We start from the raw sequence: 57671 nt of genomic DNA, 5'->3' as shown, positions 1-57671 counted from the left end.
GATCTAACTATCAATAGCTAAGGTCTTTTTTGCGAGTTACACTAGGTTATCTCAACCTTTTGTAGACCTTGCTATGATCCGTCAGCTTTTCATTTCGGCCTGTTTGTTGGTCGCCACTCTGCCCACTACTGTTCTCAGTGCACCGCCAAGTAGCTTTAGCAAAGCCAAGAAAGAGGCAGTTAAGATCTATGCCGACCACCCGATCAGTTTTTACTGTGGCTGCGATATTCAATGGCAAGGTAAAAAAGGCACCCCTGACCTATCCGCTTGCGGCTATCAAGTTCGTAAACAACAAAAACGTGCCAGTCGCATCGAATGGGAGCATGTGGTACCTGCCTGGCAATTTGGCCACCAGCGACAATGTTGGCAACAAGGCGGACGCAAAAACTGCACCCGTAACGACAAGCAATTCAAACTCATGGAAGCCGACCTGCACAACCTAACGCCAGCGATCGGTGAGGTAAATGGTGACCGTTCCAACTACAACTTTTCACAATGGAATGGCATGGATGGGGTCAGTTACGGCCGCTGTGAGATGCAGGTGAACTTTAAGCAGCGCAAAGTCATGCCGCCGGATCGCGCGCGTGGCTCTATCGCTCGTACCTACCTTTATATGAGCCAAGAATATGGCTTTAAGCTCTCTAAACAGCAGACACAGATCATGAATGCGTGGAATAAAACCTACCCGGTCGATGCTTGGGAGTGCACCCGTAACGAACGTATTAAGCGCATTCAAGGCAACGATAATCCGTTCGTTGCACAGGCGTGTAAAAATCCTAGTTAAATCCGACGCCAAGCCCTTGTAATTTCGAGGGCTGGCATCCATCTTATACCTCAATACTGTTTGTTGTTTGGAAATTGTTATGCGTATACCTCGACTCTATCACCCTGAAACGATTCAATCTTTGGGCACACTTGCGCTCAGTGATGATGCCGCAGGACACATCGGCCGAGTGTTACGTATGAAAGAAGGTCAAGAGGTACTGCTGTTTGATGGCAGCGGTCATGAATTTCCAGCGACTATTACTAGCGTTGGCAAGAAAAACGTTGATGTCGAGATCCGCGAGAAAATCGCGGTCAGTATCGAGTCACCGCTCGATCTGCATCTCGGACAAGTCATTTCTCGTGGCGACAAGATGGAATTCACCATTCAAAAATCGGTCGAACTGGGCGTCAACACCATCACTCCACTCATCTCAGAACGTTGCGGCGTTAAGCTCGATGCCAAACGTTTTGAGAAGAAGCTACAACAGTGGCAAAAAATCGCCATCAGTGCCTGCGAGCAATGCGGTCGTAACACGATTCCAGTGATTCGTCCGATCATGTCACTTGAAGAGTGGTGTGCAGAACGATCTGACGCGCTCAAGCTCAACCTTCATCCAAGAGCCAAATATTCAATCAATACCTTGCCAGAGCCGGTGCAAAAGGTTCGTCTACTTATCGGTCCAGAGGGCGGATTATCAGCGCAAGAAATTGAAATGACGGAACAATATCAATTCGAAGAAACCCTGCTTGGTCCTCGTGTACTGAGAACAGAAACGGCTGCGCTTACGGCGATAACGGCACTTCAAGTACGCTTTGGCGATTTAGGTTAACGGGAGAAAAACAATGCTCAAACTCGGTATCGTGATGGATCCAATTTCATCCATCAACATCAAGAAAGACTCTAGTTTTGCAATGATGCTGGAAGCCCAGCGTCGCGGTTATGAAATCCACTACATGGAAATGAATGACCTGCACCTAGATCAAGGCACTGCCGTTGCCGACACCAAAGTCGTAAAACTCAAAGAAGATCCAAACGGCTGGTACGAATTTACCTCAGAGCAAACCATTGAACTGTCAGAGCTTGATGCTGTGCTGATGCGTAAAGATCCTCCGTTCGACACCGAATACATCTACGCGACCTACATCCTAGAGCGTGCAGAAGAAAAAGGGACGCTTATCGTCAACAAGCCTCAAAGCTTGCGTGACTGTAACGAAAAGCTATTCACTGCGTGGTTCCCAGAACTGACACCAACTACGATTGTGACGCGCAAAGCCGAGAAGATTAAGCAGTTCCGTGACCAACATGGTGATGTGATCCTAAAACCACTCGATGGTATGGGTGGCGCTTCTATCTTCCGTGTTAAGCAAGATGATCCAAACGTTTCAGTGATCATCGAAACGCTGACCAATCACGGCCAAAACTATGCGATGGCACAAACGTTCGTTCCTGATATCAGTAATGGTGACAAGCGTATTCTCGTTGTTGATGGCGAACCAATGCCTTACTGCCTAGCACGCATCCCAGCCAAAGGTGAAACCCGCGGTAACCTCGCTGCTGGCGGCCGTGGTGAAGCTCGTCCCTTAAGTGAGACAGACAAGCAAATTGCCGAGGCTGTTGCTCCCACTTTAAAGGAGAAAGGCTTAATCTTTGTAGGATTGGATGTTATTGGTGACAAACTGACAGAAATCAACGTGACCAGCCCAACGTGTATTCGTGAAATCGAAGCCGCCTTTGACATCTCTATTACCGGCAAGCTAATGGATGCTATCGAGCGTCGTCTAGGCAAATAGCCACTCGTGGATGTAGATAGGGAGAGACGAGTATGAACTTAGCTAATCACTTTCTCGTTGCCATGCCAGGGATGAAAGATCCCTACTTTCAGCGCAGCGTGATTTACGTGTGCGAGCACAATGATGAGGGCGCCATGGGTATCATGATCAGCACCCCTATTGATGTGACTGTCGCAAACATGCTTAAGCAAGTACAAGTTGAACTCCCTATCGCTTCACAAACCTCGCATAGTAAGAGCCTCGACGAGCCCGTACTGAACGGTGGCCCCGTGTCCGAGGATCGCGGTTTTATCCTGCACAATCCTAAAGATCAGTATCAGTCTAGCATTCAGATCACCGACCGAGTTTCAGTCACAACATCCAAAGACATTTTGGCGGTACTCGGTACCGATGCTCAGCCTGACAACTATATCGTCGCCCTAGGTTACTCGGGCTGGAGCGCAGGGCAGCTGGAAACGGAACTGGCTGAAAACTCATGGCTCACCATAGAGGCCGATCCAAGCGTTATCTTTGACACTCCAGTGGAAGAGCGTTGGAGTAGTGCCGTGGGTATGTTAGGGTTCGACATCGCTCAGCTCTCAGCGGACGTCGGTCACGCATAGACTGTATTACGCAAAGCCCTCGTTTTTATAAGAACATAGCCTTCACAAACAGAGAATTTATGACATCCAGAACCATCGTTGCTTTCGATTTCGGAACCAAAAGTATTGGTAGCGCCATCGGCCAAGAGGTCACCGGCACAGCAAGTCCACTAAAGGCGTTCAAAGCCAAAGACGGTATCCCCAACTGGGATGACATCGAAGCAACACTCAAAGAGTGGCAACCTGATCTCATCGTTGTTGGCTTGCCAACGGATGTGCGCGGTAAAGCGCTTGAAGACATTACTGCACGCGCTAAAAAGTTTGCTAACCGCGTTCATGGCCGTTTCGGTTACCAAGTTGAAATGCACGATGAAAGGCTGTCTACAGCCGAAGCTCGCTCAGAATTGTTTGAGATGGGTGGCTACAAAGCGTTGTCAAAAGGCAATGTCGATTGCCAATCAGCAGTTGTGATCCTAGAGAGCTGGTTTGAGGCGCAGTGGGCTTAAATCAGATTTAAAAACAGAAAAGGATGGCAAATGCCATCCTTTTTAATTTCCGCTAGCCGCCTTTCTACTCAAAGCGACCTAAGTCAATTAGTCTACTTTCAGCTGTTGCAACATAGACTCAGGCAAAGCAAGTTCATCATTCTTATTCACTTGAATACCCGCTTCAATGATCTTTTCAGCGATCGCTTTCGCCTCATCCAGTGAGTGCATCGCTGCAGTACCACACTGATATTCGTTAAGCTCAGGGATCTTATTCTGGCTCTCGACTTTCAGTACGTCTTGCATCGCATTTAGCCAAGCATCAGCGACTTGCTGTTCTGATGGTGTACCAATCAAGCTCATGTAAAAGCCTGTGCGGCAACCCATTGGAGAGATATCGATGATCTCAACCTGATCACCATTTAGGTGTGCTCGCATGAAGCCAGCATATAGGTGCTCTAGGGTGTGAATACCACGCTCAGACAAAATGTCCTTGTTTGGGGCAGTAAAACGTAGGTCGAAAACCGTAATTGTATCGCCTTTAGGGGTTTGCATTGTTTTCGCAACGCGTACCGCTGGAGCGTGCATTTTAGTGTGGTCTACCGTAAAGCTATCCAGTAGTGGCATGATATTTTCTCCTTGGTTTACTCACGGCTCCAACCTTGGATTAAGACCGTGAGAACTGTGTCTTTAAGAGCCGTGTCTATAAGAACTATGTCTTTAGCGTGATTGTAAGTGGCGCAGTAGCGCTGTGCAACTTCAGTAGGTAAGCTTAGTTCGCGACCTGGGCTTGCTCCGGTGATAGATAAGCAAAGTAATCCGACAAGAAGTCATCGAAGTTGACACTATCTGCCGATTCAATACTCAACTGAGCAGCAACCGAGCGCGTTACCTCATCTTCCATGACTTGAGTCGAATACGTTTTGTACTCGTGAGAAAGGTTCTTCTGACGGTACTCTTTACCCAATTCGCAGCCCACTTTACCGAGTCCACCTAGCTCTTTGGTTTTCGCCAGTAGCTGACCCGAAATCGACAACTCAGGGTTTTCATTCCATGCCTCAAGCTTATCACACACCGCGCTGTACTCGTTGCCACCGTGCGCCGCATCCATATGCTTCGCGATACCACGAAGATCGGTAAAGACACGTTTGACCCAAGATTGGATATCAAGTACTTCACCATCACAACCAATTTGTAGCTGCAGTCCAACCTCACGGCCTTCGACGATCACCTTGTTCCAGTTTTCACGCCAGCATGCGAGTTCACAATCATCCATTGGCTCGGAATCTTTCAGTACACACCAAGTTAGGAACAGGTCAAGGAAACGAATTTGCTCAGCGGTAATGCCAATTGGGCTATATGGGTTCACGTCCAGCGAGCGAACCTCTATGTATTCAACGCCACCACGAGACAGTGCCTCTGATGGTTTTTCACCACTTTTCGCCACACGCTTAGGTCTAATTGGCGCGTATAGCTCGTTTTCAATCTGCAGCACATAATCGTTCAGCTGACGATACTCACCATCGACTTTGACGCCAATTTTGGCAAAGTCTTGTGATGGTGTATGAATCGCTTGGTTCAGTCCTTCCAGATACTGGTCAAGGCTGTTAAAGCCAATCTTTAATGCGCTTTGTGCACTGTTGGTGTAACCCAGATCGCTCAATCTCAATGAGGTCGCTTTTGGTAAATACAAGGTGCCGCCCACTTTTTCAAATGGCAGCTTAGTCTCTTTACCTTGTAGGAACGATGAGCAAATAGCAGGAGATGCACCAAAGAAATACGGGATCAACCAACCGAAGCGGTAATAGTTTCGAATCAAACCAAAGTAAGCTTTCGACTTCGCATCTTGACGTGTTTTCTCATCTTGCTCACCGAACAATGCATCCCAGAACGACTCAGGGAATGAGAAGTTAAAGTGCACACCAGAGATAATCTGCATCAAGCTTCCGTAACGATGCTTAAGACCTTGACGGTATAGCGTCTTCATACGACCCGAGTTGGACGTGCCATACTGCGCTAACTCAATATCGTCTTCTGAGCCAACATAGCAAGGCATTGACAGCGGCCATAGCTTCTCGTTACCCAGTTTGGTTTGTGTGAAGTGATGAATATCGGATAACTGATTAATCAGCGTGTCGACATCACGTGATACTGGCGTTATGAATTCCAGAAGAGACTCAGAGAAGTCCGTGGTGATGTATTCATTAGTGAAGGCTGAGCCTAACGACTTAGGGTGAGGCGTTGTCGCCAATCGACCATCGTCGGTGTAACGCAGCGATTCCCGCTCCACTCCGCGTCCGAACTCTTTGAACACGGCCTGATGTTTAGCAACTTGATCCAGTCGCTGAGCAAATTTAGTCACAATGCGATTCGCTTATAGTTTGTTATTCCAATTGAAAAGCGGATGTATTAGCGAACGCTACGTTGTGTCCGCTAAATCACCTATTCCCACTATATGGTTATATTATTGAGAGATTTCAAGCTCTGTAATTGGAATATTCAGTTTCTCTAACTGTGGCTTCAAACGCTTAGCGTCGCCCACCACTATCAATTGGTATTGGCTAGGGTCAAACCACTTCGTCGCCAGCGCATTCAGCGTCGATTTATCAACGGTGGCAACAATGTCATTACGCTGCTTCAGGTAATCCTTATCCAAACTATAGGTTAAAATCGACGAAAGCAGGCTGGCTTTTTGACTCGGCGTTTCATACGTCAATGCATCTTGCTGCCCAACGGCGAGGCGCATAAATGCCAGCTCTTCGTCCGTCATACCTTTATCACTATAGTTTTTCAGCTCTGCAATCATCTCTTCAAGCGAGGCGAGTGTAGCGTCAGCACGAACTTGCGCACTAAACACAATCGCACCGACCTCTCGATTACTTGCAAAGTAGCCACTCGCACCATAGGTATAACCTTTATCTTCCCTTAGGTTCTGGTTGATACGGCTATTAAAGTTGCCAGCCAAGTTAAAATTAGCCAAGCGACTTAGGTAGAGCTCACCCGTGGCATCAAACGGCAAACCTTGACGTACCATACGAACAATACTTTGCGGCGCTGAAGGCTTATCTACCAAGTAGATCTTCTGGCCAGCCAAAGAAGGGATGACTTCTGGATCAATCAGCGGCGCTGCTTCCCCGTGCCATAGCGACCAAAACGCTAGCTGGTCAGTAATTTGCTCCTTAGAGATATCCCCCACCACGACAATTTGTGCTCCTTGTGGTGTGTAGTGCCCGCGATAAAACGCTTTGACGTCATCCAAGGTAATAGATGAAATCGAGGCATTGCTGCCGTCTGAAGAGCGGCCAAATACACTGTCGCCATAAAGCACATCGCGGGTTGCTTGCGAAGCCATCCAACTTGGTTTTTGGTGTTGATAAACCAAACCTTCAAGCGTTTGTGCTTTAAGGCGTTCGAAGTCTTCTTGCTTCATAGCTGGGTTAAATAGCATGTCTTCAAGAAGAGTGAGTGTTTGCGGTAGATTTCGCTCCAGCGCAGAAACAGAGATACGCGTGGTATATGCCCCTTCGCTAAATCCAATCTGACTGCCTAAACGGTCAAGTTCGGCTTGTAGCTGCTCAACCGTGCGAGTTGTCGTGCTCTCTTCCATCATCGAAGCGGTTAGCCCTGCGAGTCCTTCTTTGCCTTCTGGCACATAGCGACTGCCTGCCGGTAGTTGGAAATGGATCTCTACCGTTGGTATTTCGGACGTTTCAGTACCTAGCAGTTCACTGCCATTATCAAAGTGCACTTCGTACAGCTCTGGCATTTTCGCACTTACAGCCTCTGCCACTTCTGGCATGACACTGCGATCAAAGCTATCCACTGGACGACGGAAATCAAGATCCGCTTCGGTCACTTCTTTATACTCTGGCAGCGTGCGCGCTGGCGTTACGAATGTTGCAGGTTGCACTGCGATGTCAGTGCGCCCTTTCGGCACGACGCTGAGTGTGACCTTATGCTTGTCTTCGATAAACGTTTGGTAGGCCGCGCTTACCGCCTCTGGAGTGACTGCACGAATTCGCTCTAGTGTTTGCTCAATGCGATCAGGCTTGCCATAAAAGGTTTCATTCGCGGCCAGCTGAGTGACCTTACCCTTAACACTTTCTAACGCATATACGGCACCAGCTTCAGAAAGGCCGTTGATTTGCTGCAAACGCTCTTCACTGATGCCTTGCTTTTCAAACTCATCCAAGGTAGCGAGTAAGTCATTGTAAAGCGACTTTAGGCCGTCCTTATCAGTGGATGCGCCCATCGCGTAAACATAAAAGTTACAAGCCAGCTCGTTACAATCGCTGAATGCACCAGCATCGAGTGCTTTTTGGGGTTTAATCAGCTTTTGATACAGCAAACCATTGGTGCCGCCACCAATGGCGTCCGCCATGGCATCGAGTACAACTTGGTCGTCCGCACCGCGATAGCTTGTCGTTGGCCAACCGATCACCACCATTGGCTGACGAATGCGATCCTCTAGAGTGATATAGCGATCTTCTGGCAATACTGCTGGCTGCTTAGGTGCTTTCTCGACGCTTGGCCCCTCAGGGATGGTGCCAAAGTATTTATGAATCCACTCTAAGGTTTGCGCTTTATCAATGTCGCCACCAATGGTCAATACCGCATTATTTGGCCCATACCAGCGTAGAAAAAAGGCTTTCAAATCATTCACGTTCACACGGTCAAGATCCTCAACGTAGCCGATAGGCTGCCAAGAATACGGGTGACCTTCTGGGAACATAGCTTCGCCCATGCGCTCCCAGATTAAGCCATAAGGACGATTATCAAAGTTCTGTGCACGCTCGTTTTTCACCGTATCACGCTGAATTTCGAATTTACGCTGCGAAACCGCGCCCAGTAAGAAGCCCATGCGATCCGCTTCCAGCCATAGCATCTTCTCTAACTGGTTTGAAGGTACGGTTTCAAAGTAGTTGGTTCGATCTCTGGTCGTCGTGCCATTTAGGGTACCGCCCGCTTCCGTAATGATCTTAAAGTGCTGCTGGTCGCCCACATGCTCAGAGCCTTGGAACATCATATGTTCAAAGAAGTGAGCGAAACCCGATTTACCAATTTCTTCACGCGCCGAGCCAACATGATAGGTCACGTCTACATGCACCAAGGGATCTGAATCATCGGGCGCTAAGATCACCGTTAGGCCATTATCCAACTTGTACTTAGAGTACGGGATCATCACCCTATCGGGATCGGCTTTCATTTCCTCAACAAGGGTAATACCGGGAGGAAGTGCACTCGCTGTTTGAGTCGAAACGTCGCTATTACTACAACCGTAAACAAAAACGACCGACAGCAAGCCGAGCCAGATCTTTCTCATAAGAGCTCCTTAAAAGATCGAGAAAACTAGAATAGTCCATAGAAAATAGCAGTCAGCGCGATATAGCGCAGTGCCTTACCTATGGCTATCAAAATAACGCAGGGAAGAAATTTCATTCTTAGCCAACCGGCCGCTAAACAGAGCGGGTCGCCAATCACAGGCAACCAACTGAACAATAAGCTCCAGTAACCATACTTTTGCAGCCAAGCTATGGCTTTATGACCGTGCTTCTCGTTTTGAGTTCGATTCGGCAGCCAAATTCCTATCCAATAGTTGGTCAGGCCGCCTAACGTGTTACCTATCGTGGCGACAACTATTACCCATACGGGCGAGTACTGTTGTAGGCTCAGTGTTGCGACTAATCCTGCTTCCGACCCACCAGGCAATAGCGTGGCACTTAAAAAACCTGAGATAAAAAGAACAGCGAGAGCGGAGTTGGCGAACCAAGACTCCGCGAGATATTGAGAGAATGTTTCTAGCATTGCATATTAAGAAGTACTTTACCGCGTGTACGGCTGGTTTCGACTTGCAGATGAGCCTCAACCACTTGTTGATAAGGGTAAACGTGCTGGATCTCTGTCTTCAACAATCCAACACCCACCATATATAGCAATGTTTCCATCTGCTTAGCATCTGGCGATACCAGCATGCCACTAGCTTCAAAACCAAGCAGTTTGGCTTTTTCGCATACCATTTCCGCTGTGATAGTAGGAATAGTGACAACACGAGCATTGTCTTTTAGACATTTGAGCGCATCCAACGCAGTATCGCCGCCAACCAGATCGATCAGTACATCAACACCGCTCAAACGCTCAGAGGCCGGTGCAAACTCATAGTTGATGGCATGTGCACCCAGCGTAGCCAAGTAATCTAAATTCCGTTCGCTACAGGTGGTATACACTTCCGCTTTTGCTGCGACGGCAATCTGCACGGCGATGTGACCAACGCCACCAGCACCAGCCAGAATGAGCACACGCTCGCCTTCTTGAACTTGTGCTTTATTGATAGCCTGTGCTGCGGTTTGTCCGGCTAAAGGCAAGGCTGCAGCCGCTTCAAGAGCGACAGAGTTTGGAACGGGAATCAGCTCCAATTCAGGGACGCACACATACTGGCTGTAACCACCACCACGCACTGGGAAACCAATAAAGCCCACAACCTCTTCACCAACCTCAAACTGTGCCGCGCCTTCACCTAACCCTTCAATCGTACCCGCAATATCATAGCCAGGAACCCAAGGAAGGTTGTCTTTGTTCTCGGCGGCTGCCCAGCCAAGTCCAGCACGAGTTTTCACATCAATCGGATTGATCCCTGAATACGCCACTTTCACCAACACTTCCCCAGCCTGTGGCTGTGGGATTTCGATTTCCTGAAACGCTAAAACCTCTGCGGCACCAAACTCTGGAATCACGACCTGTTTACACTTCATTGCAGCTTCCTCTTCCTGACTATGACTTCATAGTAACGATTTCCATCCATGAGTCTAGATTATCTTTTCATCGTTCAATAGCAAGTATGTAACAAATTCAATCACTTTAGCTATCGGCTATGTTCACGTTTTAGTGCCATAACAAAGCAAAAAGGGAAGCTTTCGCTTCCCTTCGAATATCAGCTTATCGCTAATCGATTAGCCAACGAGCGCCAACAAGATACCCGCGGCTACCGCTGAACCTAAAACGCCAGCAACGTTTGGTCCCATAGCGTGCATCAGTAGGAAGTTTTGCGGGTTCGCTTGCAGGCCAACCTTGTTCACTACGCGTGCCGCCATCGGCACCGCAGATACCCCTGCTGCGCCAATAAGTGGGTTAATGTCTTCTTTCGAAAACTTGTTGAGAAGCTTCGCCATCATAACGCCAGCACCAGTACCGATACTGAATGCCACAGCGCCGAGTGCCAAGATACCGAGCGTTTCGAAGTTCAAGAACTCTTCAGCTTGAAGCTTAGAACCAACACCTAAACCTAAGAAAATGGTAACGATGTTGATAAGCTCATTTTGAGCCGTTTTTGAAAGGCGATCGACCACACCAGCCTCACGCATCAAGTTACCCAAACAGAACATACCGACAAGTGGTGTGGCTGATGGTAGGAACAAAATCGTCATCAACAATACCGCAAGAGGGAACAGAACTTTTTCCCCTTTGCTGACATGACGAAGCTGAGCCATTTTGATGGTACGTTCTTCTGGAGTCGTTAACGCTTTCATGATTGGTGGTTGAATGATCGGCACCAATGCCATGTAGCTGTATGCCGCAACCGCAATCGCGCCCAGCAAATCAGGAGAGAGACGACTTGCCAAGAAGATAGCCGTCGGACCATCGGCACCACCAATGATAGCGATAGACGCTGCGTCCTGCATGGAGAACTCCATACCCGGTACGTAGTTCAGCAAAATCGCACCAAACAAGGTAGCAAAGATACCAAACTGCGCCGCCGCCCCTAACCATAAGGTTTTTGGGTTGGCAATCAAGGCGCCAAAGTCCGTCATTGCCCCTACACCCATAAAGATAAGCAGAGGAAATACCCCTGACTCAATACCAATGTAGTAGACGTAGTAAAGCAAACCACCCGGCTCAGTAAAGCCAGCATTTGGAATGTTCGCTAGGATCGCACCAAAGCCGATAGGCAAAAGCAGCAAAGGTTCAAAACCCTTGCGGATCGCTAAGAACAGCAAGGTGCACCCGACCATGATCATGCAGATCTGGCCGAATTCAAAGTTAGCGATCCCTGTTTCTGACCATAGGGTCATCAATCCTTCCATGGTACTCCCTTACGCTAAGCTAACGAGAGGCGCGCCAACAACAACAGCGTCACCTTCTTTCACGTGTACATCTTGAACCACGCCACTTTGCGCTGCGCGAACTTCGGTTTCCATCTTCATTGCTTCTAAGATAAGTAGCACGTCACCTTCTTGAACTTGCGCACCAGAAGCAACGTTTACTTTGAAGATGTTACCCGCAAGTGGCGCCGCTACCGCTTCAACATTGGTTGCCGCAGGTGCTGGAGCTGCCGCTGCTGCCGGAGCTTGAGCTGGCGTTACAGACGTCAGTTCGCCTTTAGGGCCGACCTCAACATCGTAAACCTGACCATCGACTTTCACACTGTAGGCTTCAATGCCTTGAGCTGATGTCGCAGGAGCTGCTGCTGGTTTCGCTTCTTCTTTACCTGGTGCTGGTTCAAATGCATCTGGGTTATGACGATTTTTCAGGAACTTAAGACCAACTTGTGGGAAAAGTGCGTAAGTAAGAACATCGTCCACAGTGTCTTCAGCCAGAGAAATGCCATCCGCTTTCGCTTTTTGTAGCAAATCATCGGTGAGTGTATGAAGCTCAGCTTCCAGAAGGTCCGCTGGACGACAAGTGATTGCTTCACCGCCATCGAGTACCTTCGCTTGTAGCTCAGCATTCACTTCTGCTGGTGCTTTGCCGTATTCGCCTTTGAGTACACCCGCTGTTTCTTTGGTAATGCTCTTGTAGCGCTCACCAGTAAGCACGTTGATCACCGCTTGGGTACCAACGATTTGAGAGGTCGGTGTAACGAGAGGAATGAAGCCCAGATCTTCACGCACGCGTGGGATCTCTTCTAGAACTTCATCAATGCGATCGGCCGCACCTTGCTCTTTAAGCTGGCCTTCCATATTGGTCAGCATGCCGCCTGGTACCTGAGCAATCAGGATGCGTGAATCAACGCCCTTGAGCTGGCCTTCCCATTTTGCGTACTTCTTACGTACTTCACGGAAGTAAGCCGCGATCGGCTCGATCTGCTCTAGTTTCAGGTTGGTATCACGCTCAGTGCCTTGTAGCATAGCTACAACTGTTTCTGTTGGCGTGTGACCGTAGGTTTGGCTCATTGAAGAGATCGCGGTATCGAGAATATCTATACCGGCTTCAACAGCTTTCACTGCTGTAGCAGTAGATAGACCGGTTGTCGCGTGACAGTGAAGCGCTAATGGCACTTCACATGACGCTTTAATGCGTGAGATAAGTTCTTCTGCTTCGTATGGCTTCAGCAGGCCTGACATATCTTTAATACATAGCGAGTGACAGCCTAAATCTTCTAGGCGTTTAGCTAGGTCTACCCAAGTATCTATGTTGTGGACTGGGCTTGTGGTGTACGACAGAGTCCCCTGCGCATGTGCGCCTACATCAACCGCAGCTTTCACGGCTTTTTCGAAGTTACGAACGTCGTTCATCGCATCAAAGATACGGAACACATCCATGCCGTTTGCATGAGCACGCTCAACAAACTTTTCAACCACGTCATCCGCATAGTGTCGGTAGCCTAAAAGATTTTGACCACGGAGCAGCATTTGCATTGGCGTGTTCGGCATGGCTTTTTTCAGCTCACGCAAGCGCTCCCAAGGATCTTCCCCTAGAAAACGGATACACGCGTCAAAGGTTGCTCCCCCCCACGTTTCCAAAGACCAGTAGCCAACTTTGTCGAGCTCTGCGGCAATCGGCAACATATCTTCGATACGCATGCGTGTTGCAAACAGAGACTGGTGGGCGTCACGAAGTACCACGTCCGTGATAGCGAGTGGTTTAGACATGCTCATAAACTCCTTTTTAAACTTTTAACTCAATCTATTTAGCGGCCGACGTGCGGTATTGGTGTACAGCGGCAGAAATTGCTGCAACCACATTCGGACTAACGCCATTTGAGGGGGATTGTTGTATTGTATTTTGAGTAGGAACTGCGATCGGCTCCGGCACTTCTTGTGGTACCAGTTTCGACATTAACCGAACGAGATAAACGAGGATTGTTAGGAAAACGAATACGACAACCATACCCGTCAGCATTAGGGTGGCTGCATCTCCTAGCAGGCTTCCAATATTAGTCATGTTGCGTCCTTTCTTTGTCATCCTGACAAGTTAATCAATCATTGTCTGTGGCGTCACTGCGCACTGATTGACTGGCAATGGTCTTGCATTGATCCATTGCAAGAGGTCTAGGATTATCTCGATTGGTGAAATTTTGTCAATTTTGTTTAATCTAACACGGTCATTAAAACGTCATTCGAATGAAAAACTATGATGCGCACGACAATTTGCGGTGCATTTCAAGTTATGCAGAACTTCATACTATGACCTGACCTAAGGTTTCAACATAAACAAACTAAAGTTGAAAAACTGGGACACGCTTAAAATTACCGCAATTTTTCCTTTAAAAACATTACGTTGTAATAATAAGGTTATTGATATGATGAATTTTTGTTAATAAAAAACCCCGCCTAAGCGAGGTTTTTTTAAAGAATGGCGCGCTCGGAAGGATTCGAACCTTCGACCGCCTGGTTCGTAGCCAGGTACTCTATCCAGCTGAGCTACGAGCGCGCAACAAGTTTTCGCATTGTCAGATGACGTTGCAGGGCATTACCCTAAGCCTCTATAAAGAAAGAAAATGGCGCGCTCGGAAGGATTCGAACCTTCGACCGCCTGGTTCGTAGCCAGGTACTCTATCCAGCTGAGCTACGAGCGCGCAACAGTTTTCGCATTGTCAGACGACGCTGCAGGGCATTGCCCTTTTCTCTACAAAGTAGAATGAATGGCGCGCTCGGAAGGATTCGAACCTTCGACCGCCTGGTTCGTAGCCAGGTACTCTATCCAGCTGAGCTACGAGCGCGCAACAAATTTTCGTATTGTCATTTAACGATGCTTGGGCTTCCACTATCTCTTAAAAAGAAAGTGCCTCTCAAAGAGAGAATGGCGCGCTCGGAAGGATTCGAACCTTCGACCGCCTGGTTCGTAGCCAGGTACTCTATCCAGCTGAGCTACGAGCGCGCAATAAGTTTTCGCATTGTCATTTGACGTTACAGGGCATTACCCTTTTTCTCTAAAAGAGAAACTCCTTTCCCAAAGGGCATTCCCTACAAAGAAGAGAGAATGGCGCGCTCGGAAGGATTCGAACCTTCGACCGCCTGGTTCGTAGCCAGGTACTCTATCCAGCTGAGCTACGAGCGCGCAAGGATGTGAAGCATATCACATTTATTTTCTTTTTGAACAAAAAAATTGACTTAAACAGTCAATAAATGGCGGTGAGGGAGGGATTCGAACCCTCGATACGGCTATAAACCGTATACTCCCTTAGCAGGGGAGCGCCTTCAGCCTCTCGGCCACCTCACCGCATGTATTTCTTTCCGAAGAGAGAAATGGCGCGCTCGGAAGGATTCGAACCTTCGACCGCCTGGTTCGTAGCCAGGTACTCTATCCAGCTGAGCTACGAGCGCGCAATATGTTCAATAAGAACAGTGTTATACAACACAATGCAAGAATGGCGGTGAGGGAGGGATTCGAACCCTCGATACGGCTATAAACCGTATACTCCCTTAGCAGGGGAGCGCCTTCAGCCTCTCGGCCACCTCACCGTCTTGCGGAGGCACATATTACGATTTACCAAAAATAAGTCAAACATTTTCTTGGCAAAAATAGGAAAAAACAGACTAAGCGTTGGCAAATTAACCAAACCACCATTTAATCGTAGCTTTCCTAATCAAAATTCACCCTAGTGCCACGAGTTTATGGCGAATTTCACCCAACAAAAAGGCCAGCAATGTGCCAGCCCTCTCGGTTAGAATTAGTAGTTGCCAGAAGCAACGTTACCATTTCCCTTTTCCGCTTGAATGCGCATGTAGATCTCTTCACGATGCACGGATACTTCTTTCGGAGCATTCACACCGATGCGAACTTGGTTGCCTTTTACACCCAATACAGTAACAGTGACTTCATCACCAATCATCAACGTTTCACCAACACGGCGAGTCAAAATCAGCATTCTTAGCTCCTTGAGTAGTCTCTAATTATCTTGCTACGAAACTTATTATCAAACAAAAGTTATATTTTCGTAAACTCTCTTATGAAAAGTATTTACCCCAAATGTACGTGCTTCACATATTCCACGACGGTTCCACTGGTGATAATGGTGTTATCATGCAGTACGACTGCCGCTTTGTCGATAGCTTCAGGCTCTATTACCAATGTAATTGAGTGTTTATCCTCACAAAAGTGTAGAACAGATATGTCTGAATGGTTGAGAAGTTGTTGATATTGTGACGCTTGCGCTATGGCCTCAGCACCAATCATTGTAATTAAGGCGACGTCTTGTTCCGCAACGAGTTTATTTTCAATCACCAGTTTAAGCCTGTCAGAACAGTCTGACTTGAGCAAAAGCTGACTAAAGTGCTCATCGTGCAGCCATTCAGCTTCATCCACACCGAGCATCTCTTTCTGTTTGTCGACCACATCGACATGGGATTTGGCAATTTTGAGCAGACGCATCTGCTTTCTCAATGCAACCCCTTGAACCTGTGCTTTCGCTTGTTCGCCAACCACCAAAGTGCCCTGTCCTGACTCAAAGCTTGATAACACGCGCAGCGGAACCTGATGTTGCCAAGCGTAACTTACGCAAGGTAGGTGCAATACTTTCGCGCCTTTGCGCGCCATTTCGTGCATAGTAGGAAAATCAATTTCTGGCCATTTGATGGCACTTTTCACTACGCGAGGATCACAGCTGTAGACACCATCGACGTCGGTATAAATTTGGCACTCTTCAGCATTAAGAACACCAGCTAGAGTGACCGCGGTAGTATCAGAGCCGCCGCGACCCAACGTAGTGATGTCACCATGTTCATTGACGCCCTGAAAACCGGCAACAATGACAATTTTGTCTTGGTCTAAATACTGGTCGATAACAGAGGTGTCGATGTGACTAATCGTGGCATTGTTGTGGCGACTGTTGGTCGTAATCTGCGCTTGTGCTCCGGTCAGCGATACCGAAGCATGCCCTAGCTTATTTAAAGCCATAGAAAGCAATGCCATTGAAACTTGCTCTCCGGCCGATAGAAGCACATCAAGTTCACGGGCATTTGGGACACTATCAACCTGTTTAGCCAAGTCCACCAAGCGGTTGGTTTCTCCTGACATTGCAGAGACAACTACAACGACCTGTTTGCCTGTTTGTTTTGCACGAATTACCTGCTCTGCGATGTTACGAATGCGTTCTACAGAGCCAACAGAAGTTCCACCGAACTTTTGTACGATTAGTGGTCTTTTCACCAGTCTTCACCTTCCCAAGACAACGTGAGTTGTCAGATTTTGAAACCGCGACCATCAAGGCCGCTCCTTATAGATAGGCGACGCGGATTGCCTCACCTATTAAATTTGTGTGCCGCGTTATAGTATGCAATTGATACACTGAATAAGTAGTGACCTAAAGCAACAATGCCCAATCAACATACATTGATTGGGCATTTTCATTGTTGATTCAGAGCGTTATAGACGTTCTTCTAACCAACCACGAATAGACTGCAGTGCTTCTGGTAGTGCATCGACATCGGTGCCGCCTGCTTGCGCCATATCTGGGCGACCGCCACCTTTACCGCCAACTTGCTCAGCCACCATCTTAACAAGATCGCCCGCCTTCACTTTGCCAGTCAGATCTTTAGTTACACCCGCAATCAAACCAATTTTGCCATCAGCAACGTTTGCAATGAACGCAATACCGCTGCCCATTTGGTTCTTAGCGTTGTCCATCATAGTACGTAGGTTTTTGCTATCTGCCCCTTCAAGAGCCGCTACTAATACCTGAGTACCAGCAATCTCTTCTACTTTGCCCATGATATTGGCACTTTCTACCGCTGCTAGCTTATCTTTAAGCTGAGCAATCTCTTTTTCTAGAGACTTCGCTTTGCTTGCCGCATCGCCAAGTTTTGCCTCAAACTGCGCAGCTGTCGCTTCAATCGCATCCAAAGCCGCTTCACCGGTTACCGCTTCAATACGACGGATACCCGCAGCGATACCACCTTCAGAAGTGATCTTAAATAGACCAATATCACCAGTGCTGCTTGCGTGGATACCACCACAAAGCTCGGTTGAGAACTCGCCCATTGAAAGAACGCGAACTTCATCGTCGTACTTCTCACCAAACAGGGCCATTGCACCTTTTGCTTTCGCAGACTCAATATCCATGACGTTTGTTTCGATCACGTGGTTAGTACGGATCTGTGCGTTTACTAAGCGCTCAACTTGTTTGATTTCCGCTTTAGTCATCGCTTCAAGATGAGAGAAGTCAAAACGTAGGTTGTCAGGCTTCACTAGTGAGCCTTTCTGCGTTACGTGCTCACCTAGAACTTGACGCAGTGCTGCATGTAACAAGTGCGTAGCCGAGTGGTTTAGCGAGATAGCTGCACGGCGCTCTGCATCTACAGTCGCTGCTACTTTATCGCCCTTAGCAAGTACGCCTTCAACCAGCTCACCGTGGTGTGCAATCGCATTACCTAGCTTTTGAGTGTCTTCTACTTTAAATAGACCCGCTGATGTTTTCAGAACGCCAGCATCACCACATTGACCACCAGACTCTGCGTAGAACGGCGTTTCTTCAAGAACCACAATCGCTTTGTCACCAGCAGACAGTGCTTCCACTTCATTGCCTTCAACAAACATTGCTGCTACTGTGCTGTTGCCTTCTGAGCCTGTGTAACCACAGAACTCAGTGTCAGTGTCAACTTTGATCGCAGCGTTGTAATCAGTGCCAAATTGGCCAGCTTCACGCGCACGTTGACGCTGAGCTTCCATTGCTTTCTCAAAACCTTCTTCATCGATAGCAAACTCGCGCTCACGAGCCACATCGTTAGTCAGGTCAGCTGGGAAGCCGTAGGTATCGTAAAGTTTGAATACCGTTTCACCGTCTAGCACTTTCTCGTCGCCAAGACTATCAAGTGCTTCCGTCAAGATTGTCATACCACGCTCAAGAGTACGACCGAAGTTCTCTTCTTCGATGCGCAGTACTTTTTCCACAACGGCTTGTTGCTTCTTAAGCTCTTCACCTGCCGTACCCATTACTGATACTAGTGTGCCAACCAATTTGTAGAAGAAGACACCTTGTGCGCCAAGCTTGTTACCGTGACGTACTGCACGACGGATAATACGACGAAGCACGTAACCACGGCCTTCGTTTGATGGCATTACGCCGTCAACGATAAGGAATGAACACGAGCGAATGTGGTCAGCAATAACGCGAAGTGATTGGTTAGAAAGATCTTCGTAGCCGATCACTTCTGCCGCTGCTTTGATTAGCGTTTGGAACACATCGATTTCGTAGTTTGAGTGAACGCCCTGCATGATTGCAGAAATACGCTCGATACCCATACCCGTATCTACCGATGGTTTTGGTAGCGGCTCCATTGTACCGTCAGCGTGACGGTTGAACTGCATAAATACGTTGTTCCAGATCTCGATGAAGCGGTCACCGTCTTCTTCCGGAGTACCAGGGCGACCACCCCAGATATGCTCACCATGATCATAGAAAATTTCTGTACATGGACCACAAGGACCAGTGTCACCCATTTGCCAGAAGTTGTCTGACTCGTATGCTTTACCGCCTTCTTTGTCGCCGATACGAACGATGCGGTCGGCAGGAACGCCTACTTGCTTGTTCCAAATCTCGAATGCTTCGTCATCCGTTTCATAAACCGTTACAAGCAGACGATCTTTTGGCAGTTTTAGCGTCTCTGTTAGGAATTCCCAAGCAAAGCTGATGGCATCTTCTTTGAAGTAATCACCGAAGCTGAAGTTACCCAGCATCTCAAAGAAAGTGTGGTGACGAGCAGTGAAGCCAACGTTCTCAAGGTCGTTGTGCTTACCACCAGCGCGAACACAACGCTGGGCCGTAGTGGCACGAGTGTAGTTACGCTTCTCTAGGCCAAGGAAACAGTCTTTAAACTGGTTCATACCGGCGTTAGTGAAAAGCAGAGTTGGGTCATCGTGTGGAACCAACGATGAACTGTCTACGATTTGGTGCCCTTTGCTCTCAAAGAACTTAAGGAACGCGTTGCGAACCTCGTCTGTGCTCATGTACATGCAGCTCTTCCTGAAATAATTCGAGTTAGATTTTGGGGACATATTGTAACCCCATGAGTAAGGATTCGCCTAGTCTTCTAGTAAAAAAGGCATTAAAGGTAAGGAAATGACACTTTATTCAAGTTAGGACAAGCAGTTGCAGGCTCTCCCGTGCGGCGTTTATTCAGTTTCTAGCGAGTCCAACGCGTAGTTTATCTGCTCAAAAGAGTAGCCTCTGTACTGTAAAAATCGTACTTGCTTGGCATATTCCTTAGTATCGCTCGCTTTTCCGTGACGGAACTTTTTCTCCGCCGTGGTTTTAGCCAGCTCAAACCAATCGACTTCCTCTTCCATCATGGCTTCATTAACCACTGACTCTGTGACACGTTTTTGATTCAGCTCTTGACGAATACGGCGCTCGCCATGGCCTTTGTAGATATGTTGGCGCACTTGGCTTTTTGCAAAGCGCAGATCATCGAGGTAACCGTAAGACTTACACAGCTCAATCGCGGCCTCGATCTCCGACTCTTCATAGCCTTTGAAACTAAGCTTTTGATACAGTTCGTACTCACCGTGATCGCGGCGGCTTAGTAATTGGATGGCCGCTTCATTGGCTGATAGCGTCGGTGGCTTTCGTTGATACATAAAAACTAATGGCTTGATAAGATAACAGATACAACAAAGCCCCGCATTGCAGGGCTTTGTTTCATTCAGATGAAGATTTATAGCTCTTCTGCCGGCGCTTCACCGGTTTCCGCTTCTTCAGGAAGTGCTGGTGTTAGCAGCAGTTCACGTAGCTTGCTATCAATCGCTTGCGCCGCTTCAGGGTTCTCACGTAGGAACTTACACGCGTTCGCTTTACCTTGACCAATCTTGTCGCCATTGTAGCTATACCAAGCGCCCGCTTTCTCAACTAGCTTATGCTTAACACCTAGGTCAACCAGCTCACCGTAACGGTTGAATCCTTGACCGTAAAGAATTTGCGTTTCCGCTTGCTTAAATGGTGCGGCAATCTTGTTCTTAACCACTTTGATGCGAGTTTCGTTACCCACCACTTCGTCGCCTTCTTTGATAGAACCAGTACGGCGGATATCAAGACGAACAGATGCGTAGAATTTAAGTGCGTTACCACCAGTAGTCGTTTCTGGGTTGCCGAACATCACACCAATCTTCATACGGATTTGGTTGATGAAGATACACATACAGTTAGACTGCTTTAGGTTACCAGTTAGCTTACGCATTGCTTGAGAAAGCATGCGAGCTTGCAGGCCCATGTGGCTATCGCCCATCTCGCCTTCGATTTCTGCTTTTGGTGTCAGTGCTGCAACCGAGTCAACAACCATGACGTCAATCGCGCCAGAGCGTGCTAGTGCGTCACAGATCTCAAGTGCTTGCTCACCAGTATCTGGCTGAGACACCAATAGCGCGTCGATATCAACACCTAACTTCTTCGCATACACAGGGTCAAGTGCGTGCTCAGCATCAATAAATGCACAGGTTTTACCTGCTTTTTGAGCCGCAGCAATACACTCAAGGGTAAGCGTTGTCTTACCTGATGACTCAGGACCGTAGATCTCAACGATACGACCCATTGGCAGGCCACCAGCACCCAGCGCGATATCTAGAGAAAGTGAGCCGGTTGAAATAGTTTCAACGTCCATGGTACGGTTATCACCAAGGCGCATAATTGAGCCTTTACCAAATTGCTTTTCAATCTGACCTAATGCAGCGGCTAACGCCTTCTGTTTATTCTCGTCCATTACTTTCTCCACAACTATCCTTTACGGATATACGCTTTAGGCAACTTACGTGCTTGAGCTGTTTTAATTAGGTGAGCAACGTGTTCAATACGCCGCAAGATGTGTTTCATTATACTGTTGATTCATACAGTGTCCATACCTGTATGAAGATTTTTTTGTGACCTTGATGTGAGTTCTAAAAGAGTCTGTTAATTTCCATACGTTTAGCAAAAAACCAAGACTCATTTGAACACCCAGTGTGATTAGCTATATGGCTCTTCGTCAGTCACATGGTCAAGCAAAATCGTTAAGGCATGCCAGACGGCTTGACTGCGCACTGCAGCTCGATCACCTGCAAACAGACACGTTTCTACTTTTTGCCAGCCGACAGAGGAAGCCCAAGCAAAACAGACCGTACCTACGGGCTTATCCTCGCTACCCCCTCCCGGACCAGCAATACCACTGATTGCGACGCTCAATGTGCCACTTGAATGCTTGAGTGCGCCTTGCGCCATTTCCACAACCACAGCCTCACTGACCGCGCCGTATTGACCAAGCGTTTCTGAACGCACACCAAGCATTTCCATTTTGGCATCGTTGCTATAGGTAACAAAAGCACGATCAAACCAGACCGAGCTACCAGCAATATCCGTAATAACTGTGGCAACGCCACCGCCTGTGCATGACTCGGCTGTAACCAGAACCTGATCGCCTTGTTGTAATAGCTGACCCAATTGCGTACTTAATTCAGATAGGTTTTGCATTTCCCCTACTCCTCGCCTCAAATTAAGGCTAACTGTGACGTGACATCATGTTAACGAGCATCATTAAAGACTCTGCTCTTTTCGCTCTCGCTGCTTTCACGTATCCTAGGCGGCAACGAAAACCAGTAGCAAAGAAGTGACAGTGAAAGCGGAACAAAAACACACACCAATGATGCAGCAGTATCTGAAGCTAAAAGCCGAAAACCCAGATATTTTGCTGTTCTATCGCATGGGCGACTTTTACGAGCTGTTTTACGATGATGCCAAACGCGCATCGCAATTGCTTGATATCTCGCTAACCAAGCGTGGTGCTTCTGCGGGTGAACCCATTCCAATGGCGGGTGTCCCTTTTCACGCTGTCGAAGGTTACCTTGCCAAACTGGTGCAGCTTGGTGAGTCGGTCGCGATTTGCGAACAAGTGGGCGATCCGGCGACCAGCAAAGGGCCGGTAGAAAGAAAAGTTGTTCGTATCGTCACACCGGGTACCGTCTCTGACGAAGCTCTACTCTCAGAACGACTCGATAACCTGATTGCCGCAATCTACCACCAAAACGGTAAATTTGGCTATGCCACGCTAGACATTACCTCTGGTCGTTTTCAACTTTGTGAACCTCGTAGTGAAGAAGCGATGTTGGCCGAGTTGCAGCGCACAGCGCCAAAAGAACTTCTATTCCCTGAAGACTTTGAACCGGTTGGCATTATGGCCAATCGCAATGGCAATCGCCGCCGTCCGGTTTGGGAATTTGAAATCGATACTGCTAGGCAGCAGCTGAACCAACAATTTGGTACCAAAGACCTGGTGGGTTTTGGTGTAGAGAAGTGTGAGCTCGGACTTTGCGCCGCAGGCTGTTTGATCCAATACGTCAAAGACACTCAAAGAACTGCTTTGCCTCATATTCGCTCACTGACATTAGATAGCCAAGATCAATCTGTGATCCTTGATGCTGCAACAAGACGTAACCTAGAGCTCACGCAAAATCTCTCTGGCGGTCATGATAATACACTCGCTGAAGTGCTCGATCATACTGCAACGGCCATGGGTAGCCGTATGCTCAAGCGCTGGATCCACCAGCCAATGCGCTGCCAAAAAACGCTGAACTATCGCCTAGATGCGATCTCTGAGATCAAGCAAGATGCCCTTTACGCAGAGCTAGCGCCAACCCTTAAACAGATCGGCGATATTGAACGTATCCTAGCAAGATTGGCACTGCGCTCAGCAAGACCCCGTGACATGGCACGCCTGCGCAGCGCACTGCAACAGTTGCCTGAACTGGCAATGAGCCTAGAGACTGTCGTACACCCGTACCTCAAGCAGCTCGCGGAATTCTCTGCACCAATGGACTCTATGGCCGAGCTGCTTGAGCGTGCCATTAAAGACAACCCGCCTGTTGTGATTCGAGATGGTGGTGTGATTGCCGATGGTTACAATGCAGAGCTAGACGAGTGGCGTGATCTTGCCAACGGCGCAACGGCCTATCTAGACAAACTTGAACACGATGAGCGTGACCGTCACGGTATCGACACCCTTAAGGTTGGCTACAACAATGTTCACGGCTTCTACATTCAGGTGAGCCGTGGTCAGAGCCACCTTGTGCCGCCGCATTACGTTCGTCGTCAAACGTTGAAAAATGCCGAGCGCTACATTATTCCAGAGCTCAAAGAGCACGAAGATAAGGTATTGAACTCAAAATCAAAAGCACTCGCCATAGAGAAAAAGCTATGGGAAGAACTGTTTGATTTGCTACTGCCAAGCCTAGAGCAGCTCCAAAACCTAGCGTCCGCTTTGTCCCAGCTCGATGTACTGCAAAACTTAACTGAGCGCGCAGAAAGCCTAGATTACTGCCGACCAACATTAACTGAAAAAGCAGGTATTCAGATTCAGTCAGGCCGTCACCCAGTGGTTGAGCAAGTCATGGATGAGCCGTTTATTGCCAACCCAATAGCGCTCAACCCAGAACGTAAGATGCTGATCGTTACCGGTCCAAACATGGGTGGTAAATCGACTTATATGCGCCAAACCGCACTCATTGCGCTCATGGCGCACATCGGTTGTTACGTGCCTGCAGAGTCTGCTGAAATTGGCTCCTTGGATCGTATCTTTACTCGTATTGGCGCCTCTGATGATCTTGCCTCTGGTCGCTCGACCTTCATGGTTGAGATGACAGAAACCGCCAATATCTTGCACAATGCTACTCAAAACAGCTTAGTGCTGATGGATGAAATTGGCCGCGGCACCAGTACCTACGATGGCCTATCGCTCGCTTGGGCAAGTGCAGAATGGTTAGCGACCAAAGTGGGTGCTATGACGCTGTTTGCAACACACTATTTTGAGCTCACTGAGATGCCAAATCAGTTGCCAAACCTTGCCAATGTTCATTTGGATGCGGTGGAGCATGGTGACTCGATTGCCTTTATGCACGCGGTACAAGAAGGCGCCGCAAGTAAGTCCTACGGTCTTGCCGTAGCTGGCCTTGCTGGCGTGCCAAAAGCGGTGATTAAGAACGCGCGCCAAAAACTAACGCAGCTAGAGCAAATTGGTCAGATTCCTGCGCGAGCAGAATCGCCAAAGGTGGATATTGCCAATCAATTGAGCTTGATCCCAGAGCCGAGTGAAGTGGAAGAAGCGTTAGCGCAGATTAATCCGGATGATTTAACGCCGCGTCAGGCGTTGGAAGAGTTGTATCGGTTGAAGCAGTTGCTTTAGATTTAAATCAAAAGCTTATCCCTCCCAGCTACGCGCCCCGCTTATTAAGGGGCGGTACGGCTGGCAGGCTCCTTCGTCGCATCGCCTTAATTTCAAACTATAACGCTACATGAGTGACGCAGAGTTGTTGGCTAAGTGCGACGTCGAACTCTTGCTGTTGGCCATCGAGCTCTACTACTAGATTGTAGAGCTCGTCTTTATTCGGGAGTTCTGGGTCTGCGTATTTAGGTGCTTCTATCTGAAACAGTGCGGAGGCTTGATTAGCGCGAACGTCTATCGGTAAGAAGTAGGTCATACCATCGAACTTGACCGAGGCAGAGACGAGGCCAGCACGAAACGTTTGATAATGTAAGTCCACTTTGAATTCACAGCCGCCACCATGGTGCCAAATCTGCTCCATTGCCACGTGCTCAAGGCGTACGTGAGGGATAAACTGCAAATAAGGTGTTTGCCAAACCCCCATGCGCTCATCGGTGCGAGACTTTTCTTGAGCTAGTGAACATGCTGGCGCATTATCCATATCAACAAGCAGGTCATCTTCATCATACTCAAGAAATAGGATTTCGACTCGGTTTGGGCCTTGTTGAAGATGGGCTCGGATCTCTTTGCAATAGGTAGTCTCACTGCCGTCACAATCAATGACCGCACATCCGTTGATACGCACCTCTGCGTAATAATCAACGCCGCCAATAACCAAATCCACCGCAGGGTTCGCCAACTGAGCCTCCGTGAGCTCAAAGTCATGCATTAAGTGCCACTCTTGCTCGCGAATCGCTTGTTCAGACAAGGTTTCTGGTAGTACTTGGCTCAGTGCACCTGGAAACGTCAGATCATCTTGAGGGATGGATAGATCGGTAAGGGGGGAGAGTTGCCAAAGACCGGCGAGATTCATCTTCATTGATTATATTGACCTAGATCATGTTAGGCGAAGTATAATCAAATCGAATTTGGAAAGATAGCAAGATCAAAAAAGGTCAGCGGAGCTGACCTTTTCATCAAGACTTATTCGTCTTCATCATCTTCTTCAGGGTAAAGCGCATCTTCGCCTTCGTAGTACGTACCCCAGCCATCGTAGATAATGTCGTATTTCTCTGCCAATTGAACCAACTTTTCAACCTGAGCATCAATTTGCTCAGCGTTCAATGTCGATTCCATTGTCGCATCACAACAAAGTAGTTTATTGCCATCTTCGTCTTCAGTTTCTTCTGCTTCTAGCACCTCGAAGCCCATCTTAAACGCTTCGACAACGGCTTTCTCTAGACGATCAAAGTCTTCTGCGAACAGGTGGTGTTCGATCTCGTAAAGTGCTTCTGGATCACTTCCATCTTCAATTAGCGCTTGAATGATATCGCGAGTTTCTTCCTTCTGAAATTCGATCAATTCTTCAACGGACATATACTCATCTTGTTGAGACATAAAGTGCTCCAGCTATAAATAGGTTAACGGCATGAATAATACGAGAAGTCGCCGGAGATCGAAAGATCAAAACGAGATCTTTACTGACTATTTTTGAAATCGCATTGAGAGCAAAGCATGATCAAGATCACATATACATAAATTTAACATTTTAATACCCGAAGGCTTCACTCTTTTTAGGTGCGTTGACGATGAACGATAGGCTCAACTCAGATCGCCGCAAAGTTATAGATAAAGCATGCATATCCGCCAGTCAGCCTGATACTCTCCAGCTTTAGGTTTTATTCATTAATTATTAATAGAACCGCTGGAAACTGTTTTTTTATTCAAGCTAGTGACATGAGTATTGAATCTTGATTGGCAGAAAACCCTGCATATCCAAGCACTCATCCCCCTTTGTGAATACCCCAAATGACGCCATCTTTGTCTGCCTAGAATCAATCAATCAATCAATTTAACTGAAAATAAAACATTGAACAGTGATATTTACTGGTCATTAAACTTGCATCTTTATAACAAGCTTGTCATAAATAGCGGCAGATCAAGCTGAAAGGAATCGTAATGAGTAAGTTGTATGTCGGCTCGGAAGTCGGTCAATTACGACGCGTTTTGCTAAACCGTCCAGAAAGAGCCTTAACCCACCTCACCCCATCTAACTGTCATGAACTCTTGTTCGATGACGTACTGGCAGTAGAAGCGGCTGGCGAAGAGCACGATGCTTTTGCAAGCACACTGCGCAGCCAAGACGTCGAGGTTTTGTTGCTTCATGACTTGCTAGTAGAAACCCTCGCAGTAGACGATGCTAGAACCTGGCTACTCGATACGCAAATTTCCGACTTTCGCTACGGGCCAATTTTTGCCAGCGAGCTGCGCCAATATCTAGCGCAAATGGACAACGAGCATTTAGCGACCGTGTTGCTCGGTGGCCTCGCCTACTCTGAGCTACCAATCAAAACACCATCGATATTGCAAAAGATGAGCAGACCGCTCGACTTTGTCATTGAGCCTTTGCCTAATCATCTTTTCACCCGCGATACCTCATGCTGGGTGTATGGCGGCGTTTCGTTAAACCCGATGATGAAACCGGCGCGTCAGCGCGAAACCAATCACCTTCGTGCTATCTACCGTTGGCACACTACGTTTGCCGGCCAAGACTTCATTAAATACTTTGGCGATGAAGATCTGCATTACGACAATGCCAATATCGAAGGCGGTGATGTTCTGGTCATTGGTAAAGGCGCAGTGCTCATTGGCATCTCTGAGCGCACCACACCTCAAGGGGTGGAAAATTTGGCAGCCAGCTTGTTCAAGTCAGGACAAGCCAGCCAAGTCATTGCTATCGACCTACCTAAGCATCGCTCATGTATGCACTTAGATACGGTCATGACCCACATGGATGTCGATACCTTCTCTGTCTATCCAGAAATCATCAATGACAAGCTTGATACTTGGCGTTTAACGCCATCGAATAACGGCCAGATGCAGGTTGAAAAACTGCCAAACTATCTCAAAGCACTAGAAAGCGCACTGGATGTTGATCAGTTGAAGATCATTACCACCGGCGGCGACAACTACGAAGCTGAGCGAGAGCAATGGAACGATGCCAATAACGTGCTTACTGTTAAACCCGGCGTTGTCATCGGCTATGAGCGCAACGTGTACACCAATGAAAAATACGACAAAGCCGGCATTCAAGTGTTGACCATTCCGGGCAATGAACTTGGCCGTGGTCGTGGTGGTGCTCGCTGTATGAGTTGCCCAATTGAACGCGATGGCATTTAAACATAACTATTTACAAAAGCCCCAGATAAGGGGCTTTTTTTGCACAAAAATAAAATAATTATTCACAAAATAAGAATTTGTATGTATAAATAGAATCAACAACTAACACAGAGGTACGGACCATGGCTTACAACTTACGGAATAGGAACTTTCTTAAGCTTCTCGACTTCACGCCAAAAGAAATTCAATTTCTGCTCGACATGTCTAAAGAGCTCAAATCGGCAAAATACGCGGGCACAGAACAAAAGAAACTGGTTGGCAAAAACATTGCGCTTATCTTTGAAAAAGCATCGACCCGTACCCGATGCGCTTTTGAAGTAGCGGCTTTTGATCAAGGCGCACAAGTGTCTTACATCGGCCCTTCTGGCTCGCAAATTGGTCACAAAGAATCAATGAAAGATACGGCGCGCGTGTTAGGTCGTATGTACGATGGCATTGAATATCGCGGCTTTGGCCAAGAGATTGTTGAAGAGCTTGGCGCACATGCTGGCGTTCCGGTATGGAATGGTTTAACAGACGAGTTCCATCCTACTCAAATCCTTGCCGACTTCCTCACTATGCTTGAGCACGGCAAAGGTAAGCAACTGCATCAAATCAAATTTGCTTACTTAGGTGACGCGCGCAATAACATGGGCAACTCGCTCATGGTGGGCGCAGCCAAAATGGGCATGGATATTCGTTTGGTCGCCCCTAAAGCATTTTGGCCAGAGCAAAGCTTAGTTGATGAGTGTCAGACCATTGCACAAGCAACAGGCGCGACCATCACCCTAACTGAGGATGTCCAAGCTGGCGTCAAAGATTGTGACTTCCTATATACCGACGTTTGGGTATCAATGGGCGAATCTGCCGAGGCATGGGAAGAGCGCATCGCTCTAATGAAACCTTATCAAGTTAATATGGCGATGATCGAAGCAACTGGGAATAAAAACGTGAAATTTATGCACTGTTTGCCCGCTTTCCATGATGACCAGACGACTATAGGTAAAGAAATTGCGGATAAATATGGACTCAATGGCCTTGAAGTGACCAATGATGTGTTTGAGTCTGAATATTCAATCGTTTTCGATGAAGCAGAGAACCGTATGCATACTATTAAAGCGGTCATGGTAGCCACTTTAGGCAGCTAATAAAGTTGGTAATAATTGACGCCAAATGTTTGATGTAATCGCTTGCGCTCGCAAATTTTGGGCGTATAATTCTCGGCAATTTGTCTGGGGAACGATTAATGGCGCAAGCGAGTTTGACATCACAACACACTCTCGATAAGCAGTTTGCTTATCACGCACCGTTATTATTTCCTATCGAATTCTAAGCCTCCCAATATGGGGGGCTTTTTTATGGTCGTTAATCTCTATATCACTTAGAGAAAGTATCTGGTCTGGTTGTAACTATAGGGAAGATAAACATGGCGAATACGCTCTATCAAAAGCACATTATCTCGATTCCGGAACTGTCACGTGGGGAGCTAGAACTCATTGTGAAAACCGCGGGGCATCTAAAATCCAACCCTCAACCTGAGTTAATCAAGAATAAAGTCGTGGCAAGCTGCTTCTTCGAGCCATCGACACGTACCCGACTTTCTTTCGAAACGGCTATCCAGCGCATCGGCGGTGATGTGATTGGTTTCGACAGTGGCGGTAACACTTCGCTGGCGAAAAAAGGCGAGACGCTGGCAGACTCTGTTCAGGTCATCTCTTCATACGTTGATGCCTTCGTCATGCGCCACCCACAAGAAGGCGCAGCACGCCTTGCTTCTGAGTTCTCTAACGGCGTACCGGTTATCAACGCGGGAGACGGTGCAAACCAACACCCAACACAAACCCTGCTTGATCTGTACTCTATTTATGAGACGCAAGGTCGTCTAGATGACATCAACGTTGCATTTGTGGGCGACCTAAAATACGGCCGCACAGTTCACTCATTGACCCAAGCACTGGCTAAATTCGACAACGTACGCTTCTTCTTTATCGCACCAGAAGCGCTAGCAATGCCAGATTACATCTGTGAAGAGCTAGAAGAAGCCGGTATTCAGTATAGCCTGCACACGGACATCGACAGCGTCGTGCCTGAGCTCGATATCCTTTACATGACTCGCGTACAGAAAGAGCGTTTTGACGAATCTGAGTACGCACACATTAAGTCGGCGTATATCCTGTCAGCAGAGACACTAAAAGATGCACGCGATAACCTTAAAGTCCTGCACCCACTGCCACGTGTGGATGAAATCACCGTAGACGTTGATAAAACGCCTTACGCGTATTACTTCCAACAAGCAGAAAACGGTGTGTACGCTCGTGAAGCGCTGCTAGCACTTGTTCTAAACGAAGCACTTTAAGGAGAGATTGTCATGGCTAAAGAAACCCAATTGCAAGTTGAAGCGATCAAAAACGGCACCGTTATTGACCACATCCCAGCAAACATTGGCATCAAGGTACTGAAGCTGTTCGCGATGGATGAATCAAAACAGCGCGTTACTATCGGCCTAAACTTGCCTTCATCAGCACTGGGCAGCAAAGATCTGCTAAAGATTGAAAACGTGTTTATCACTGAAGAGCAAGCGAACAAGCTAGCACTGTATGCGCCACATGCCACAGTAAACCAGATTGAAAACTACGAAGTGTGCAAAAAGCTGGCGTTAGAGCTTCCAGAAACCATCACTGGTGTTTTTGAGTGTCCAAACAGCAACTGCATCACGCACAATGAGCCCGTAGACAGCAGCTTCAAGGTATTTGAAAAGCACGAAGACATCCGTTTGAAGTGCAAATACTGCGAAAAGGTTTACTCTCGTGAGATCGTGACCGAACGCTAGAATTAATCTCAAGTGAATAGTCATTCAAGTCTACAATATTTCTCATTGTTGTAGGCTTGATTTTTATTTGTCCTAGAGGCAGTCTTAAGCTCTTACTAATCCCATAATTATGGATAAAACGATGACAAAAGTACTTCATACAGAGTCTGCACCAGCAGCAATTGGCCCTTACGTTCAAGGTGTTGATCTAGGCAACATGGTACTGACTTCAGGCCAAATCCCTGTGAACCCTCAAACAGGTGACGTATCAGACGACATTTCTGAGCAAGCACGTCAGTCTCTAGACAACGTGAAATCTGTGGTTGAAGCATCTGGCCTTACTGTTTCAGACATCGTTAAAATGACCGTTTTCGTTAAAGACCTTAACGACTTTGGTACTGTGAACGAGGTATACGGCAAGTTCTTCGATGAGCACAACGTAGCAAACTACCCAGCGCGCTCTTGTGTTGAAGTTGCTCGTCTTCCAAAAGATGTGAAAATTGAGATTGAAGCGATCGCGGTTCGCAAATAATCGCTTCGCTTAAATAGAAAAAGGGTTGCCACTGGCAACCCTTTTTTGATTATTTCTTCGCGTTGAGCTCGGCGACTTCGGCGTCCAGCTCTGCAAGCTTCTCTACCATTTGCTCTCGACAAACATTCGCAAGTTTGCGCACATCTTCTTTACCGTAGCCTTCTATAGAGACCGGTGGCAACATCTCAACGATGATATGACCGTTATCCCACTTGTTCAGCTTTAAGTGACCCGTGCTGCTGCAAACGATTGGAATGATTGGCACTTCTGCACCAATCGCAGCATGGAAAGCACCGGTTTTGAACGGCAGTAAACCGCGACCACGAGAGCGCGTACCTTCTGGAAACATCCATACCGATAGGTTACTCTTCTTCATGCTATCAACTACTTGGTCAATAGTACCTTTCGCTTTGCTGCGGTTAGCACGGTCAATCAAGATGTTACCGGTTAGGTAGTAAAGCTGACCAAAAAGCGGCATCCACAGTAGGCTCTTTTTACCTACCGTCACCACGTTTGGCGTCACCGCTGAAGAGACAGTGAACAAGTCCCAGTTGTTCTGGTGGTTAGCAATATAGATATGTTGACCACGTTTGTACGCGTCTTCAGGAAGGCGCAGATCAAGCTTCACACCGAGAATCTTCGACATAGCGCCAAAGTAGCGGCCAAAGGTAAACACATGTTTTGGATTTCTTGGGCTGAGCAGACAATAGCCGCAGCCAAATACAAACATCACAACGGCGAAGATAGCCACTGCAATGCAGCGAAGTAAAGCAACCATTTTGTTCTCCGACAATGGCTTCAAAAAAAAGCCGAAACCCTTGGATTTCGGCTAATTGAATCTTAAATGTTGTTATTCATCGCCCGCGACACGGGTAATGTTGGCACCCAGCGCTGACAATTTGTCTTCAATGCGCTCATAACCGCGATCGATGTGATAGATACGGTCAACGATGGTCTCACCTTGCGCAATACAACCAGCAATCACTAAGCTCGCTGAAGCACGAAGGTCGGTTGCCATCACTTGAGCACCGCTCAGTGATTCCACATCACCACAGATAACGGTGTTACCTTCGATTTCCGCTTTTGCGCCCATACGCATTAGCTCAGGCACATGCATAAAGCGGTTTTCGAAGATGTTTTCCGTGATCACGCCGCCGCCTTTCGCCATCATATTCAATAGCGTAAACTGCGCTTGCATGTCCGTAGGGAAGCCCGGATGAGGAGCCGTACGAATCGATACCGCTTTGAGCTCGCGACCCGTCATATCCAATGAGATCCAGTCATCGCCAGTCTCAACGTCAGCACCTGCTTCTTCAAGCTTAGCCAGAACAGCTTCAAGTAGGTGTGCACTGGTATTACGGCAAACGACTTTACCGCCAGATACCGCTGCTGCCACCAAGAAGGTGCCAGTTTCGATGCGGTCTGCAACCACAGTGTGCTTGCCACCAGAAAGACGCTCAACACCTTCGATAGTGATGGTGTCTGTACCCGCGCCCGTCACTTTAGCACCAAGCTTGTTCAAGAAGTCTGCGGTATCAACAATCTCTGGTTCACGCGCGGCGTTATCAAGCACGGTAGTGCCTTCAGCAAGCGTTGCAGCACACATGACAGTAATGGTTGCGCCAACACTGACTTTATCCATTACGATATGCGCGCCTTTCAGGCGACCATCGACTTCTGCTTTCACGTAACCATCTTCAAGCGTGATAGTCGCACCTAGCTGCTCTAGACCGTGAATATGCAGATCCACAGGACGAGCACCAATCGCACAACCACCCGGCAGTGATACTTGGCCTTTACCAAAACGAGCAACAAGAGGGCCGAGAGCCCAAATGGATGCACGCATGGTTTTTACTAAGTCATATGGTGCGCATAGCTCATTGATTTCGCTACCATCAACGCGAACAGAACCGTTACGATGCACTTTGGCACCCAAGCGGCTCAGTAGCTTCATCGTCGTATCAATATCACGAAGATGAGGAACGTTAGCAACTTCCACTGGCTCTTCAGCCAGAATAGAAGCGAATAAAATTGGCAGTGCTGCATTCTTAGCACCAGAGATCGACACTTCGCCACTCAGCGGCGCGTCCGATCCAATAACTCGAAACTTATCCATTAATAAACCTTAAAGAGACATCAGCTTTTTATCACGAGCCCACTCTTCTGGAGTATAGGCTTTAATTGATACTGCGTGGATGTCATTACGCTGAATGTATTCCATCAGCGGAGCGTAAATCGTCTGCTGTTTTTTAACTCGGCTCATGCCTTCAAATTGAGCATCTACCGCGATGACTTCATAGTGGCTACCTTCGCCTTTGACGATAAGCTCTTCTAGGTTCAACGCGTTTTGTAATAGTTCCTGTACTTTTGTGCTATCCACAAGATACTCCTAAATGTGTTTCTCTATGACTGATTCAACGTTGTATAGCTGAAACAGTATGTTCAGCTCATCGGGCACGAAGCTGAGCATTATATGACACTTTCGATTTTTTGCATGCTCTAATAAGTGGATTAACATCACCAATCCAGCAGAATCGAAGCGCTCGACCTGTTCTAACGCCAAATCCATCTCTGGCTGAGTGAAATTAATGCGCTGAACATCACGCCAAAGTGCTGGCACAGTATCGCGGCTTATCTTACCCACCAATGCCAAGCTTGTGTCAGTACGCTGTTCTAATTTTGCCACCATTACTGACCGCCGCCTTCAAAACGAATCGGTGCTTTCGCTAAACGCTCAAGTTCTTTAGCCACCGAGGGGATGCCCTCTTGACGGATCTTGGTGTTCCACTCCGACTGTTTACTAGAAAGCAGGCTGATGCCTTCGGCAACCATATCAAAGGCTTTCCACTCGCTGGTTTTCTTATCTTTGCGGAGTTTGAACTCAAGATTGATGTTCGGTCTAGGTGAGTCCATGATGGTCACCTTGACGCCGATGATGGAGGTTTTATCGTCGATTTTTGGTTCAGGTCCAAACTTCACTTCTTGGCCAGTATACTGCGTCAGTACTTGAGCGTAAGACGTGACTAAATAAGCTCGAAATGCATTGATAAATTCCATCACATCTTCACGCTTAGCCCCTTTTAAATTCGGACCAAGTAGTTTGAGTGCCGCATAACGATAATTCACATGTGGCATCAGCTCCTCTTCTACGACCACTTTCAAGTGATCAGGAGCGGCCTTTATAATGTCCTGCTCCGCACTAAGGCGCGAGAACGCTTGATCCGAAACCTTGATAATCATGTCATAAGGCTTGGTCGCATCAATTGTATTTGCCATGACATTCGCTGAAAGCAATATCGTCATCATCAGCGCTGAACACATTTCAAACCATCGCTTCAACATCACTTACTCCTTACCGCTCTCATCCGAACCACCGATGCTATACAGCACCTGTCCAATCATATCCTCTAGCACCAATGCTGACTTGGTATCCTCAATGCGATCACCGTCCCCTAAGTAGCCTTCATCATCAAAAACAAAGCCCGGTACCAATCCAATATACTGTTCTCCAATCAACCCCGAGGTCAGTACTTGTGCACTAGAAGTATCTGGAAACTGATAGTCACTGCTGATCGCCAAACTTACGATCGGTAGAAATGACTCTTTGTCGAGATGGATATCGCTCACTCGTCCAATAACCACGCCGCCCACTTTGACTGGGGAGCGCACTTTTAGACTGCCAATATTGTCGAACCTAGCTTCTAGAGTATAAGTATCACCAGAGCCTAGACTCTTGACGTCAGCAACCTGAAAAACCATGAACAAGATTGCGCACAGGCCTAACAACACAAAACTGCCTACCCACAATTCCAACTTTCTTGTCTGTTGCATTAAGAATTCCTTTAATTATTGTTTTAAGCTTAGTTGCCAAACATCAAGGCAGTAAGAACAAAATCTAATCCGAGTACCGCAAGCGAGGAATGTACTACGGTTCGCGTCGTCGCTTGACTGATCCCTTCTGAGGTAGGCGTCGCGTCATAGCCATTAAATAAAGCAATCCAAGTCACGGTAATCGCAAACATCACACACTTAATCGCACTGTTGCCGATATCACGACCTAACTCCACCGAAGACTGCATCGCTGACCAGAAACTACCATGATCGATACCTTTCCAATCTACGCCTACTAGCTGTCCACCCCAAATACCTACTGACATAAAGATCATCGCCAGCAGTGGCATAGAGATAACCCCAGCCCAAAAGCGCGGAGCAACAACGCGTTTGATAGGGTCTACAGCCATCATTTCTAAGCTAGATAGCTGCTCAGTAGCTTTCATTAAGCCGATTTCCGCAGTCAATGCAGAGCCTGCACGACCCGCAAAAAGTAGCGCAGTCACCACAGGACCGAGCTCTCTGAGCAGTGATAGCGCGACCATTTGCCCAAGGCTGCCTTCTGCACCGTAGTCCACCAGCACCACATAACCTTGTAAGCTCAGCACCATGCCAATAAACAGTCCTGAGACCAAAATTATCGCCAGTGACTGCACCCCAACGTTATAAAGCTGTTTGACCAGCAGTGGGAAATGCTTTTTCGGCTGCGGGCGAGAAAGCACTACGCCTAGCAACATAAACGTCGCCCGCCCCCATGCATAACCCACAGAAAGCGCGCGCTGGCCGACTTTTTGAACCCACAAGGAAAGCGATGCCATATTAAAAAAGCTCCTGTTCTAATGGAGAGGCAGGAAAGCGAAATGGCACCGGTCCATCGGCTTCGCCATTTAGGAATTGTTGAACTCGGGGATCTGGGTTGTTACGCAGTTCATCTGGCGTGCCCTTAGCGACAATTTTGCCATTCGCCAGCAAGTAAACCCAGTCGGCAATCGACATCACCTCTGGCACATCATGAGAGACAACAACAGACGTCACATTGAGCGCGTTATTGAGCTTACGTATCAGCTCCACCAGCACCCCCATAGTAATAGGGTCTTGGCCGACAAACGGCTCATCATAAAGAATCAATTCAGGATCAAGGGCGATTGCTCTTGCCAGTGCAGCGCGTCTTGCCATTCCGCCAGAGAGTTCGCTCGGCATCAGCTCTGCCGCACCTCTTAGGCCAACGGCTTCGAGCTTCAGCAGCACCAGCGTACGCAGCAAAGACTCATCTAATTCGGTGTGCTCACGCAGCGGAAATGCCACATTGTCGAACACCGTCAAGTCGGTAAATAGCGCACCCGACTGGAACAGCATGCTCATTTTTTTTCGAACTTGATAAAGACGTTTACGAGACAAAGTGGGAATATTGTCGCCATCAAACCACACGTCACCTTGATCCGGCATCAACTGCCCGCCAATCAAGCGTAGTAATGTCGTTTTACCAATTCCCGAAGGTCCCATTATGGCAGTCACTTTGCCTTTTGGTACATGCAGTTCAATATCATCAAAGATAACTCGTGAACCACGTGAAAAAGATAACCCGCTAATAGAAACCAAGTCTTTGTTTGACATAGACTTCCCTATCTTGAATTCCAAGCTTAATAACCTTCCATGATAATGATACCTGACTGCAATTAAAACCCTAACCTTCACTCAGTTGTATAAACAATTCAACAAAATCCTTCAGGCAAGTCAGTCATTCCCTGTTTTGCGCCCCTTAGCTTCACTCAACAAATTATTAAGTTGCGGTAGTAAAGGTACGCAATTAACAGTGTAATCGGCATTTTATTTATTGATTAGCTTCCATTTTGGATGACAAAGCGTCAAAATTAGCCGCCAATTGTCTCAGAAAAAAAGAAGTGGAATTAAACATGCTCGAAGCCGTGGTGTTTCTGATTATTGGACTGGTTTTTCTCGTATGGAGTGCGGACAAACTGGTATTTGGTGCTGCCGCGTTGGCACGCAACGTAGGTATCTCACCACTGGTGATTGGCATGACCATTCTTGCGATGGGCTCTTCCGCTCCAGAAATGATGGTATCTGCTACTGCAGCACTGGAAGGCAAAACAGACACCGCTGTTGGTAACGTACTTGGCTCCAACATCGCTAACATCGCACTCATCCTCGGCATTACCGCGATGATCAAGCCACTTTCTATCTCATCAGCCGTTCTGAGACGTGAACTCCCGCTGATGATTGCAGTCACACTGATTGCCGGCCTTATCCTTTGGGATAGTCACCTTGGTTTCTTTGAAGGTGTCATCCTGTTCGCTTTATTTGCCGCCTTCATCCTAGCCATGCTTCGTATTGGTAAAGCTGAAAAAGAAAGCGGGAATGCTGATGCCTTGCTGGACGATCAGGAATCTGAAGTACCAGAAGGCGTAAGCAATGCCAAAGCCGCGATGTGGGTAGTTATTGGTTTGATAGTACTGCCACTCGCTGCGGACCGTTTGGTCGACAGTGCCGTTGTTATCGCACAGTACTTTGGAATGAGCGACTTGGTGATAGGCCTAACTATTATCGCAATCGGCACCAGTTTACCTGAACTTGCCGCTTCTCTTGCAGGCGTACTCAAAGGGGAAGATGATATGGCTGTAGGCAACATCATCGGCTCCAACGTATTCAACATCCTTGCCGTTATGGGTATCCCAGGCGTCCTCAACCCATCGCTTTTAAGCGAGCATGCGATGGGCCGAGATTTCTGGGTGATGCTAGGGCTATCTTTGCTCCTTGTTGTTATGGCTCTTGGCAAGTCGAAAAGTATTAATCGCATCGAAGGGGGCATTTTATTTGTGCTCTTCTTAGGTTATCAAGTGTATCTATTTGCCAACATGGCAGCTTAGGAGCAATTGCATGTCTGAATTTGATTTCATTGGCAGTGCCAAACGTGTTCTAAATACCGAAGTACAAGCGTTAATGCATATTGAGCGCTACTTTGACGAACATTTTGAAGCGGTATGCCAAGCCATTTTGAACCATCAAGGTAAAGTGATCGTGATGGGGATTGGCAAATCTGGACATATTGGTAAGAAAATCGCGGCAACTCTTGCAAGCACAGGTACGTCGGCGTTTTTTGTTCACCCAGGTGAAGCGGCCCATGGTGACCTAGGTATGGTAGAAGCTCGCGACCTGGTGATTGCGATTTCAAATTCAGGCGAAGCGCATGAAATCATCAGCCTGTTCCCTGTATTCAAACGCTTAGGGATTACGACCGTCAGTATGACCGGTAAGCCAGAGTCGACAATGGGTAAGCTTTCCGATTACCACTTGCAAATCACGGTACCTAAAGAGGCTTGTCCATTAGAGCTTGCTCCAACATCGAGCTCAACAGCGACACTGGTGATGGGTGATGCTCTAGCCATGGCGCTGCTTGAAGCTCGCGGTTTCAGCGAGGAGGATTTCGCCCTCTCTCATCCAGGTGGTGCACTAGGCCGCAAGCTGCTTCTCAAGCTAAGCGACATCATGCACACGGGTAATGCGCTTCCAATGGTCAGCTCGAACACGTTAATTCGTGATGCCCTACTCGAGATCTCTAACAAAGGGCTGGGTATGACAACCATTGTCGATGATAAGCAAACCTTGCTTGGTATCTTCACCGATGGCGACCTGCGCCGCATTCTCGACCGCCGCGTGGATATTCACGAAACGACCATAGGCGAAGTCATGATTGCCACGCCAACCACGGCAACGCCAAACATGTTGGCGGCAGAAGGACTAAACTTGATGCAGTCGAAAAAAATTAGTGGCCTAGTTCTACTGGAACAAAACAAAGTAGTCGGAGCCCTAAACATGCATGATTTGCTCAAAGCAGGAGTAGTGTAATGTCTGAGTCCGTTGAAACACTTTATGGCCCAATCAGCAAAGTTACGGTAGAAAAAGCCGCGGCTATTGAGTTATTAATTTGCGACGTTGACGGCGTGTTTTCTGATGGCCTTATTTATATGGGTAACGATGGTGAAGAGCTGAAGACTTTCCATACTCGTGACGGCTACGGCGTCAAAGCGTTGATGAGTGCGGGTGTACACGTGGCCATCATTACTGGACGTAGCTCAAAAATTGTTGAGAACCGCATGAAAGCCCTTGGCATCACATTGATTTACCAAGGACAAGATGACAAAGTAGTTGCTTACCAAGACATTTGCGACAAACTTGGCATTGCCCCTCAGCATACCGCTTACATCGGCGATGACTTGATCGACTGGCCTGTAATGGCACAGGTTGGACTCGGTGTATGCGTGGCGGATGGTCATCCACTTTTAGCAAAAAAAGCAGACCACGTGACGACGATTCGCGGTGGACATGGCGCGGTTAGGGAAATCTGTGATCTGATCCTAGAATCAAAGGGAGAACTTGAGCTTCACAAGGGTCTAAGTATATGAGTTTGTCTCGTATTCTTTACAGTTTACTTGCCATTGTTATCGCAGGTAGTGCTTACTACCTATACAGCAAAGATGATAAAAGTGTCATCCAGATTGAACCGGACATAGAGTTGCCGGCATTTAGCGGTACCAACTTACACAATATCTCCTACAGCGATACGGGGATACGAAGTTATAGCATTACCTCTGCGCATCTAGAGCATTTCTCGAAACGAGGTGAGACCGTATTCCAGCAACCCATTGTGCGAATTTTTGCCAATGGAGAGGTCCAAGAGTGGGAGATCTCTTCGGATATCGCAGTATTGAACAAGGAAGAAGTGCTAACGCTTCATGATAATGTGGTTGCCCGAAACTTGCTCCCTGAGTCAGGGTTTGACACATTATCGACCCAAGAAATGAGTATCAAGCTCGAGAATCGTGATTTTTGGGCCGACAACAAAGTGATCATACTTGGTCCACAATTTGAAACGCAAGGTGATGCAATGAAAGGAAATTTTGCCAATCACCTAGCGGAACTTTACAACAAAGTGAACAGTAAATATGAAACTCTCGCACCTTAGTCTTAGCCTGTGTTTGCTATTGCCAACGGCCGCAATGGCTCTGTCGACCGATACAGAGCAACCGGTATACATTGACTCTGACACCCAACAGCTCGATATGAAGAGCAACAAAGTGACATTTGCGGGTGATGTGAAGTTGAAGCAAGGTAGCATCAACATCAATGCTGATAAAATCGTCGTAACCCGCGAGCCACAAACCGGGACTATCGAAGTTATCCAAGGGTTTGGTGACCTAGCGACGTTTTCACAGCTAACCGACGACGGCAAAACCTTATATGGCGAAGCAAAAGAGCTTCACTATTCACTAAAAGATGACCAGCTAACGATGAAGAAGCAGGCTATGTTGTCGCAAGACGACAGCGTGATCCGCGGTACCACCATTAAATACCGCATTTCATCTCAAAAGTTGGTCGCTGACGGTAACGGTAACGAACGCGTTTCAACCGTATTGCAGCCACAACAAGTTCAAGAGAAGTAGAGTCTAATATGGCGTTACTGAAAGCTTCGCATTTGGCGAAAAGCTACAAAAACCGCAAGGTAGTCTCTGACGTAAGCCTATCGGTAGAGTCTGGTCAGATTGTTGGGCTACTCGGCCCCAATGGTGCAGGAAAAACAACCTCGTTCTATATGATTGTGGGCCTAGTAGCACGTGACGAAGGCAGCATCACCATCGATGGAAATGACATCAGTATTCTGCCTATGCACAGCCGCGCCAAAATGGGCATCGGCTACCTACCGCAAGAAGCATCGATTTTCCGAAAGCTCAGTGTTGAACACAACATCATGGCTGTACTTGAAACGCGCAACGAGCTAACTCAAGAAGAAAGACAGGACAGACTCGAAGATTTGCTCGACGAGTTTAATATCCAGCATATTCGCAAAAGTGCGGGTATGGCACTCTCTGGTGGTGAGCGTCGTCGCGTAGAAATCGCTAGAGCACTGGCTGCAAACCCGCAGTTTATCCTGCTTGATGAACCCTTCGCCGGGGTTGACCCAATCTCTGTAATTGATATAAAGAAAATCATCGAACACTTACGCGATAGAGGGTTAGGTGTACTCATCACCGACCACAACGTGCGCGAAACGCTGGATGTCTGCGAAAAAGCCTACATCGTGAGTCAAGGTCACTTGATCGCGGAGGGAAGTCCTGAAGATGTTCTCAATAATGAACACGTAAAGCAGGTTTATCTCGGTGAACAATTCAGACTATGATTTAATAGGCATGGATACAATATTAATAATAGGTTCATAACACTGCATGAAACCCTCATTACAACTCAAGCTAGGTCAACAGTTAGCAATGACGCCACAATTGCAGCAAGCGATTCGCTTACTGCAATTGTCAACGCTTGATTTGCAACAAGAGATCCAAGAAGCACTGGACTCAAATCCACTTCTCGACGTTGAAGAATCGACTGAAGAGACAAGCAATGACGACAAGCCAAATGCTGAGAACAAAGATGAGAGCCCAACAGCAGAAATAACCAGTGAGCCTGAGCTTAAGGACAGCTCTGATCAAATTGAAAAATCAGAGATTTCCAACGAGCTAGAAATGGATACCACATGGGACGATGTCTACAGCGCCAATACCGGTAATACCGGTATTGCTGTTGATGATGACATGCCTATTTATCAAGGCGAGACCACCCAGTCACTACAAGACTATTTGGTGTGGCAACTCGACCTAACCCCTTTTACGGAAACCGATCGTGCCATTGCTTTAGCCATTATTGATGCCGTAGACGACTACGGCTACCTGACACTCTCTTGCGAAGAAATTTTAGAAAGCGTCGATATAGAAGACCTTGAGCTCGATGAAGTCGAGGCGGTACGCAAACGCATTCAGCAATTTGACCCTCTGGGTATTGCATCGCTCAACCTTCAAGATTGCTTACTGCTACAACTTGCGACCTTCCCAGAAGACACACCGTGGCTTGCTGAAGCTAAGTTAGTCCTTACTCACCATATTGATCAGTTAGGTAATCGCGACTACAAACTGGTGATTAAAGAGACCAAACTTAAAGAAGCGGAGCTTCGTGAAGTACTCAAGCTTATTCAGCAACTCGACCCTCGCCCTGGCAGCAAAATCACCCCAGATGAAACCGAATATGTGGTACCTGATGTATCGGTATTTAAAGACCGTGGCAAATGGGTGGTTCAGATCAATCCAGATAGCGTGCCGAAGCTAAAGGTCAATCAGCAATATGCCCAGCTAGGTAAAGGCAACAGCGCAGACAGCCAATACATTCGCTCTAACCTTCAAGAAGCGAAATGGCTAATCAAAAGCCTAGAAAGCCGGAATGAAACCCTATTAAAAGTGGCTAAGTGCATTGTGGAACATCAGCACGATTTCTTCGAATATGGCGAAGAAGCGATGAAACCAATGGTACTGAACGACGTCGCACTCGCGGTCGACATGCACGAATCCACGATCTCTCGTGTGACCACACAAAAGTACATGCATACACCACGCGGCATCTTCGAGCTCAAGTACTTTTTCTCGAGCCACGTGTCGACCGACAATGGCGGAGAGTGCTCGTCAACCGCCATTCGTGCCCTAATCAAGAAGCTTGTTGCTGCGGAAAACCCAGCCAAGCCATTGAGCGATAGTAAAATCGCAGCTCAACTCGCTGACCAAGGAATTCAGGTCGCTAGGCGAACCATAGCGAAATACCGTGAATCGTTGGGCATTGCCCCTTCCAGTCAGCGTAAACGCCTACTCTAAGGTCAATAACTAAGAAGGAAAGTCTATGCAAATTCAAATTACAGGCCACCATGTTGATCTCACTGATTCAATGCAAGACTACGTTCACAGTAAATTTCAGAAGCTCGAGCGCTTTTTTGAGCATATAAACAACATTCATGTGGTTTTAAAAGTTGAAAAATTAGACCAGATCGCCGAAGCTACGCTCCACGTAAATCAAGCTGAAATTCACGCAGCCTCTCATGATGAGAGCATGTACGCTGCAATTGACTCGTTAGTAGACAAACTAACCAGACAACTGAATAAGCACAAAGAAAAGTTAAGTAATCACTAACATGCAAATAAGTGAAGTATTAACAGTGGACTGCACCAAAAGTGCAGTCCCTTGTACGAGCAAAAAGCGCGCACTTGAGATCATTAGCGAAATCGCTGCGCAGCATACTGGAAAGAACTCAACAGAACTGTTCGAGTGCATGCTAAGTCGAGAAAAAGTCGGTAGCACAGGTATCGGCAATGGCATCGCTATCCCGCACGCTCGTATGCAAGACAGCGACAAAGCCGTAGCAGTATTGCTTCAATGCCAAGATGCGGTGGACTTTGATGCTATTGATAATCGACCTGTCGATCTTATGTTTGCTCTACTTGTGCCAGATGCCCAATGTAAAGAGCATCTAAAAACTCTCTCTTGCATGGCAGAACGTCTTAACGACAAAGCTGTCCTCAAACAACTTCGTAATGCTCAGAGCGATCAAGAGCTTTACGACATCATTGTTAGTCACTGATCAAGGAAACCAGCAGACATGCGTTTGGTTGTGGTAAGTGGACACTCAGGGGCAGGCAAAAGCGTCGCCTTGCGAGTCCTAGAAGACTCCGGCTACTACTGCGTCGACAATCTTCCTGTTGACCTTCTCGGGCCATTTGTTGATTCAAGCCAAGACACACAGCAAAGTGTTGCGGTGAGTATCGACATTCGAAACCTACCCAAAAACCTTGCTCAGCTCTCACTGACTCTGGATCAACTTTCTTTAAAGCACGACGTCAAACTGCTGTTTCTTGATGCCAGCAAATCAGTACTACTGACTCGCTACAGTGAAACGCGACGTATTCACCCACTGTCACAGCGAGAAGACAAACTCTCTCTTGAACAAGCGATCGATTTGGAGCACACATTACTCGCACCGATCAAAGAGCAAGCTGATTACGTTATCGATTCTAGCGAACAGTCTATTCATGACCTGAGTGAAACCATTCGCTTTCAGGTTGAAGGACAAGAGAAAAAAGATCTGGTGATGGTTTTTCAGTCCTTCGGGTTTAAATACGGTATGCCAAATGACGCGGACTACGTGTTTGATGTACGCTTTTTACCTAACCCGCACTGGCAACCAGAGCTGCGTCCAATGACCGGTCTTGATGCACCTATCAAATCATTTCTTGAGTCCTACCCTGATGTGATTGAACTGAAGCAGCAGATCCAAGGCTTTGTCGAGCGCTGGCTTCCGTTACTTGAAAAGAACAATCGGAGTTATTTGACCGTGGCAATCGGCTGCACTGGCGGCAAACACCGCTCTGTGTATATTACTCAGCAAATCGGTGAGTACTTTGAACAGCTCGGTCACAAGGTCAAAATCCGTCACGCTTCACTCGAAAAACACCAATAGGAATATCGATGTCTCACTCACGCACTGTGCTTATCCTCAATCGTCTTGGCCTACACGCCCGCGCCGCGGTTAAACTGGTCGAGTTAGCACAGAGCTTTGATGCGACGGTGACCATCTGCAACCACGAACAGAAAGAAGCGACAGCCGACAGTGTGATGGGATTATTGATGCTTGAATCAGCACAAGGTGAAAACATCACCATCAAAGCGACAGGCACTCAGGCAGAAGCTGCACTCAATGCTGTCTGCGATTTAGTCGAACACCGTTTCGACGAGGACGAATAACCTCACCCTCCAACCGGATCCAAACAAAAAACTTTCTCGCCATTGATAACTTGTTATTAATTAACAAGCAGAATTAGGCTACTATTCAGTACATTAACAAGCAGTTGAGTGTAGGGGGCATCCATGGCAGAGCAAATAGAATTCGACCAAGCTCACCAAACCCTCCAAGAAGTCACAGAAGCGCTGGAAAACGGCCGCTTCGTATTCGTACGTAGACAACTTCAGGACATGGAGCCTGAAGATATTGCCCATCTTTTAGAGGCCTCACCGCGTAAAAGCCGTGAAGTACTTTGGCAGCTAACCGATCCTGAAGATTACGGCGAAATCCTCGATGAACTTAACGAGGATGTCAAAGATGCCTTAGTCTCTAAAATGGCACCAGAGAAGCTGGCAGAAGCGACTGAAGGCATGGACACCGATGACGTGGCCTACGTCCTTCGTAGTCTCCCTGATGATGTTTCCCGTGAAGTTCTGTCGCAAATGGACACGGCAGATCGCTTGCGCGTCGAAACCGCCCTTTCTTATCCTGAAGATACGGCCGGCGGCATCATGAATACCGACGTCATTACCATTCGTGGTGATGTGGATGTCGATGTGGTTCTGCGTTATCTGCGTATGAAAGGCGAGCTTCCTGAAGCCACCGATGCGCTCTATGTAATTGATGAAGAAGATATGCTGATTGGTCACCTTTCTCTGACCACTTTGTTAACCACTCAGCCCGATATCAAAGTCAGTGACGTAATGGATGACGCTGATGAAGCGATCCACGTTGAAACCAGTGATTCCGATGTGGCGTCGTTATTTGAACGTCGTGACTGGGTATCCGCACCCGTGGTGGATAGTGACCATCATCTTGTCGGTCGTATCACCATCGATGATGTGGTCGACATCATTCGTGAAGACGCTGAACACTCCATGATGAGTATGGCGGGTATGGACGATGACGAAGATACATTCGCTCCGGTAGTGAAATCAGCTCGACGACGCAGCGTTTGGCTTGGTGCTAATGTGCTGGCTGCACTTGCAGCTGCGTCCGTATCCAACATGTTTGAGGCGACCCTTGAACAAATGGCCGCGATTGCAGTATTGATGACCATAGTCCCTTCTATGGGCGGCGTCGCTGGCAACCAAACCGTGGCACTGGTGATTCGCGGTTTAGCGCTTGGTCACATTGGTGACAGTAACCGCAGAGAGTTACTCCTAAAAGAAGCCGCGATCGGATTTCTTAACGGGATCCTTTGGGCACTGATCATCGGCGGTATCGTGGTTGCTTGGAAAGGTGACTGGATGCTTGGCGGCATTATTTCAGCCGCAATGATGACCAACTTACTCGTAGCGGGTGTTGCTGGGGTAACCATTCCGATTCTACTCAAGAAGATGAACATCGACCCGGCATTGGCTGGAGGGATGGCATTAACGACCATCACCGATGTGGTTGGTCTCTCGGTATTCTTAGGTCTCGCCACCATCATGATTGCATAAAAAAGAAGGCTCCATCGGAGCCTTCTTTTTTATCTATAACTTTCTTCTCAATAAGAGCAGTGCAATGGTGAGGAACACCAAGCTTGGCCCCAAGGCACCAAATAGTGGTGACATGCCATACACCAAACTCACCGGACCAAAGAACTCGCTAGAAATATAAAAGGTAAAGCCTGCTATTACACCCGATAAGATACGCGCCCCCATAGTTACACTACGCAGCGGTCCGAAGACGAAAGAGAGCGCCATTAACATCATTACCGCTACTGATATCGGCTGCGTCGCCTTACGCCAGAAGGCCAGTTCATAGCGTGACGCATCTTGCTCCGAATCTTTTAGGTATTGGGTGTAATCCCAAAGTCCACTCAGCGGCAGTTCATTTAAGTCAACCGTTACGATCGCTAACTTGTCAGGTACCAGAGAAGTTTGCCACTCTTGAGTATCGATGGTCTCTTTACTCAGCACAACACTGTCAGACATGTCCGTCACCTGAATGTCGTACATCTGCCAGCGGTTATCACCAAGATAGTCTGCGCGATCGGCGTATATCGTTGTCACCAAGTGCTTATCGGTATCGAAGCGCCAAAGGTTCAAGCCAGAAATAGAATCACCATCGACCTTGGAGATAAAAATAAAGTCATTAGCATCTCGCGCCCAGACCCCGTTTCGCACCGAAACAATGCTACCTCCGGTAATAGACTGCATCCGTAAATCTCGAGCCATTTGCTGAGTGGTTGGTGCCCCCCATTCTCCAAGTGCCATCACCACTAGCATCAAAGGTACTGCTGTCTTTAGCACCGAAAAACCGATGCGCATTTTAGAAATGCCCGCAGCCTGCATGACCACCAGCTCAGAACTACTCGCCAACATACCAAGACCAATAAGCGAGCCAAGCAGCGCAGCCATAGAGAAGAATAGCTCCACATCACGCGGCATACCAAGCAGTACAAAGTACATAGCCGACAACATGTCATAGCTACCTTCACCAACAGAGCGCAGCTGCTCAACAAATTTGATCACCGCTGACAAACCAACAAATACCGACAGCACCAACAAGATGGTGGTAATAATGGTTCGTCCAACATAGACATCTAAAATTCGAAACACGTTTACGCTACCTCTTGCGGCTTACCACGTCTTTTGCGACGCCATTTTTCTCTGACTCTTCTCACTGGCACGGTATCCCACGTGTTCACACCAATTGCTGCGACCAATAACGCAAAATTCACGGGCCACAGTCCAATATAGGTAGGGAATGCACCATCTTCTAATGCCGATTTCATCGCGCTGATCGCCATAAAGTAAGCAAAATAAACGAATATCGCCGGTCCCATCTTAGCGAACTTACTTTGCCTTGGGTTCACCGCTGACAGTGGTACCACCAACATAGTCAACAACGGAATACATACGACAAGGGAGAGACGCCAATGGAGCTCAGCTTGCGCTTTAGGCGTGGGGTCAGAGAGCAAGTCCAACGTCGGAATTGCCATCCATGAACGACCTCTTGGTTGCACTTCACGCTGACCAATTACCCCTTCATACTCGGAAAACTCCGTTATCATATATTCTAAACGAGTTGGCACACCCTCGTAGCGAGTACCATCGAACAGCGCAATAACTTGCCTTCCATCACTAAGCTCTCTCACCTCACCCGATTTCGCAGAAATCACGCTTGGTAATATCGAATCTCTTGGGCTTAACTGCGCAACAAACACGTTATCGAGCTTACGATTTCGGATGTCGTCGATAAAAACAACTGACGAACCGTCAGGCGTACGCTGGAAGCTACCAGTTTGAATTAGCTCTACTGAGTTTTCCGACGCTAACTTTTCACGGATCTGCATCTCTTGTTCTTGCGTCCAAGGAGCTAGCCAAAATGCGTTAAATGCGGCTAATGATGTCGTGATAACCGCCAGATACATAGCGGCACGGATCAAAAACTTGTTGCCAATACCAGTCGCGTTCATCACCGTAATTTCACTTTCGGCGTAAAGGCGGCCAAATGTCACCAAAATACCGATATAGATACTCAGTGGGAACATTAGCAGTCCCATGGTTGGCATGCTGATCCCCGCCAACGTCATAATTAATCCGGCAGGAATATCTCCATCCGACGCATCAGCAAGCACTTGGATAAATTGACGACTGAAAAACACGAGAAAGAGCACTAAAAAGATGGCTAATTGGCTCTTAACTGTTTCTCTGATCAAATATCTAACAATAATCACAGTGAAAACACCTATACAAAACTTGTTTTTTTGATTGAATCGCTATAGTTTTCGGATAAACCTTTTATTTTTTACTTTTTTGATCGATTCTTATCTTTAGATTATAGGCCGAACTGGCACATAAATTTCAAACACTAATAATCGATTATCTAACATTTAGTTCTATTTGTCTTTAGGATGTAGGAGTACGCATGGAGTTTAGTGTAAAAAGTGGCAGCCCAGAGAAGCAGCGCAGTGCTTGCATCGTAGTTGGCGTTTTTGAGCCACGTCGTCTCTCTCCGGTTGCAGAGCAGCTGGACAAAATCAGTGATGGCTATATCAGCTCACTGCTTCGCCGTGGCGACCTTGAAGGTAAGCCAGGCCAAATGCTTCTTTTGCATCAAGTACCTGGAGTACTATCGGAGCGAGTGCTTCTTGTGGGTTGTGGTAAAGAGCGCGAGCTTGGTGAGCGTCAATACAAAGAAATTATCCAAAAAACCATCAGCACACTGAACGAAACAGGGTCAATGGAAGCCGTTTGCTTCCTGACTGAGCTTCACGTTAAAGGCCGCGACACGTATTGGAAAGTACGTCAGGCTGTAGAAGCGACCAAAGATGGTCTCTATACCTTCGATCAATTCAAGAGCAGTAAGCCAGAAACTCGTCGCCCACTGCGCAAATTGGTATTCAACGTACCAACGCGTCGTGAGCTAAACCTAGGCGAAAAAGCCATTGCGCACGGTCTTGCGGTTGCATCAGGTGTGAAAACATCTAAAGATCTTGGCAACATGCCACCAAATATTGCAAATCCAGCTTACCTTGCTTCTCAAGCACGTCGCCTTGCTGATGACTATGAAACCGTAACGACTAAGATCATCGGTGAGCAAGAGATGGAAAAACTGGGCATGACTTCTTACCTAGCGGTAGGTCGTGGCTCTAAAAATGAATCTATGATGTCTATCATGGAGTACAAGGGCAGCCCAGACCCAGATGCGAAACCTATCGTCCTGGTTGGTAAAGGCCTAACGTTCGATTCCGGCGGCATCTCGCTAAAACCAGGCGAAGGCATGGACGAGATGAAATACGACATGTGTGGTGCGGCATCTGTAATGGGCACGATGAAGGCGCTTGCGAAACTAAACCTACCGATTAACGTAGTAGGTATCCTTGCTGGTTGTGAAAACATGCCAGGTAGCAATGCTTACCGTCCAGGTGACATCTTAACGACCATGTCAGGCCAAACGGTAGAAGTGCTAAACACTGACGCTGAAGGTCGTCTAGTACTATGTGATGCACTAACATACGTTGAGCGTTACGAGCCAGAATGTGTGGTTGACGTTGCGACGCTAACAGGTGCTTGTGTGATTGCACTTGGTCACCACATCAGTGGCGTTATCTCTAACCATAACCCACTTTCTCACGAGCTAGTTAATGCTTCTGAACAAGCGGGTGACCGAGCTTGGCGTCTACCTATGGCTGACGAGTACCAAGAACAGCTAGCAAGCCCGTTTGCAGACATGGCAAACATCGGCGGCCGTCCTGGCGGTACTATTACTGCAGGTTGCTTCCTATCGCGCTTTGCGAAGAAGTACCACTGGGCTCACCTAGATATCGCAGGTACTGCATGGAAGTCAGGTAAAGCAAAAGGCTCCACTGGCCGTCCAGTCTCACTTCTTGTCCAATTCTTGCTTAACCGCAGCGGCCAAGAGACTGAAGAGTAATCAAGAAAAGGGCCGTAAGGCCCTTTTTTAGTTTTGGGCACTAGCAAATCCTTTGTATACAGAAGTTACGATATGAATACTGCAACCTTCTACATTATTGGCGAAGACTCTGAGCAAGCTGCAGAGCAAGGCTGGTTTGCTTATGTGCATTTTCTTAGTCGTCACTTCACTTCGCAAGGCGCCAAACTCTACATCAATTGCACCGATAGGCAGCATGCGGAATCGGTAGCGGAATTCTTCTGGCAAGTCTCACCAGAGCAATTCATCGCCCATAATTTGGTAGGCGAAGGACCCAAAAATGGTACGCCTGTTGAAATCGGTTTTGAGGGGCTTAAACCCAGTTGGAACCGTCAATTAGTAATAAATATGGCCAATAGTCACGCAACCTTTGCGAACTCCTTTGGTCAAGTGGTAGACTTCGTCCCTTGCGAAGAAAAAGCTAAGCAAGTTGCGCGAGAAAGGTATAAAATTTACCGTCAAGCGGGCTATCAGCTTCAAACCATTGAGATTCAACATTCAGAATCCTAATCAAGGTCAATCCTTATAAGTAAGCGTGACACACTCTCGTTTATTTATAAGGTTTGGCAAGTTTCTTTCACAGATTAAAGTAAGTATCCAGAAAGCTATGGAAAAGACATATAACCCACAATCTATCGAACAAGCTCTGTACAAGACTTGGGAAGAGAAAGGCTACTTTAAGCCACACGGTGACACATCTAAAGAATCATACAGCATCATGATCCCGCCACCGAACGTCACTGGTAGCCTACACATGGGTCACGCTTTCCAAGATACCATCATGGATACCCTGATCCGTGCTGAGCGTATGAAGGGCAAAAACACCCTTTGGCAGGTTGGTACTGACCACGCAGGCATCGCCACGCAGATGGTTGTTGAGCGCAAAATTGCTGCTGAAGAAGGCAAAACTAAGCACGATTACGGTCGTGATGCCTTCATCGACAAGATCTGGGAATGGAAAGGCGAGTCTGGTGGCACGATCACTAAACAGCTTCGTCGCCTAGGTGCGTCTGTAGACTGGGATCGTGAGCGCTTCACTATGGATGACGGCCTGTCTAACGCCGTTCAAGAAGTGTTCGTTCGCCTATACGAAGACGATCTGATCTACCGCGGTAAGCGTCTAGTTAACTGGGATCCAAAACTGCACACAGCGATCTCAGATCTAGAAGTAGAAAACAAAGACAAGAAAGGCCACATGTGGCACTTCCGTTATCCACTAGCGGATGGCGTAAAAACGGCTGAAGGCAAAGACTACATCGTTGTAGCAACCACTCGTCCAGAAACCATGCTTGGCGATACTGGTGTTGCTGTAAACCCAGAAGATCCACGCTACAAAGATCTTATCGGCAAAGAAATCCTACTTCCTATCGTTGATCGCCGCATCCCTATCGTGGGTGACGAGCATGCCGATATGGAAAAAGGCACAGGTTGTGTGAAGATCACTCCAGCGCACGATTTTAATGACTACGAAGTGGGTAAGCGTCATCAATTACCGATGATCAACATCCTAACCTTCGATGCAAACATCCGCGGCGCCGCTGAAGTATTTAACACCAACGGCGAAGCAAACGATGCGTACTCAACTGAGCTACCTGCTAAGTACCACGGTATGGAGCGTTTTGCTGCACGTAAAGCGATCGTGGCAGAATTCGAAGAATTGGGTCTTCTTGATGAGATCAAAGATCACGACCTAACAGTCCCTTACGGTGACCGTGGCGGCGTGGTTATTGAGCCAATGCTAACTGACCAATGGTACGTTCGCACCGCACCTCTTGCTGAAACAGCAACCAAAGCGGTTGAAGACGGCGAAATTCAGTTCGTACCTAAGCAATACGAAAACATGTACTTCTCTTGGATGCGCGACATTCAAGACTGGTGTATCTCTCGTCAGCTATGGTGGGGTCACCGTATCCCTGCATGGTACGACAACGACGGCAACGTGTACGTAGGTCGCACTGAAGAAGAAGTTCGCGAGAAAAATGGTCTAGCTCCGGTTGTTGTACTGCGCCAAGACGATGACGTACTGGATACTTGGTTCTCTTCTGCACTTTGGACATTCGGCACTCAAGGCTGGCCAGAAAACACCGACGATCTGAAAACCTTCCACCCTTCAGACGTGCTGGTAACTGGTTTCGACATCATTTTCTTCTGGGTTGCGCGCATGATCATGATGACCATGCACTTCTGTAAAGATGAAAACGGTAAGCCACAAGTACCATTTAAGACAGTTTACGTTACGGGGCTAATCCGTGACGAGAACGGCGACAAGATGTCTAAGTCGAAAGGTAACGTACTTGACCCAATCGATATGATTGATGGTATCGACCTAGAGTCTCTAGTTGAGAAGCGCACTGGTAACATGATGCAGCCTCAGCTAGCGAAGAAAATTGAGAAGAACACTCGTAAGACATTCGAAGACGGTATTGAACCTTACGGTACTGACGCACTTCGCTTTACTCTTGCAGCAATGGCGTCTACCGGTCGCGATATCAACTGGGATATGAAGCGTCTTGAGGGTTACCGTAACTTCTGTAACAAGCTGTGGAACGCAAGCCGTTACGTACTGATGAACACTGAAGACCAAGATTGTGGCTTCGGCGCAGGTGACATCGAGTACTCACTAGCAGACAAGTGGATCGAGTCTCAGTTTGAACTGGCAGCAAAAGAGTTTAACGCGCATCTAGACAACTACCGTCTAGACATGGCAGCGAACACTATCTATGAGTTCATCTGGAACCAATTCTGTGACTGGTACCTAGAGCTAACTAAACCAGTTCTATGGAAAGGTAACGAAGCGCAGCAACGCGGTACACGTCGCACGCTGATCACCGTACTTGAGAAGACACTTCGTCTTGCTCACCCAGTACTGCCATACATCACTGAAACTATCTGGCAAAGCGTGAAGCCTCTAGTAGACGGTGTTGATGGTGACACGATCATGCTACAGGCTCTGCCTCAGTTTGAAGAAGCGAACTTCAACCAAGAAGCGCTTGATGACATCGAGTGGGTGAAGGCATTCATCACTAGCATCCGTAACCTTCGTGCAGAATACGACATTGCACCAAGCAAAGGTCTGGACGTGATGCTGAAAGTTGCGGATGAGAAAGACGCAGCGCGCCTAGAAGCAAACAAAGCGGTACTGGCTTCTCTTGCTAAGCTAGAAAGCATCAAGGTACTGGCTGAAGACGAAGAGACACCAGCATGTGCAACAGCACTGGTTGGTAAGTCTGAGCTGATGATCCCAATGGCAGGTCTTATCGACAAAGACGCTGAGCTTGATCGTCTGGCGAAAGAGATCGCTAAAACTCAAGGCGAGATTAAACGCATTGAAGGCAAACTAGGTAATGAAGGCTTCGTAGCAAAAGCACCTGAAGCGGTAGTTGCTAAAGAGCGTGAAAAGCTAGAAGGCTACAAAGAGACATTGGTTAAGCTTGAAGAGCAAAAGCAAACTATTGCTGCGCTGTAATTAGTTAAGTCTAAAAAACATAAGCCGAGAGTGGTAACACTCTCGGCTTTTTTGTATTCAACGTTATTAGGCAGGGTTTAACGTGAGTCACTTGTTGCATGAGGTCCCCTTTTTCAAGGGGATGACGAAAGTACTGCATTGAGTGCAGCGTACACTAATAACTAAAATAGACGTCATCCTCACGAAAGTGAGGATCTTCATCCGCGAGTACCGCGGTCAAATTGTGTGAGTCACTTGCCGCACGAGATCCCCTTTTTCAAGGGGATGGCGTCAGTTATCTAGTGTTGCAAAGACTACTTCAACACAGTCTCAAGCGCCTTTAGACAAAGCGCTACATTCTCTCTCCTCGCGCCGTAGCCCATCAAACCGATACGCCATGCTTTTCCAGCTAAAGCCCCAAGCCCCGCACCAATCTCAAGGTTATACTCTTCTAGCAATTGGCTTCTCACTGCAGCGTCATCAACACCTTCAGGAAGGTAGACCGCATTTAATTGTGGTAGTCGACTGTTTTCTTCAACCACGAAACTCAACCCCAAGTTTTCTAACCCTTCACGCAGCAAAAGATGCATATCTTTGTGGCGCTGCCATGCATTCTCTAGACCTTCGTTCTTCAAAAGCACCAATGACTCATGAAGCGCGTAAAGGCTGTTTACTGGCGCTGTGTGGTGATAACTGCGCTTACCTTCCCCACTCCAGTAGCCTAGTACCAAGCTCTGATCCAAGAACCAACTTTGAACTGGTGCTTGTCGTGACTTAATCACTTCAATCGCCGCAGGAGAAAGCGTCACTGGCGAAAGGCCGGGTACGCAAGACAGGCACTTCTGACTGCCAGAATAAACAGCATCAAGCTGCCACTCATCAACAAGGAGTGGTACGCCACCTAAAGAGGTCACCGCATCCACAATCGTTAGCATGCCGTGTTTTTTAGCCAGTGCTCCTAGCGTTTTAGCATCACTTACCGCACCAGTTGATGTTTCAGCATGCACAAACGCAAGGATCTTCGCATCGGGATGTTCAGCAATCGCTTGTTCTACTTTCGACACAGAAACAGGTGCGCCCCACTCATCATCCACCACAATAGCTTCACCACCGCAGCGAACCACGTTCTCACGCATGCGCTCACCAAACACACCATTACGGCACACGATAACCTTATCACCTGGCTCAACTAAGTTTACAAAACAAGTCTCCATACCAGCACTACCAGGAGCAGAAACCGCGATTGTGAATTCATTTTCTGTTTGGAATGCGTATTTCAGTAGCGCTTTCAGCTCATCCATCATGCCAATAAAAAGCGGATCAAGGTGACCTATCGTTGGGCGGCTTAAGGCCTGCAATACTTGCGGATAGATATCAGATGGGCCAGGTCCCATTAGGGTACGGTGAGGGGGCACAAAGCTTGAAATGGTCATGGGCAGTTATCCTATTAGGTTATTGTAGTTGTTGGGGAAAACATCACGTGGACGTTAATGTCATCTACAATGGCGAAAAAACAACATTTTTGCAACATCCAACCACTCAAGTTTTTCATGTGAAATGCATAAACATCCATTGACTTTTGGCACGCAAAAACGTTGAATAAACACACTATCTGTAGCCAATCGTTTTCATTGACGTTCTCGATGCTACAGCGGAAGAGGAGCACTGCCCAGGCAAGTGATTTGTGAAGCCGCAACTTCAATACAATTCACTCATGGGGAGCAGTGCCGAGATGAACTAAAATTGTCGGATTTAGTTTGTCGGTTAAACGGGCTGAATCCCTTTAACTGTCACCAAGATTTGGTGAAGAGCTTCTGAGGTCTATTCTAATATTCAGATTCCTCTGCTCTATTTCTCTCTTCAAACATCGGATGTTGGGTTACCAACCTTAAACTTTAAACTGGAAGTCCTGGAGAAACACTGTGAGCGCATTCAATGTAGCTAAATTTGGCGGAACAAGCGTCGCCAACTTCGAAGCCATGAGCCGTTGTGCCGAAATCATCGAAAATAACCCGCAAACCAAATTGGTCGTGAGTAGCGCTTGCTCAGGCGTAACCAACATATTGGTTGAACTTGCAAACGGCGTTAAAGACGAAGCTCGTCGTGCAGAGCTAATTAGCAAGCTTCGCGATATCCACACCGACATTATGTCAAAGCTCAATGACGTTAGCTCTATTGAAGCACGTGTTGATGCTTTGATTGAAAAGGTAGCAACGCTTTCAGAAGCAGCTTGCATTGCGGCTACTCCAAAGCTTACCGATCACCTAGTGGCATGTGGCGAGCGAATGTCCACGCATATCCTTACTCGCTTGATGCAAGAGCGTGGTATCAATGCAGTGCGTTTTGATATTCGTGAAGCGCTTAAGACTGACAGTGATTACGGTAAGGCAGAGCCAAACATCGAAGCGACCAAAGCAGCAGCTAGCGAGAAGCTGGTTCCTCTTTGCAAACAACATGTTGTAGTTACACAGGGCTTTATCGGCTCAGATGAAGATGGCGAGACTACCACGCTAGGTCGTGGCGGTAGTGATTACAGCGCAGCACTAATTGCTGAAGCCGTAGAAGCTGCTGGTCTTGAAATCTGGACAGATGTACCAGGTATCTACACGACCGACCCACGCATTGCACCAAATGCTCGTCCAATCCCAGAGATCAGCTTTAGTGAAGCGTCTGAAATGGCTAACTTCGGCGCCAAGATCCTGCACCCTTCAACACTACTACCTGCGCTGCGTCATCAAATCCCAGTTTTTGTAGGTTCATCTAAAGCACCACAAGAAGGCGGCACTTGGGTAAGACAAACAGTAGAGAGCGCACCTCTGTTCCGCGCATTAGCGCTACGTAACAACCAGACTATGGTCACGCTACGTAACCCTCGAATGTTCCAGGCTTATGGCTTCTTAGCTAACGTATTTACTGTACTTGCTAAGCACAAGATCTCTGTTGACCTTGTAACCACCTCTGAAGTCAGTGTTTCTCTAACACTTGATCAAACTGACACAGGTGGCGGCGCACCAGAGCTCCCACTTGAAGCACAGCAAGAACTAGAGCAACTTTGTACTGTTGAAGTCAAACAAGGGCTCAGCCTAGTTGCACTCATCGGCAACAACATGAGCGAAACCAAAGGTTCGGCAGCAGAAGTATTCGATACTCTAGACAGCTTCAATATCCGCATGATTTGCTACGGCGCAAGCCCTCACAACCTTTGCTTCCTTCTAGACGAAGGCGAAGCGAAAGATGCAGTAAAAGCATTGCACGAAGACTTGTTTGAATAAACGGGAAACATTAAACAAAGGCGGTAGAAATACCGCCTTTTTTGTATCTATTGGATAGCAGATGATTGAACTTCAAAAATCTGTAGACGGAAAAAAGCCCTAGTCATTCGACGGGGACGCCTAGTCTAGGGCTTAGTATTTTGCAGATAGCAAAAAGCCTCGTCTTTCGACGAGGCTTCTTAATAAGTGGCGGAGTGGACGGGACTCGAACCCGCGACCCCCGGCGTGACAGGCCGGTATTCTAACCAACTGAACTACCACTCCGCAGTGGTCTATTTAAAGTCTTATCTAAATCGTGCTTTAAACAGATTATGTTCAAAGCCTGGCGATGTCCTACTCTCACATGGGGAAGCCCCACACTACCATCGGCGCTATTGCGTTTCACTTCTGAGTTCGGCATGGAGTCAGGTGGGTCCACAACGCTATGGTCGCCAAGCAAATTCTGTTTTGCCTTCAGATTTTCTGAAAATCTGAAAACAATAAATTCGGAAAACTGATTTAAAAGTCTCAATACACATTCAAAGTTCTTGCTTTGAGTCCATCAAAACCCTTTGGGTGTTGTATGGTTAAGCCTCACG

General features: G+C 47.5%; 54 protein-coding genes, 9 tRNA genes, 1 rRNA gene and 1 riboswitch. Of the genes, 27 read left to right on the top strand and 37 right to left on the bottom strand.

Features of this window, described 5'->3' with window-relative positions:
• Positions 1 to 73: 73 nt before the first annotated feature.
• The 5 genes from ACJB0T_RS01795 to ruvX all read left to right on the top strand — a co-directional run bounded on the left by ACJB0T_RS01795 (position 74) and on the right by ruvX (position 3643).
• Entirely contained in the window at positions 74 to 784 is a 711-nt protein-coding gene (locus ACJB0T_RS01795) for an endonuclease (protein WP_479291579.1), read from the top strand.
• Between the two features lie 79 nt (positions 785 to 863).
• Complete coding sequence (gene rsmE / locus ACJB0T_RS01790) at positions 864 to 1595, top strand: 16S rRNA (uracil(1498)-N(3))-methyltransferase (protein WP_479291581.1); 732 nt, start codon at positions 864 to 866, stop codon at positions 1593 to 1595.
• Between the two features lie 13 nt (positions 1596 to 1608).
• Positions 1609 to 2556, top strand: coding sequence for a glutathione synthase (gene gshB / locus ACJB0T_RS01785; protein ID WP_112460255.1), 948 nt, complete (start codon positions 1609 to 1611; stop codon positions 2554 to 2556).
• A 32-nt stretch (positions 2557 to 2588) separates the two neighbouring features.
• Positions 2589 to 3158, top strand: a complete 570-nt coding sequence (locus ACJB0T_RS01780; RefSeq protein WP_479291583.1) for a YqgE/AlgH family protein — start codon at positions 2589 to 2591, stop codon at positions 3156 to 3158.
• Positions 3159 to 3217: 59 nt separating this feature from the next.
• Positions 3218 to 3643, top strand: a complete 426-nt coding sequence (ruvX, locus tag ACJB0T_RS01775) for a Holliday junction resolvase RuvX (protein WP_112478579.1) — start codon at positions 3218 to 3220, stop codon at positions 3641 to 3643.
• Between the two features lie 87 nt (positions 3644 to 3730).
• On the opposite strand, the gene luxS is transcribed toward ruvX, so the two are convergent.
• The 22 genes from luxS to pncC form a co-directional block, all read right to left on the bottom strand.
• Complete coding sequence (luxS, locus tag ACJB0T_RS01770) at positions 3731 to 4249, bottom strand: S-ribosylhomocysteine lyase (RefSeq protein WP_479291585.1); 519 nt, start codon at positions 4247 to 4249, stop codon at positions 3731 to 3733.
• A 145-nt stretch (positions 4250 to 4394) separates the two neighbouring features.
• Positions 4395 to 5984 (bottom strand): glutamate--cysteine ligase, encoded by a 1590-nt coding sequence (gshA, locus tag ACJB0T_RS01765; RefSeq protein WP_479291587.1) that lies wholly within the window; start codon positions 5982 to 5984, stop codon positions 4395 to 4397.
• 102 nt (positions 5985 to 6086) lie between these two features.
• A complete protein-coding gene (locus ACJB0T_RS01760) occupies positions 6087 to 8945 on the bottom strand; it encodes a M16 family metallopeptidase (protein WP_479291589.1) in 2859 nt (952 codons plus the stop codon).
• Between the two features lie 26 nt (positions 8946 to 8971).
• Positions 8972 to 9427, bottom strand: a complete 456-nt coding sequence (locus tag ACJB0T_RS01755) for a YqaA family protein (protein ID WP_479291590.1) — start codon at positions 9425 to 9427, stop codon at positions 8972 to 8974.
• The gene (locus ACJB0T_RS01750; protein WP_479291592.1) at positions 9421 to 10371 is read right to left on the bottom strand and encodes an NADP-dependent oxidoreductase; all 951 of its coding nucleotides are present in this window, start codon (positions 10369 to 10371) and stop codon (positions 9421 to 9423) included. Before ACJB0T_RS01750 ends, ACJB0T_RS01755 begins: the two co-directional genes overlap by 7 nt.
• A 198-nt stretch (positions 10372 to 10569) precedes the next feature.
• Positions 10570 to 11700 carry a sodium ion-translocating decarboxylase subunit beta gene (locus tag ACJB0T_RS01745; RefSeq protein ID WP_112460260.1) on the bottom strand — a complete coding sequence of 377 codons (1131 nt, stop codon included), beginning with the start codon at positions 11698 to 11700 and terminating at the stop codon, positions 10570 to 10572.
• Between the two features lie 9 nt (positions 11701 to 11709).
• Complete coding sequence (gene oadA, locus ACJB0T_RS01740) at positions 11710 to 13488, bottom strand: sodium-extruding oxaloacetate decarboxylase subunit alpha (RefSeq protein ID WP_479291594.1); 1779 nt, start codon at positions 13486 to 13488, stop codon at positions 11710 to 11712.
• A 34-nt stretch (positions 13489 to 13522) separates the two neighbouring features.
• Positions 13523 to 13780, bottom strand: coding sequence for an oxaloacetate decarboxylase subunit gamma (locus tag ACJB0T_RS01735; protein ID WP_479291596.1), 258 nt, complete (start codon positions 13778 to 13780; stop codon positions 13523 to 13525).
• 412 nt (positions 13781 to 14192) lie between these two features.
• Positions 14193 to 14269 (bottom strand) — tRNA-Arg (locus tag ACJB0T_RS01730).
• Between the two features lie 68 nt (positions 14270 to 14337).
• Positions 14338 to 14414 (bottom strand) — tRNA-Arg (locus ACJB0T_RS01725).
• Positions 14415 to 14481: 67 nt separating this feature from the next.
• Positions 14482 to 14558: transfer RNA gene (locus tag ACJB0T_RS01720), tRNA-Arg, on the bottom strand.
• An 81-nt stretch (positions 14559 to 14639) separates the two neighbouring features.
• Positions 14640 to 14716: transfer RNA gene (locus ACJB0T_RS01715), tRNA-Arg, on the bottom strand.
• 103 nt (positions 14717 to 14819) lie between these two features.
• Positions 14820 to 14896, bottom strand: a tRNA-Arg gene (locus ACJB0T_RS01710).
• A 69-nt stretch (positions 14897 to 14965) separates the two neighbouring features.
• Positions 14966 to 15058, bottom strand: a tRNA-Ser gene (locus ACJB0T_RS01705).
• Between the two features lie 27 nt (positions 15059 to 15085).
• Positions 15086 to 15162 (bottom strand) — tRNA-Arg (locus tag ACJB0T_RS01700).
• A gap of 45 nt (positions 15163 to 15207) precedes the next feature.
• Positions 15208 to 15300, bottom strand: a tRNA-Ser gene (locus ACJB0T_RS01695).
• Positions 15301 to 15509: 209 nt separating this feature from the next.
• Positions 15510 to 15707 (bottom strand): carbon storage regulator CsrA, encoded by a 198-nt coding sequence (gene csrA, locus ACJB0T_RS01690; protein WP_004415691.1) that lies wholly within the window; start codon positions 15705 to 15707, stop codon positions 15510 to 15512.
• Between the two features lie 92 nt (positions 15708 to 15799).
• Positions 15800 to 16987, bottom strand: a complete 1188-nt coding sequence (locus ACJB0T_RS01685) for an aspartate kinase (RefSeq protein WP_479291598.1) — start codon at positions 16985 to 16987, stop codon at positions 15800 to 15802.
• A 216-nt stretch (positions 16988 to 17203) separates the two neighbouring features.
• A complete protein-coding gene (gene alaS, locus ACJB0T_RS01680; RefSeq protein WP_479291599.1) occupies positions 17204 to 19789 on the bottom strand; it encodes an alanine--tRNA ligase in 2586 nt (861 codons plus the stop codon).
• Positions 19790 to 19948: 159 nt separating this feature from the next.
• Positions 19949 to 20413 (bottom strand): recombination regulator RecX, encoded by a 465-nt coding sequence (gene recX / locus ACJB0T_RS01675; protein ID WP_479291600.1) that lies wholly within the window; start codon positions 20411 to 20413, stop codon positions 19949 to 19951.
• 77 nt (positions 20414 to 20490) lie between these two features.
• On the bottom strand, positions 20491 to 21528 hold the full coding sequence (gene recA, locus ACJB0T_RS01670; protein WP_042496172.1) for a recombinase RecA: 1038 nt from the start codon (positions 21526 to 21528) through the stop codon (positions 20491 to 20493).
• A 242-nt stretch (positions 21529 to 21770) separates the two neighbouring features.
• Positions 21771 to 22271: a nicotinamide-nucleotide amidase gene (gene pncC / locus ACJB0T_RS01665; protein ID WP_479291602.1), complete on the bottom strand. Its 501-nt coding sequence runs from the start codon at positions 22269 to 22271 to the stop codon at positions 21771 to 21773.
• Positions 22272 to 22413: 142 nt separating this feature from the next.
• Between pncC and mutS the strand changes: the two genes are divergently transcribed.
• On the top strand, positions 22414 to 24975 hold the full coding sequence (gene mutS / locus ACJB0T_RS01660; RefSeq protein ID WP_479291604.1) for a DNA mismatch repair protein MutS: 2562 nt from the start codon (positions 22414 to 22416) through the stop codon (positions 24973 to 24975).
• A gap of 97 nt (positions 24976 to 25072) precedes the next feature.
• Here mutS and ACJB0T_RS01655 read toward each other — a convergent pair whose 3' ends face one another.
• Entirely contained in the window at positions 25073 to 25873 is an 801-nt protein-coding gene (locus tag ACJB0T_RS01655) for a glycosyl hydrolase 2 galactose-binding domain-containing protein (RefSeq protein WP_479291606.1), read from the bottom strand.
• A gap of 104 nt (positions 25874 to 25977) precedes the next feature.
• Positions 25978 to 26391: a ribonuclease E inhibitor RraB gene (rraB, locus tag ACJB0T_RS01650; RefSeq protein ID WP_112463127.1), complete on the bottom strand. Its 414-nt coding sequence runs from the start codon at positions 26389 to 26391 to the stop codon at positions 25978 to 25980.
• Between the two features lie 561 nt (positions 26392 to 26952).
• Here rraB and arcA point away from each other — a divergent pair.
• From arcA to ACJB0T_RS01625, 5 genes are all read left to right on the top strand, one after another.
• Positions 26953 to 28173: an arginine deiminase gene (arcA, locus tag ACJB0T_RS01645; RefSeq protein WP_479291607.1), complete on the top strand. Its 1221-nt coding sequence runs from the start codon at positions 26953 to 26955 to the stop codon at positions 28171 to 28173.
• Between the two features lie 122 nt (positions 28174 to 28295).
• Entirely contained in the window at positions 28296 to 29300 is a 1005-nt protein-coding gene (gene argF, locus ACJB0T_RS01640) for an ornithine carbamoyltransferase (protein ID WP_479291609.1), read from the top strand.
• Between the two features lie 278 nt (positions 29301 to 29578).
• A complete protein-coding gene (pyrB, locus tag ACJB0T_RS01635; protein WP_479291611.1) occupies positions 29579 to 30508 on the top strand; it encodes an aspartate carbamoyltransferase in 930 nt (309 codons plus the stop codon).
• 12 nt (positions 30509 to 30520) lie between these two features.
• A complete protein-coding gene (gene pyrI / locus ACJB0T_RS01630; RefSeq protein ID WP_112463130.1) occupies positions 30521 to 30982 on the top strand; it encodes an aspartate carbamoyltransferase regulatory subunit in 462 nt (153 codons plus the stop codon).
• Between the two features lie 121 nt (positions 30983 to 31103).
• Complete coding sequence (locus ACJB0T_RS01625; RefSeq protein ID WP_479291612.1) at positions 31104 to 31493, top strand: RidA family protein; 390 nt, start codon at positions 31104 to 31106, stop codon at positions 31491 to 31493.
• Between the two features lie 49 nt (positions 31494 to 31542).
• Here ACJB0T_RS01625 and ACJB0T_RS01620 read toward each other — a convergent pair whose 3' ends face one another.
• The 8 genes from ACJB0T_RS01620 to mlaF all read right to left on the bottom strand — a co-directional run bounded on the left by ACJB0T_RS01620 (position 31543) and on the right by mlaF (position 36938).
• Positions 31543 to 32271 carry a 1-acylglycerol-3-phosphate O-acyltransferase gene (locus ACJB0T_RS01620; RefSeq protein ID WP_042496160.1) on the bottom strand — a complete coding sequence of 243 codons (729 nt, stop codon included), beginning with the start codon at positions 32269 to 32271 and terminating at the stop codon, positions 31543 to 31545.
• A gap of 72 nt (positions 32272 to 32343) precedes the next feature.
• Complete coding sequence (murA, locus tag ACJB0T_RS01615; RefSeq protein ID WP_479291613.1) at positions 32344 to 33609, bottom strand: UDP-N-acetylglucosamine 1-carboxyvinyltransferase; 1266 nt, start codon at positions 33607 to 33609, stop codon at positions 32344 to 32346.
• Positions 33610 to 33618: 9 nt separating this feature from the next.
• A complete protein-coding gene (ibaG, locus tag ACJB0T_RS01610; protein WP_042496156.1) occupies positions 33619 to 33873 on the bottom strand; it encodes a BolA family iron metabolism protein IbaG in 255 nt (84 codons plus the stop codon).
• A gap of 9 nt (positions 33874 to 33882) precedes the next feature.
• Entirely contained in the window at positions 33883 to 34182 is a 300-nt protein-coding gene (locus ACJB0T_RS01605; RefSeq protein ID WP_479291615.1) for an STAS domain-containing protein, read from the bottom strand.
• Positions 34182 to 34814: an ABC transporter substrate-binding protein gene (locus ACJB0T_RS01600; RefSeq protein WP_479292327.1), complete on the bottom strand. Its 633-nt coding sequence runs from the start codon at positions 34812 to 34814 to the stop codon at positions 34182 to 34184. The genes ACJB0T_RS01605 and ACJB0T_RS01600 overlap by 1 nt, the downstream gene beginning before the upstream one ends.
• A 24-nt stretch (positions 34815 to 34838) precedes the next feature.
• Positions 34839 to 35324 carry an outer membrane lipid asymmetry maintenance protein MlaD gene (gene mlaD / locus ACJB0T_RS01595; protein WP_479291617.1) on the bottom strand — a complete coding sequence of 162 codons (486 nt, stop codon included), beginning with the start codon at positions 35322 to 35324 and terminating at the stop codon, positions 34839 to 34841.
• A 29-nt stretch (positions 35325 to 35353) separates the two neighbouring features.
• A complete protein-coding gene (mlaE, locus tag ACJB0T_RS01590; RefSeq protein ID WP_479291619.1) occupies positions 35354 to 36142 on the bottom strand; it encodes a lipid asymmetry maintenance ABC transporter permease subunit MlaE in 789 nt (262 codons plus the stop codon).
• A 1-nt stretch (position 36143) separates the two neighbouring features.
• Positions 36144 to 36938, bottom strand: coding sequence for a phospholipid ABC transporter ATP-binding protein MlaF (mlaF, locus tag ACJB0T_RS01585; RefSeq protein WP_479291621.1), 795 nt, complete (start codon positions 36936 to 36938; stop codon positions 36144 to 36146).
• Positions 36939 to 37237: 299 nt separating this feature from the next.
• Between mlaF and ACJB0T_RS01580 the strand changes: the two genes are divergently transcribed.
• From ACJB0T_RS01580 to mgtE, 12 genes are all read left to right on the top strand, one after another.
• Positions 37238 to 38209, top strand: coding sequence for a calcium/sodium antiporter (locus ACJB0T_RS01580; protein WP_479291623.1), 972 nt, complete (start codon positions 37238 to 37240; stop codon positions 38207 to 38209).
• 10 nt (positions 38210 to 38219) lie between these two features.
• Positions 38220 to 39188: a KpsF/GutQ family sugar-phosphate isomerase gene (locus ACJB0T_RS01575; protein ID WP_479291625.1), complete on the top strand. Its 969-nt coding sequence runs from the start codon at positions 38220 to 38222 to the stop codon at positions 39186 to 39188.
• Positions 39188 to 39745, top strand: a complete 558-nt coding sequence (kdsC, locus tag ACJB0T_RS01570) for a 3-deoxy-manno-octulosonate-8-phosphatase KdsC (protein ID WP_479291627.1) — start codon at positions 39188 to 39190, stop codon at positions 39743 to 39745. The genes ACJB0T_RS01575 and kdsC overlap by 1 nt, the downstream gene beginning before the upstream one ends.
• Positions 39742 to 40305: an LPS export ABC transporter periplasmic protein LptC gene (lptC, locus tag ACJB0T_RS01565; RefSeq protein WP_479291629.1), complete on the top strand. Its 564-nt coding sequence runs from the start codon at positions 39742 to 39744 to the stop codon at positions 40303 to 40305. The genes kdsC and lptC overlap by 4 nt, the downstream gene beginning before the upstream one ends.
• Positions 40286 to 40783, top strand: coding sequence for a lipopolysaccharide transport periplasmic protein LptA (gene lptA, locus ACJB0T_RS01560; protein ID WP_479291631.1), 498 nt, complete (start codon positions 40286 to 40288; stop codon positions 40781 to 40783). The genes lptC and lptA overlap by 20 nt, the downstream gene beginning before the upstream one ends.
• A gap of 8 nt (positions 40784 to 40791) precedes the next feature.
• Positions 40792 to 41517, top strand: coding sequence for an LPS export ABC transporter ATP-binding protein (lptB, locus tag ACJB0T_RS01555; protein WP_112478597.1), 726 nt, complete (start codon positions 40792 to 40794; stop codon positions 41515 to 41517).
• Positions 41518 to 41563: 46 nt separating this feature from the next.
• A complete protein-coding gene (locus ACJB0T_RS01550) occupies positions 41564 to 43030 on the top strand; it encodes an RNA polymerase factor sigma-54 (protein WP_479291633.1) in 1467 nt (488 codons plus the stop codon).
• A gap of 25 nt (positions 43031 to 43055) precedes the next feature.
• Positions 43056 to 43343 carry a ribosome hibernation promoting factor gene (gene hpf / locus ACJB0T_RS01545; protein WP_042496145.1) on the top strand — a complete coding sequence of 96 codons (288 nt, stop codon included), beginning with the start codon at positions 43056 to 43058 and terminating at the stop codon, positions 43341 to 43343.
• Between the two features lies 1 nt (position 43344).
• Positions 43345 to 43791 carry a PTS IIA-like nitrogen regulatory protein PtsN gene (gene ptsN / locus ACJB0T_RS01540; RefSeq protein WP_479291636.1) on the top strand — a complete coding sequence of 149 codons (447 nt, stop codon included), beginning with the start codon at positions 43345 to 43347 and terminating at the stop codon, positions 43789 to 43791.
• 18 nt (positions 43792 to 43809) lie between these two features.
• Complete coding sequence (gene rapZ, locus ACJB0T_RS01535; protein ID WP_479291638.1) at positions 43810 to 44667, top strand: RNase adapter RapZ; 858 nt, start codon at positions 43810 to 43812, stop codon at positions 44665 to 44667.
• Between the two features lie 8 nt (positions 44668 to 44675).
• Entirely contained in the window at positions 44676 to 44951 is a 276-nt protein-coding gene (locus ACJB0T_RS01530) for an HPr family phosphocarrier protein (protein WP_112463143.1), read from the top strand.
• Positions 44952 to 45074: 123 nt separating this feature from the next.
• Positions 45075 to 46433, top strand: a complete 1359-nt coding sequence (mgtE, locus tag ACJB0T_RS01525) for a magnesium transporter (RefSeq protein WP_112463144.1) — start codon at positions 45075 to 45077, stop codon at positions 46431 to 46433.
• Between the two features lie 33 nt (positions 46434 to 46466).
• Here mgtE and lptG read toward each other — a convergent pair whose 3' ends face one another.
• Both lptG and lptF read right to left on the bottom strand, forming a co-directional pair.
• A complete protein-coding gene (gene lptG / locus ACJB0T_RS01520; RefSeq protein WP_479291640.1) occupies positions 46467 to 47537 on the bottom strand; it encodes an LPS export ABC transporter permease LptG in 1071 nt (356 codons plus the stop codon).
• A 2-nt stretch (positions 47538 to 47539) separates the two neighbouring features.
• Positions 47540 to 48658: an LPS export ABC transporter permease LptF gene (gene lptF, locus ACJB0T_RS01515; protein WP_479291642.1), complete on the bottom strand. Its 1119-nt coding sequence runs from the start codon at positions 48656 to 48658 to the stop codon at positions 47540 to 47542.
• Between the two features lie 191 nt (positions 48659 to 48849).
• On the opposite strand from lptF, the gene pepA reads away from it, so the two are divergent.
• The 3 genes from pepA (at position 48850) to ACJB0T_RS01500 (ending at position 53842) form a co-directional block, all read left to right on the top strand.
• Positions 48850 to 50358, top strand: coding sequence for a leucyl aminopeptidase (pepA, locus tag ACJB0T_RS01510; RefSeq protein ID WP_479291643.1), 1509 nt, complete (start codon positions 48850 to 48852; stop codon positions 50356 to 50358).
• 72 nt (positions 50359 to 50430) lie between these two features.
• A complete protein-coding gene (locus tag ACJB0T_RS01505) occupies positions 50431 to 50886 on the top strand; it encodes a DNA polymerase III subunit chi (RefSeq protein ID WP_479291645.1) in 456 nt (151 codons plus the stop codon).
• Positions 50887 to 50983: 97 nt separating this feature from the next.
• A complete protein-coding gene (locus ACJB0T_RS01500; RefSeq protein WP_479291647.1) occupies positions 50984 to 53842 on the top strand; it encodes a valine--tRNA ligase in 2859 nt (952 codons plus the stop codon).
• Between the two features lie 293 nt (positions 53843 to 54135).
• On the opposite strand, the gene ACJB0T_RS01495 is transcribed toward ACJB0T_RS01500, so the two are convergent.
• On the bottom strand, positions 54136 to 55254 hold the full coding sequence (locus ACJB0T_RS01495) for a pyridoxal-phosphate-dependent aminotransferase family protein (protein WP_479291649.1): 1119 nt from the start codon (positions 55252 to 55254) through the stop codon (positions 54136 to 54138).
• A 214-nt stretch (positions 55255 to 55468) separates the two neighbouring features.
• A riboswitch (Lysine riboswitch) is annotated at positions 55469 to 55643 on the top strand.
• Between the two features lie 100 nt (positions 55644 to 55743).
• Between ACJB0T_RS01495 and lysC the strand changes: the two genes are divergently transcribed.
• Complete coding sequence (lysC, locus tag ACJB0T_RS01490) at positions 55744 to 57093, top strand: lysine-sensitive aspartokinase 3 (protein ID WP_479291651.1); 1350 nt, start codon at positions 55744 to 55746, stop codon at positions 57091 to 57093.
• Between the two features lie 187 nt (positions 57094 to 57280).
• Here lysC and ACJB0T_RS01485 read toward each other — a convergent pair.
• Both ACJB0T_RS01485 and rrf read right to left on the bottom strand, forming a co-directional pair.
• Positions 57281 to 57357, bottom strand: a tRNA-Asp gene (locus tag ACJB0T_RS01485).
• Between the two features lie 56 nt (positions 57358 to 57413).
• Positions 57414 to 57529: ribosomal RNA gene (gene rrf / locus ACJB0T_RS01480) — 5S ribosomal RNA — on the bottom strand.
• Positions 57530 to 57671 lie beyond the last annotated feature (142 nt).

The organism is Vibrio sp. CB1-5, assembly GCF_059412285.1.
Note: the sequence above shows the minus strand (reverse complement) of the source record. Positions and strands in the feature narration are given on the sequence as shown.

What these genes read in the sequence shown, in the direction of transcription:
- ACJB0T_RS01795 (WP_479291579.1), top strand. Translation starts at nt 74, where the DNA reads ATGATCCGTCAGCTTTTCATTTCGGCCTGTTTGTTGGTCGCCACTCTG.
- rsmE (WP_479291581.1), top strand. Translation starts at nt 864, where the DNA reads ATGCGTATACCTCGACTCTATCACCCTGAAACGATTCAATCTTTGGGC.
- gshB (WP_112460255.1), top strand. Translation starts at nt 1,609, where the DNA reads ATGCTCAAACTCGGTATCGTGATGGATCCAATTTCATCCATCAACATC.
- ACJB0T_RS01780 (WP_479291583.1), top strand. Translation starts at nt 2,589, where the DNA reads ATGAACTTAGCTAATCACTTTCTCGTTGCCATGCCAGGGATGAAAGAT.
- ruvX (WP_112478579.1), top strand. Translation starts at nt 3,218, where the DNA reads ATGACATCCAGAACCATCGTTGCTTTCGATTTCGGAACCAAAAGTATT.
- luxS (WP_479291585.1), bottom strand. Translation starts at nt 4,249, where the DNA reads ATGCCACTACTGGATAGCTTTACGGTAGACCACACTAAAATGCACGCT.
- ACJB0T_RS01760 (WP_479291589.1), bottom strand. Translation starts at nt 8,945, where the DNA reads ATGAGAAAGATCTGGCTCGGCTTGCTGTCGGTCGTTTTTGTTTACGGT.
- ACJB0T_RS01755 (WP_479291590.1), bottom strand. Translation starts at nt 9,427, where the DNA reads ATGCTAGAAACATTCTCTCAATATCTCGCGGAGTCTTGGTTCGCCAAC.
- ACJB0T_RS01750 (WP_479291592.1), bottom strand. Translation starts at nt 10,371, where the DNA reads ATGAAGTGTAAACAGGTCGTGATTCCAGAGTTTGGTGCCGCAGAGGTT.
- ACJB0T_RS01745 (WP_112460260.1), bottom strand. Translation starts at nt 11,700, where the DNA reads ATGGAAGGATTGATGACCCTATGGTCAGAAACAGGGATCGCTAACTTT.
- oadA (WP_479291594.1), bottom strand. Translation starts at nt 13,488, where the DNA reads ATGTCTAAACCACTCGCTATCACGGACGTGGTACTTCGTGACGCCCAC.
- ACJB0T_RS01735 (WP_479291596.1), bottom strand. Translation starts at nt 13,780, where the DNA reads ATGACTAATATTGGAAGCCTGCTAGGAGATGCAGCCACCCTAATGCTG.
- csrA (WP_004415691.1), bottom strand. Translation starts at nt 15,707, where the DNA reads ATGCTGATTTTGACTCGCCGTGTTGGTGAAACGTTGATGATTGGTGAT.
- alaS (WP_479291599.1), bottom strand. Translation starts at nt 19,789, where the DNA reads ATGTACATGAGCACAGACGAGGTTCGCAACGCGTTCCTTAAGTTCTTT.
- recX (WP_479291600.1), bottom strand. Translation starts at nt 20,413, where the DNA reads ATGTATCAACGAAAGCCACCGACGCTATCAGCCAATGAAGCGGCCATC.
- recA (WP_042496172.1), bottom strand. Translation starts at nt 21,528, where the DNA reads ATGGACGAGAATAAACAGAAGGCGTTAGCCGCTGCATTAGGTCAGATT.
- pncC (WP_479291602.1), bottom strand. Translation starts at nt 22,271, where the DNA reads ATGCAAAACCTATCTGAATTAAGTACGCAATTGGGTCAGCTATTACAA.
- ACJB0T_RS01655 (WP_479291606.1), bottom strand. Translation starts at nt 25,873, where the DNA reads ATGAAGATGAATCTCGCCGGTCTTTGGCAACTCTCCCCCCTTACCGAT.
- rraB (WP_112463127.1), bottom strand. Translation starts at nt 26,391, where the DNA reads ATGTCTCAACAAGATGAGTATATGTCCGTTGAAGAATTGATCGAATTT.
- arcA (WP_479291607.1), top strand. Translation starts at nt 26,953, where the DNA reads ATGAGTAAGTTGTATGTCGGCTCGGAAGTCGGTCAATTACGACGCGTT.
- argF (WP_479291609.1), top strand. Translation starts at nt 28,296, where the DNA reads ATGGCTTACAACTTACGGAATAGGAACTTTCTTAAGCTTCTCGACTTC.
- pyrB (WP_479291611.1), top strand. Translation starts at nt 29,579, where the DNA reads ATGGCGAATACGCTCTATCAAAAGCACATTATCTCGATTCCGGAACTG.
- pyrI (WP_112463130.1), top strand. Translation starts at nt 30,521, where the DNA reads ATGGCTAAAGAAACCCAATTGCAAGTTGAAGCGATCAAAAACGGCACC.
- ACJB0T_RS01625 (WP_479291612.1), top strand. Translation starts at nt 31,104, where the DNA reads ATGACAAAAGTACTTCATACAGAGTCTGCACCAGCAGCAATTGGCCCT.
- ACJB0T_RS01620 (WP_042496160.1), bottom strand. Translation starts at nt 32,271, where the DNA reads ATGGTTGCTTTACTTCGCTGCATTGCAGTGGCTATCTTCGCCGTTGTG.
- murA (WP_479291613.1), bottom strand. Translation starts at nt 33,609, where the DNA reads ATGGATAAGTTTCGAGTTATTGGATCGGACGCGCCGCTGAGTGGCGAA.
- ACJB0T_RS01605 (WP_479291615.1), bottom strand. Translation starts at nt 34,182, where the DNA reads ATGGTGGCAAAATTAGAACAGCGTACTGACACAAGCTTGGCATTGGTG.
- ACJB0T_RS01600 (WP_479292327.1), bottom strand. Translation starts at nt 34,814, where the DNA reads ATGTGTTCAGCGCTGATGATGACGATATTGCTTTCAGCGAATGTCATG.
- mlaD (WP_479291617.1), bottom strand. Translation starts at nt 35,324, where the DNA reads ATGCAACAGACAAGAAAGTTGGAATTGTGGGTAGGCAGTTTTGTGTTG.
- mlaE (WP_479291619.1), bottom strand. Translation starts at nt 36,142, where the DNA reads ATGGCATCGCTTTCCTTGTGGGTTCAAAAAGTCGGCCAGCGCGCGCTT.
- mlaF (WP_479291621.1), bottom strand. Translation starts at nt 36,938, where the DNA reads ATGTCAAACAAAGACTTGGTTTCTATTAGCGGGTTATCTTTTTCACGT.
- ACJB0T_RS01580 (WP_479291623.1), top strand. Translation starts at nt 37,238, where the DNA reads ATGCTCGAAGCCGTGGTGTTTCTGATTATTGGACTGGTTTTTCTCGTA.
- ACJB0T_RS01575 (WP_479291625.1), top strand. Translation starts at nt 38,220, where the DNA reads ATGTCTGAATTTGATTTCATTGGCAGTGCCAAACGTGTTCTAAATACC.
- kdsC (WP_479291627.1), top strand. Translation starts at nt 39,188, where the DNA reads ATGTCTGAGTCCGTTGAAACACTTTATGGCCCAATCAGCAAAGTTACG.
- lptC (WP_479291629.1), top strand. Translation starts at nt 39,742, where the DNA reads ATGAGTTTGTCTCGTATTCTTTACAGTTTACTTGCCATTGTTATCGCA.
- lptA (WP_479291631.1), top strand. Translation starts at nt 40,286, where the DNA reads ATGAAACTCTCGCACCTTAGTCTTAGCCTGTGTTTGCTATTGCCAACG.
- lptB (WP_112478597.1), top strand. Translation starts at nt 40,792, where the DNA reads ATGGCGTTACTGAAAGCTTCGCATTTGGCGAAAAGCTACAAAAACCGC.
- ACJB0T_RS01550 (WP_479291633.1), top strand. Translation starts at nt 41,564, where the DNA reads ATGAAACCCTCATTACAACTCAAGCTAGGTCAACAGTTAGCAATGACG.
- hpf (WP_042496145.1), top strand. Translation starts at nt 43,056, where the DNA reads ATGCAAATTCAAATTACAGGCCACCATGTTGATCTCACTGATTCAATG.
- ptsN (WP_479291636.1), top strand. Translation starts at nt 43,345, where the DNA reads ATGCAAATAAGTGAAGTATTAACAGTGGACTGCACCAAAAGTGCAGTC.
- rapZ (WP_479291638.1), top strand. Translation starts at nt 43,810, where the DNA reads ATGCGTTTGGTTGTGGTAAGTGGACACTCAGGGGCAGGCAAAAGCGTC.
- ACJB0T_RS01530 (WP_112463143.1), top strand. Translation starts at nt 44,676, where the DNA reads ATGTCTCACTCACGCACTGTGCTTATCCTCAATCGTCTTGGCCTACAC.
- mgtE (WP_112463144.1), top strand. Translation starts at nt 45,075, where the DNA reads ATGGCAGAGCAAATAGAATTCGACCAAGCTCACCAAACCCTCCAAGAA.
- pepA (WP_479291643.1), top strand. Translation starts at nt 48,850, where the DNA reads ATGGAGTTTAGTGTAAAAAGTGGCAGCCCAGAGAAGCAGCGCAGTGCT.
- ACJB0T_RS01505 (WP_479291645.1), top strand. Translation starts at nt 50,431, where the DNA reads ATGAATACTGCAACCTTCTACATTATTGGCGAAGACTCTGAGCAAGCT.
- ACJB0T_RS01500 (WP_479291647.1), top strand. Translation starts at nt 50,984, where the DNA reads ATGGAAAAGACATATAACCCACAATCTATCGAACAAGCTCTGTACAAG.
- ACJB0T_RS01495 (WP_479291649.1), bottom strand. Translation starts at nt 55,254, where the DNA reads ATGACCATTTCAAGCTTTGTGCCCCCTCACCGTACCCTAATGGGACCT.